This is a genomic window from Pseudoxanthomonas sp. 68-E7 (assembly GCF_057773145.1).
Genome location: NZ_JBYMTI010000006.1, coordinates 281,909 through 336,197, shown reverse-complemented (window position 1 = coordinate 336,197; position 54,289 = coordinate 281,909). Strand labels below are relative to the sequence as shown.

Sequence of the window (54,289 nt, the reverse complement as noted above, 5' to 3'; positions counted from 1 at the left end):
GGCATCCCGAACCAGGCGTAGATGAAGCTGCCCAGCGGGATGTCGCCCATACCGAACGACTGGCCGGAAAGATAGGGCTGGGTGGCGAGCGCCTGCTCCGGAATCCGCAGCAGCGCGTCGATGTCATGAATGCCGGTCCGGATGGCGGGCCAATCCTGCTGTTCCGGCGCGGTTCGCAACACGCCCCAGAAGACATCGCGGAACGGTCCGGCGAAGGTCGAGGTGGTCCAGTCCATCCACTTGTCCGCATCGGCGCGCAGGGCGGGATCGGCCGGATGGAGATCCGCCGTCCCGTATCGCGCCATCAGGTAGCGGACGATCGCATTGGATTCCCAGAGCACGAAGTCGCCGTCCTCGATCATCGGCACCCGGCCATTGGGATTCTTGCCACGGTACTCGGGACCGTCGACCAGGCCGAATGCGCCGCCGGCATTGATGGATTCATAGGCCAGGCCGAGTTCTTCCGCCGCCCACAACACCTTGCGCACATTGGACGAGTTGATGCGGCCCCAGATTTTCAGCACGTGGTGTCTCCCGGTCGAAGCAATGGCGGCGGCCCGTCGCATGCAGACCACATGCAGATCAGATGCGACTGCACTGGAAAGTATATCGGGACGCCGCAATCCCCCACCGGTTCCGGGCGTTGGCGCGTGGCCCGTTCGGAGGTCTACGATGGTTCATCCCAAAAGGGGGCCGGCCATGTTCATCCAGCTTGTCGAACGGATTGCCGCAGGCGAACCCGCAAGCGTCCCGGACGCGCCCGCCGGCCAGGCCGGAAGTGGCGCATTCGATGCAATCGTCCTGGCATCCGATCCACTCGATCTGCTGTTGCACCTGGAGCAGGTCTGGGATGCGTCCGAACCGTGGGCGCCGGAGCCGCGCCCCGCCGGTCCCGCGCGGCGAACCCGCTGGGCCACCGGCGCGTTCGCACGCTTCGCTCCGGATGCGAACCCGGCGTGGCATCACCTCGGCTACGCCTTCCTGCTGGAAAACACGCGTGCCGTGCAGATTTTCCAGCGCGTGCTGCAGCGCTATCGCAGCGGCGAATCGCTGGGCGTGCCGGGCATGGCGACGCAACGCTGGCTGGATGCCACCGAGGTGATCCTGGGCGGCGAAGTCGGTCCGATGGTCCCCGCAGCATCCCTGCGATCCCCGGCACTGGACCCGGAAGCGGTTCGCGGCGAATGCGGCCAGTTGCGGATGGATGAGATCCATGGCGGACGACCCGATTAGATTTTCTTCATAGCCTAAAGCAAAACCAGTTTGTCTTAGTCAGGCCAACGGAGCAGCCTGCCCTGCCCCGCTTCCGGATATCCCCATGCTCCTTGCCGCCGCTTCCGCCGGTTTCGCCGCCGGCGCCGGCCTCATCATCGCCATCGACGCGCAGAACGCCTTCGTCCTGCGCCAGGGGCTGCAACGCCGGTATGTCGGGCGGGTGGTGCTGACCTGCATGCTCGGCGACATCCTGCTCATCGCCTGTGGCGTCGCCGGCATCGGCGCGCTGGTCGTCCGCTGGCCGTTCCTGCTGGAAGCGCTCCGCTACGGCGGCGCGGCCTTCCTGGCGGCCTACGGGTTGATGGCGGCCGGGCGCGCCTGGCGTGGCGGCGGCGCGCTGGCACCCGGAGCCGGTGGCGGTTCCGATGGCCGGCGCGTCTGGCTGGCCTGCCTGGCGTTCACCTTCCTCAATCCCCACGTGTATCTGGACACCATGGTGCTGCTGGGCAGCCTGTCCACCCGCTACGCGGGCCAGGCGCGCGTCGCCTTCGCGATTGGGGCCTGCCTGGCCAGCGTGGCGTGGTTCTCCAGCCTGGGATACGGCGCGCGCCTGTTGCTGCCGATCTTCCGCGACCCGCGCGCCTGGCGCGTGCTGGATGCGCTGATGGCGGTGTTCATGCTGGGCCTGTGCCTGTTGCTGCTGCTCAAGCCGCTGGCGCCGGCACATGGCTGACGCCGGCCACGTCCTGCCAGCGGGAGCGGTTCACGCCGCCGAAGGCGCGGCATCCCGAATCCGGTTGCGTCCCTCCGCCTTGGCGCGGTACAGCGCCTCGTCCGCGTTCGCGAGCAGATCGGAAGGATGGCCACCGTCCACCGCCGCGATGAAGGCCACGCCGACGCTGATCGTGACCACGCCGTTGGCGAGGGGCGATGGCAACGCGAGTTCCTCGACCGCCGCGCGCATGGCTTCGGCGACGTTCAACGCGCCGTTTCGGCCGATGGAGGGCAGCAGCGCCGCGAATTCCTCGCCCCCGTACCGGGCCACCGTGTCCGAGGAACGGTGCGCGCATCCCGCCAGCGCACGGGCGACCGCCTGCAGGATGCGATCACCCTCCGGATGCCCATAGGCATCGTTGATCTGCTTGAAATGGTCGATGTCGATCATCAGCAGCGCCAGCGAGTCGCCCGAGCGCATGCAGCGCCGCCACTCGCGGTCCATCGATTCCTCGAAATGGCGGCGGTTGGGAATCCGGGTCAGGCCGTCGATGCGCGCGAGCACGTCGAGCTGGTCGCGTTCCTCGTAGGTCCGGATCTGCAGCAGCACGCCACGGACACCCGCGCCCAGCGTGGCCAGCACGAAGCCCAGGGCTCCCAGCCAAGGCCGGTTGCCGACCACCAGCGCGGAAATCGGCAGCAGGGTCAGCGGCAGGAACAAGTGGCTGCCGGCCCGCACCAGGTGGTTGCGACGCGGCGGATAGGCGCGCACGACGGGCGCGGAGGGCGATTGCCGGGCCAGGATGGCCAGCCACAGGAACGGAACGCCGATGATCAGATCGGCGTATCCGCCGAAGTCCACATCGGCAAAGAAGTGGTTGGTGATCGCCGCCACCAGCAGATAGGCGACCGCGAAGCAGGACAACGCGCGGAAATAATCGCGTGCGCGGGCGTTCGTGCTGGTCGCCAGCCGCACGAGCGCGAAGGTGGCGATGAACAGGTTCTCCAGATCCAGGGTCAGCCGGAGATCCAGGAAGTTCTGCCCACCGACGGTCTGGTCGGCCGCCAGCGAGAGCGTGTGCGTCGCGTACAGTGCGCCCAGACCGATTGCCAGTACCGCGTCGATGAGCCGCAGGGGCCATGCCTCGCTGCCCGCGCTGGCGATGGCGAAGGTCAGCGGCACGCCGTACAGCACGTACAGGAGCAGGCTGACGGTGGCCGCCAATTGGCCACCGGTCACCGCCTGCCAGGTCGCCATCAGCATGCCGCCGCCCCACAGCAGCATCGCCAGTGCGGCCAGGTCCCATTCCCGCTCCGGCCGCGCCGTGCGCCGTGCGCGCCAGGCGCAGCTGATCCCGGCGATCAGGGTGGCGAGCACCAGGAACGGATAGGACGCCAGGGGCGCGCCACCGGAGATGCCGATGGCGCAGGCATGGGCCGCCAGGAACAGCAGCGCGGACAGGTAGGCCATGTCGAGGTAGGGTCCCCTTTCTCCCTTGGGGCGTCCCGGAAAAATTGATCCGTATGCCACCTGCGGTCAAGAGGGGATATTCGACGGCAGTCACCATTCACGCGACATGTCCGTTTCCGCGCCGATCCCGGCCTCGCTTGGCGGGCTCGACCAACGGCGCGATCGACGTGCTTCAACGTGCCAGCGCACGCGCATCCGCGCCCGCCGGAAACCGCAGGGTGCCGGTCGTGTCGTTCGCTGCCTCCCAGACCGCCTGCGCGACATCGGTTTCACGGGTGAAGGCATCGCTTCCGGCGAACCCGGCGAAGACACGGTTGGCAAAATCCGCATAGGCCTCGGGGATCAATCCACGCATGCGCTCTTCGCCATTGACGGCAAAACGGGTGGTGGGCGCGTAGCCCGGCTCGACCAGTTTCACCGTCACGCCCAGCGTTTCCAGCTCGTGCGCCAGCGACCCGGTGAATCCCTCGATGGCGGTCTTGCTGGCGGTATAGGCCGCCACCAGCGGCATGGGCGCGAGCGTGGCGCTGGAGGTGACGTTGATGATCGTTCCCGCGCCGCGTTCGCGGAACTGCGGAATCACGGCCTGGGTCATCGCCATCACTCCGAAGGTATTGGTTTCGAAGATCTCCCGCACCGTCTGCATCGGCGTGGCCTCGAATGCGCCAAACAGGCCGATGCCGGCGTTGTTGACCAGCGCGTCGATCGGACCACTGGCCCGCAGCGCGGCGGCGATGCTCTCCGGTCGAGTGACGTCCAGCGGCAGGACACTCATGCGTTCGTCCGACGGCAGCCGGTCAGGCCGGGGCGTGCGCATGCTGGCGACCACGCGCCAGCCACGCGCGTGGAAGTGGCGGGCGGTCTCCAGGCCATAGCCGGAGGAACAACCGGTAATCAGGACGGTCTTCATGCGGGAAACTCCAGGAAAAAGGGAGAACAGACGATAGGCGGCCAAAACCGGACTATCCATGCGATAAAGTCCGATTTTGTTTAGCCATCGTCCTGCCATGAACGACCCGCTCTCCGACATCGTCCGCCTGCTCCGGCCCCGCGCGGTGTTCTCCAAGGGCATCAGCGGCGCCGGGACCTGGGCGGTCCACTACACCGAGTTCGGCGAGCCCAGTTTCTGCGTGGTGCTGGAAGGGGCTTGCCTGCTGCGCGTCGATGACCATCCGCCGGTTGCGCTGGAAGCCGGCGATTTCGTGCTGCTGCCGGCGACGCCCGGCTTCACCCTGGGCAGCGGCGACACGCATCTGCCCACCCGGATCGATCCGCATGCCGCCGCCGCCCACCCCGCCGACATCCGCCACGGACGCGCGGATGGCCCCCCGGATGTGCGATTGCTCGGCGGCTGGTTCCGGTTCGACGCGCATGATCCGGCACTGCTCACCTCCCTGTTGCCTGCGCTGGTGCACGTGCGCGGCCAGCCGCGACTCTCGATGCTGGTGCGCCTGCTGGCCGAGGAAGCCGACGCGGATCGGCCGGGACGCGGGATCGTGCTGGCGCGCCTGATCGATCTGTTGCTGGTGGAAACGCTGCGCACCTCGGCGGGCGACGGGAATTCCCCCGGCCTGCTGCGCGGACTGGCCGACGCCCGCCTGGCTCCGACCCTGCGCGAGATGCACGCGCGTCCCGCGCATGGCTGGACCATCGAACAATTGGCCCGACTCGCCGCGCTGTCGCGTTCGGCGTTCTTCGATCGCTTCACCCGCCAGGTCGGCATCGCGCCGATGGAATACCTGCTGTCCTGGCGCATGGCCCTGGCCCGCGACCTGCTGCGCCACCAGGACGCCAGCGTGGGCGAAGCCGCCGAACGCGTGGGCTATGGTTCGCCCAGTGCCTTCAGCGCGGCGTTCAGCCGGTACGTAGGCATGTCGCCGGGGCGGTATGCGCGGCAGCCGGCGTAACGCGGCGCCGGACTTCTAAGCTTCGACCCCGCAACGGCGGAGGGGCTTCGTGCAGCCATCTCCCCAATCGTTGCGCCGCCAGCAATAAGTGTCCCGATCCACCAGGACGAGATCCCATGTCACCGGCTGGCCGGAATCATCCATGCGCGTTTCGCCCTTCAGCGACATCCGCAGCCCCTCGGGAATTTGCTGGAGGATCCGATACTCGCCCACTCTCCTCGGCTCCCGGCCACCGTCTTCCCGCGCGGGCGAAAGCGCCAGATACATGTGCTTCCTGCTGGCGCTGAAACTGATCACCTCGGGAGCCTCCCTGCAATCGTTGGAACCCTCCCATCCCCATTTCCCCGGCAACAGGACATAGGGGTCGGGCTTTCCGGCATCCCCCAGACCGCACCCCGCCAGGACAATCGCGCTCGCCAGCGCCAACACTCCCGATTTCAGCACTTGCCTCTCCCTGGACATGAATCAAGCGGATCACCACCGCGGGCAGCGCGATGGTGGCCTGCGCAACCGACCGTTTCATCTTGCCTTGGCCGAATCCGTTTCGCCATCGACCCGCATGCGTCCGCAAGGTCTCGCCGGAACCCGGCCTCAGTACCCGACTGGATGCTTCAGGAACCGCCAGATGATCTTGCAGGCCACCGTCCAGCTCCCTGCGCGTGATTCGACCTCGCGCTGGATGCCATCGAGCGCCGCGCGGTCATGCACGGCCCCGTTGAACACCACCGCCCGGATGCGGCGCGTGTGGCGGATGTCCTCCAGCGGGTTCCGGTCCAGCAACAGGAAATCCGCTGCATGGCCCCCGGCGATCCGGCCATGCCGATGCGAGAGCCCGGCGTATTCCGCCGGTGTCGTGGTGGCCGCCCGCAACGCTTCGACCGGGGTCAATCCGGCCCGCACCAGTTGTTCGAGTTCGCGATGCACGTCCAGCCCCGGCGCGATGTAGTCGGTGCCGACCATGATCCGGACACCGGCCTGTTGCGCGCGTCCCGTCAATTCCAGTCCCTTGCGGTGGAAATCGACATAGGCCTGGCGCGCGGCCGGCGAAGGATCCCTGGCCAGGGTTTCGTCGATATCTTCCCGCCATTGGCGCCGCAGCAGGGGATGCAGGGTCCGCAGCGCCGGATCCTCGCGGACTTCGGCCCGATCCGCGTAGGCGTCCACCCAGCGGGTCAGGTGGGTGGGCACGTAGTAGGTCCCGTTCGCGCGCATCGCCGCGAAGATCGCATCGGCGCGGCGCGGATCGTGCCGGTCGACCATGGCGCGGCGATCTTCGCGCCAGGCGGGCGTACCGGCGACGGCACGCAATGCATCGCTGCCATCGAAGGATTCGTGCAGCAGGAAGCGGGCGTGTTCCAGGCTGCGTTGCCCCCGCGCCGCTTCGATCGCACTGACCGCGTGCGGCCGATGGCCGACGACCGGCATGCCGGCCTTGCGCGCCTCGTCCACCAGCGCGCGCCACGCCGGCGCGGGGATGCGGTCGTAGGCCTTGACGGTGTCGACCTTTCCGGCGAAATGGCGGACGAAGGCCCGCGCCTGGTCCGGTGTGCCGGTGTCGAAGAAATCCGGCACGTCTCCCAGACGCTTCACCATGCCCGGTCCATTGGCCATGAAGCTGGAGGATTCGATCACCACCGGCCCCACCCGCTCGCCCGCCAGCGCCTCGCGGCTCCAGCGCTGTTTGTCGCCGGCGCAGGCGATGAACGGATCGTCCGCGCTCGGGCAGCCCTGCAGATCGCGCACGTGGGTGACGCCGTAGGCGACGTAAAGCGGCATGTCCAGCAACGGCGAGAACGCATACAGATGGGTGTGCATGTCCCACAGCGCCGGCATCAGCGTGCGGCCGCGCCCGTCGATGCGGCGGGCGTGCGCGGGCGCTTTCACTTCGCTGGCCGGTCCCGCGTCGGTAATGGTTCCCGCGGACCACACGATCGATTGATCCCGCAGCAGCTGGCCCCGCGCCACGTCCACCACATCGACGTGTTCAATCATCCAGACGCCCGCATTGCGAGCCGGTCGGATTTCCCGCTCCGGCCAGTTGACGCCGATGGTGAACATAGCCACCACGATGCCGCACGCCGCCAGCGCGGCCCGGATCGTCCATGAAAGTGAGCGACGCATGAGTGTGGCGACTATCCAGGATTCGGCTTCATGCGCCGCATGGAACCATGCTTGATGCCGGCACCGCGCGGGAGGAAAGTAACGCCATCCCGCAAGCGCGCGTCCCGGTCCGTCAAAGACTCATGCCGTGGATGCCCGCGCCGGCCCACCGCCGCCCGCGACATGCGCGCGCACCTGTTCCAGGGAAGAAAAGAACGGATTCGGCTCCATGGACAGGATCACGTCCAGCGCCTCGGCGAGATCCGCATGATGATCCGGCGACGCCTCGACAAGGCGATAACTGCCATTGGCGACCCGGAACAACCCTCGCCGATTCGGGGTGATGAAATCGGGCTCCAGCGGCGTTCCGTCCGTGGCCCAGAACAACCAGACGGCCGCCTCCACGTCGAGGCCTTCGCATTGGGCGATGGCGTCGGCCTCGCTGGCGAAAACGAACAACCTGCATTCTTCCGTTTCCGCGGCGAACATCAATCCGGGGTGATCACTACGCTGCCCAGCCGTCATCCATTCACCCTCCGTTGGCGGGAATGGGCCGGGTACGCCGGCCCGGCCATCATCGCCGGCATTCGACGGGCGGTGCCGACAACGATCGCACCTTGTCACGCAATGCCTTCGCCTTGTCCAGGTCACCCCGGGCCTCGTGGGCTTCGGCCAGGCTGTCCCAGGTGTTGGCCGAATCCGGAAACAGGATGGTGTTCAACTCGAAGACGCGCAGCGCCGCATCCACGCCCAGATTCCCGCGCACGCTGTAGCCGGTGGCGTTGACGAGTTGCTCCAATACGGCGCCGCTCAGGACATCGCTCGCGCGAATGGATTGCGCCATGGCCTGCACGTCGCCTGCCGTGTGCGGTCGGAGCGCGAACGCCACCAGTTTTTCCGACAAGGCTTCCGCCGGGAATCGTTCCGGCGCCGCGGCCGCCATCGCGCTGTCCACCAGCACGCGCGACCACACATTGCGGGCGCTGCCATTGGTCAGGTAGGCGAAGACATGGACGTCGCTGTCCAGCGCGTCCTTGAACAGGATGCGGACACGGACGCGGGCACCGCCGTCATGGCCCAGCTGATGGTATCCGTCGCTCTCGCCGTGCTCCCAGCCGGCGGCGAACCAGGCGCGCTTTCCATTGGCGAGGGTGCGCGGCTGCCACAGGCGGCGCAATGTCGCCTTGCCCACCAGTTCGCCCGAGGTCATCGCCTGCAGGAACCGGCCCAGATCATCCAGCGTCAGATACAGGCCGGCATGGCCGTAGGCATAATCCGGCCAGGCCAGATCGCTTTCCTCCCGCAGGCGTCCCTCCTTGCCGGCATAGGCCGTCGCCACGCCCCGGCGGGGCAGTCCCGCCGGCCCCAGCCAAGTATGGCGCATGCCCAGCTTGCGCAGGATGCGTTGCTCCGCGATCCGCGGATAAGGCTTGCCGTACCGCGCCTCGAGCAGCGCGGCCAGCACCAGGTAGTTGGTCTGCGTGTAGCGCGTATCGGTCCCCGGCGCGAACTGCATCGGCTTGTCCGCCAAGGACCGGAATACCTGCGCCGCGTCCCCGGCGAACACCGTATCCGCCGACGCGCCCGCGCCATTCCGGTTGTCGAAGTATTCCGGTACGCCGGAGGTGTGATCGAGAAAATCGCGCACGGCGATCGACCGCCAGGCAGCGGGAAGTCCCGGCAGGTAGACGCTCGCGGGCGCATCCGGATCCACGCGTCCGCGCTCGATCAGTTGCATGATCAGTGTGCTGGTGAACAGCTTGGCCAGCGAATAGACGGGAAAGACATCGTCGCTGGCGACGGGCCGGTGCGTGTCCACGTCCGCCTCGCCGTCCACGCCCTGGAAAACCACCTGTCCGTCACGCATGACCCGCAAGGCTTGTCCGGCGATGCCGTAGCGCTGCCGGTTCAGCTCCATCTGCTGTTCCAGAGAACGGGACAGCGCACCTTCACCCGCGCTCGCGATGCACGGCAGCAGCGCGACCAGCCCGATCACCGCGCTCATCACGCCGCCGTATTTCATCCTGCGCATCATCCCGCGTGTCCCATACTCGATTGCCTGCGGCGCCTTCCGCCATCGCCCGGACGCCGTCCCGAACGCGATCCGGCGAAGCACCCCGCCATCACTGGACGAAAAAAGCGGTGCGCGCCACGCCCGCATTGTTGTCCGGCCCCCTCCAGGCGCGCACCTCCAGTTCATACAGTCCGGATCGCCCCGCCGGAATGTCCGCGCCGAACAGCGCGCTCGCCGGATCGAACTTGAGCGGGTAGCGCTGCGAAGGACCGCCGTCGACCGTCACGTGGACTTCGACCTCGGTGTCGTCCACCCGCCAAGGCCCCTGCGCGGTAATCGCGCAGCCGCACAGCATCGTGACGCCCACCCGTACCGGTACATCCGCACCGGCCTTGAGCCATTGATAGGCCACCGGGCTGGCCAGGTCGACCACCAGGCCCGGCAGTTCCAGCAACCAGCCATCGCCCGCGGTGAGGTCGCGGCCCGGCAGGATCCACTGCGTGCTGGTGGCGGTCGTGGCCGCCTGCGGTTGGGCCAGCGGTCCGGTCACGCTCGCGGTCACCCGGCGCGGGTGGTCCAGGTCAAGGGTCGCGCGGAACACCGCCGAGTCCGCGCTGGAGCGTTTCCCTCCCGGCTTCGTTCCCGTATCCAGGATGCGCCGGGTATCGCCCGTGGTGCCGGAGGCCTGCCCGCGGGCCAGGATTTCACCGGTGTCCGCGTCGCTCAGCACCACCTGTACCGGCGCGCTGTACCCGCCAAGGAACTTCGCGCCCCGCGCCAGCACGCGGACTTCCACTTGCGTCGGTTCGGCTGCGGCGGGTGCGGCGATTCCGCCCCCCGCGAGGAAGATGCACAGCGCGATGCGGACAGTTAAATGCATGGACGGTCTCCGGAAGCAGGGAGGCGATGACGCCGGGCGGGTCCGCCGCGGGCGGCCCGCGGTTCGTTCCGGAAAAGGGTGGGACCTTCTGTCAGAATCGGCCAATGACATGTCGTGACATTGGCTGACATGGCGTTACCGCAAGGCTTTCCGGCCGACGGAACAGGGAGAGGGTGATGCTGAACTTCGATGACTTCCGGCTGGATCCGGCCGCCTTGCAGGTTTTCCGGAACGGGATTGCGCTGGATGCCCCGCCCCAGGTGGTGGAAGTCCTGGCCTGCCTGATCGAACACCGCGATCGGATCGTACCCCGGCAGGAACTGCTCGAACGGTTCTGGCCGCGCGCCGGCACCGGCGGCGATGCCGCCCTCAATACCTGCATCCGCCGCATCCGCACCCTGCTGGACGACGACGCCGACGCCCCGCGTTACATCCAGACCCGGCCGCGCGCGGGTTACCGTTTCGTCGGCACGCTCGCCGGCGAAGACAGTGTGGCCGAGTCGCTGCCGACCCCTCCGCTTCCCGTCGCCCGTCGCCCCGCCCGCTTGCCGATGGCCGGCGGCCTGCTCGCCGTGGCATTGGGCATCGGCGGCGCGCTCTGGGCGCACGCCGCGCTATCCCCGCCCGAGCATCGCATCGCCATCGAACCGGTGCAGGGACTGTGCGAATACGTGCTGTTCCCGAAGTTCAACGCCGGCCTGCGCGAAAGCCTGACGGCGCAGGTCAGCCATCGCCTGCCGGCCGGCTACCGCGTGGCCGCCGACAGTCGGGAAGCCGACCTGCATGCCCGCGTCAGCGTCCGGCAGACGCCGAAGCAGACCGTCGTCGTGCTGACCCTGGTCGACAAACACGACGGACACCTGCTCTGGTCGGGCGAGTTCAGCGGCGACACGGACATGGACGACTACGTGCCGTTGCAGCGCTCGCTGGCCGAACGCATGGCGGCAGGGCTGTCCGACGCGCTGGACAAACGCTCCTGACCTCAGCGGAGGGTGCCCGCGTGATGGCGGACTGATGGCCATGACGGCCGCCTGGGGTCACGGTTCGATCAGCCGATACTCACCGGGCATGCCCAGGATCGCCTCGAACACCCGTGCTTCATGCGAGTACGCATGCGTCGCCCGGAGGGTCAGCCGGTCCTCCACCAGCGAGACGGCCTTCGCTCCGGCTTCGCATGACCAGAATCCGTTCGAGACCTCGGTGAACGATACGCGGGCCGCGACCCGGGCGGGCTGCCCGGCGCCGGACGTCGTGACCCATTCAATCCAGGCGCGGCAACTGACGTGTTCGAAGCCGACACTTTCCGTCGCGACGCGGAAGCCGCCCTCCTCGGTGCCGGAGCGCCAGTGTCCCCCGGTCACGACCGCCAGGGGCGCCGCATCCCCTTCGACCGCCGCGGCCGCGTGATGCATCGGAACCATCGCGAACACGAGCAGGGACAACATGGATTTCTTCATGGGCATGACTGGCCGATGCCGATTCCCCGACGAGGGGACCCGAGGGCACCCATTACAGCGTCCAATGCGCACGCGCACAATGGAGCCATCGACGCGCCGCCCCGCTCACTCTTCAATCGCCTCGATGCCCTGTCGTTTCAACTGCTCCAGATGCGCGCGCATCGCCGCCAGTCGCTCCGGGGAATGCCCGTCCCACGACGCGACCTCGCCGATCACGCGAAAGGGATGCGAAGAGCGGTACGACCGGGTGGGATTGCCGGGGAATCGCTTGTCGGTCAGGTTGGGATCGTCCTCGATTGGACCGGTGGGCTCCACGATGTAGATCCTGCCCGGCCCGTCGCCCACCGCCAGTTCGGCGCCCCAGATCGCCGCATCCAGCGTCGCGGACAGGTAAACGAACCGCGCCTGCTTCCGGGCGCCATAGTTGGAGGCACGACCGGGAATTATCAAATCGCCGACCCGCAGGTCCGCCCTGGTGCCGTGGTAGTAAGTCTGCGCATCCGTCATCGTCTTGTTCCGGTGTCCTGCCATCTCGACAGGCCGGTGATGCTGCCGCGGGCGCCCGGCCTTGCCGCAAGCCCCCCCGCGTTATATAAATTCATGGCGGGAGGCGCGCGGCGCCTCCCGTTTTTGTTTTCCCGCCCCGGAATTCACGCCGCGCGGCCGGAGACGCACCGGATTCATTTTCGCGCCATGCCCGGACGCCCGTGCCCGGGCGTTGCTGAAGCGGATTCGACCTTGGCCCCGGCAGAATGCCGCAATCCGCCAAGTACATTCCCGCGGACGCGAGGTACGCTTGCTCCCTTGCGTGTTCCTCCTCCCCTTCGCCGGAGATTCCCATGAAGACGATATTTGCCACCCTGCTGATCGCTGTCGCCCTGCAAGCCGCCCCGGCCTTCGCCGATTCGCCGGCCACGTCTCCCCTGGCGGGAAAGTGGGCCATCGACGTCGACAAGCTGCCGATGCCGCCGGAAGCGCGACCGAAGAGCGTGACGCTGGAATTCCGCGATCATGCCGACGGCAAATGGGCCACGCAGGTCAGCATCGTCAATCCGGACGGCAGCACGATGCATTCGGATGCCACGCTGCCGCTGGACGGCACCCCCGGGCCGGTCACCGGCGACTACTGGGCCGACGTGTCCGCGATGAAGATGCCCGCGCCCGGCGTGCTGGTGCTGCAACTGGCGTACAAGGGCACCCCCTCTTCCACCCGCATCTACACGGTGAGCGCGGATGGCAAGACGCTGACCGAGACCAAGGCCTTCTTCAGCAAGGAAGGCAGCCCGATCCTGCAGACCACGACGTTCTCGCGCATTCCCTAGGGTGATACACCACGAGGGATCGCCATCGGGCCAAGCTTACTCCTTCGTGTGTCTGCACGATCTGGCCAGAATCCGCTCCATCACACGCGACGCCAATACGCTTCCCCTGGGTCGACCACTTCCCTGGAATGCCAATGGTTGTGGGCACGCAGGGATTCAAAGTAGGTGATTTCATCCGGCACGAGGGGACGCCATTTGGAGTCCCGTTGAAACCCGGCGAATACGGTCACCTCGAGCGGGAGTCTTGCAATGGCCGAAGCTTGCGCTTCGGCCAGTGATTCTCGGTTCGCACCACCCTCCGAGGTAGGATTCGCGAGCTGGATCCCATCGTTTTCCCAATCACAGACCCGGCAAATTTCGTACGAACCATAATAACCTTGGAGCGTAAGGAAACCGCACGCGGGACAAGGAAGGCTGCTCATTTTTTTCTGGATCCGTAGCGGAAATGATGCCATCGCGCTGAAAGCTGCGGATGGGAATTCACAACAAAAATTGAATATCCATGGATCCTGCTGATCGGGCGATCTTGCCCATGTCCAGACACGCAGGAATCCAACCGCGATGTGATGCTGCAAGCCCTCGCCGCGGTCACGCCTCCTTGTTCTTCTCGTCCCAACGCATGGGTTCCCACAGCTCCACCTTGTTGCCATCCGGATCCATGATCCAGGCGAACTTGCCGTTCTCGTGCGACTCCGGTCCGCCGACGATGTCCACTTCGGCCACGCGCAACTGCGCCAGCAGCTCGTCGAGGTCATCGACCCGGTAGTTGATCATGAAGGAGGATTCGCTGGGGCTGAACCATTGGCTGTCCGGCTTGGCCAGGTGCCACACGGTCAGGCCGCCGTCCTCGGCCTTGTCATCCGGCCAACGCAGGACCGCGCCACCCCACGGCTCCAACGGCATGCCCAGATGCGTTTCGTACCACGCCGCCAGGGCGGCGCTGTCGCCCTTGCATTTCAGGAAGACGCCGCCGATTCCGGTCACCCTTGCCATCGTTGCCCCCCGAGGTTTGGATCCGCGGCCAGGACGGCGCGATCCGGGAAAGTCGGGGAATGCTCCGGCGGGCGGCGGCGCGAGTCAATGGCAATCCGCACGAGGCCTGTTCAATCGCGCGGCACGCGCCGGGCATCGGACGCATCAAACCCACCAACGGGTCACAGAACCGCGTGCACGAACGCAAACCCGCGGGAGTAAGCTTTTCCGCCTGACCACCACAAAAGGACGACCGGAATGAACCGATGGATGCTGGCAGGCGCGATTGTCCTGTCCCTGGGGAACGCCGGCAACGCGCTGGCCGCCATACCGGGCTTCAACGCGACCTGCCCGGGCGCGATCGAGGTCCATGCCGACGAGGGCGGGCCGGTTTACGTCAACGGACGGGAGACACAGCTCAAGCGCTTCAACGACAACTACTTCGAAGCCCGGGACGCACAGAGCGAGGTCACGCTGTCCCTCGGCACATCGCCGGATGGAAGCGTGCAGCTTTCCTATACCGGCAAAGGGGGCGCGAACGGGGTCTGCACGGTGGGCAAGGCAGCGCCCGCGTCCGGCGCCGCGATGGCAAGGGAAACCCGGGTCGAAACCCGCTCCGATGGCGCCACGGAGGTGACTTGCGAGTCCGTGGACCAGCGCCAGGCCGAGTGCGCGATGGACACGCATGGCGACGTGCGCCTGATCCGCCAGTTGAGCAAGGCTCATTGCGAGCAGGGCCAGAGCTGGGGCCTGTACCACCATTCCGTGTGGGTGAAGGGCGGGTGCCGCGCGGTATTCAAGAACGTCTCGGCCAGCCGCTACACGATGCCTCCCGCCAGTCGTCCCGGCATGGACACGACCTTGCTGGGAGCCTGCAACGCGCGCGCCCAGGCCGAAGGCGCGCTGGTCACCCGGCTTCCGGTCAACGACACGGTCACCGAACTGATCGTCGATTATCCCGAGGGCCGCTTCCTGTGCATGGTGCGCAACGACGGACTGGTCCAATCCCTGACCCAGATCCGCAAGCGGTAAGCCCGCAGGGACGACACGCACTTGCCCCCAGCAGCGCAGGGGCTTCGATCCCTGTGCCGTTGGCCGGCTCGCCACCGGCGCGAGTGCCCCGTCTTTCCCGATGCGTCATCGGATCGCGGACATCGCTTGAAAAACCGTCATCCCGTGACGCCGTACCGCCTCAGCAGCGCATCTACATACCGCCAGCCATCTGATCACCGCCGCCAAATAAACTGGGCGCTGCCGCCGAACTAACTGGACAGCTGCACCAAATACGCTGGACAGTACCCTCGAGTCAGCAATCAGGCAACATGTGGCCCGATTCCTTTCCTCAGTTTCCAAACTTCCCATGCAGGGAATACAACGGTTCCAATACCCATTCGTAGAGCTTGCGTCGCTCCCCTAGGATATCGGCCTCCAGCGTCATGCCAGGACGCAAGGATTCAGGCTTCCCGTAGGCCTGGATGGTCTGACGGTCCAAGGCCACCAGCACCCGGTAGTAGGGTTCCGTGACTTGCCCCTCAGAGGCCTGCGCGCTAACCGCACTGCGGGAGACCCGAATCACCCGGCCGCCATGGTGACCAAACTTCTGGTACGGGTAGGCTTGGTAGCGCAGCAGTACTCGGTCCCCCGGTTCGATGAACCCCACGGCGCGACTTGGTACGAGAAGTTGCGCTTGCAGCCTAGACCCCTCCGGCAACAGGCTCATGAGAGACTGTCCCGCTTGCACGCTTTGTCCTGGTTCGAGCAAGCGACTGGCCACCAAACCGGCGACCGGTGCCTTAATGAGTAACTCGCCACTGGCCTCCTGTTGAACGCGCTCTTGCCCCAACATCGCCAAGTCCCGGCGAGCGGTGGCCTGCAAGATGCCCCGTTGTGCTGGCAGTTCTCGCAGCGCCTGTTCCAACTGCGCAATACTACGCCGTAGTGCAGTGGCTTGCCGCTCAAGGGCCTGCTGGGCATTGACAAGTTCCAACACCGCCTGCTGTTGCTGGTTTAATTGCACCTGGCTGACATATTTCTCGTCGGCCACGCTCTGATAGCGCTGGATGGTCTCATTGCCCAGGCGTACCTGTTCTTTTCGGGTTTCAATCTCGCGTTCAATCTGGCTCAACTCTTGTCGCGCCCCCGTCAACTGCCGACTCAAGCCCATCTGTTGCGCATTCATTTGGACTTGCTGAGATTGCGCCAATTGCTCCAGACTGTCGCGGCGTTCATCCAAGCCTTCGCGGATGGCCATCAGCGCATCCCGTCCTGAGGCCATCGCTCGCGGCACCTGGATGAGAGCCAGCGCTTCCCCCGCCCGCACAGGCTCGCCCTCTTCGGGCAACAACCGACTGACGACGCCGGCCGTGGGGGACATCACCGCCGACAGCCCCAAGTCAGGGACCAGTTGGCCCGTTACCGTTGAACGTCGTGTGTATTCGCCCAAAACCCCGAAAGCCACGACCGCCGCGGCACATAGCGCTCCCATTCCAGCCAGAACCCAAAGTCCGAGCGGCTGTGCCAATGAGATGCGGCCCAGCCAGCTCATCCGCTTGGTGTTTAATACTTCGTGGCGAAATAGAGCATCGCTCATGTCAATGCAGGCTCAACGCTGGTCTCGACGGGAGCGTTAGGTATCTGCCGTTTAGGGCGTAGCTCTTGCACAATCTTCCCACCCTGCATGACCAGCACGCGATCGGCGCTGGCAATGGTTTCCGGTCGATGGGCGATAATCACCTTGGTGAGCGCGAGTTGCGCCACGGCTTGGTTCACTCGTCGCTCGCTGTCTAAGTCCAGATGGCTGGTGGCCTCGTCTAGAAACAGAACGCGCGGTTGGCGATAGAGTGCCCGGGCTAGGATGACCCGCTGTTTTTGGCCGCCAGACAAGGTAGTCCCCATGTCGCCAATAAGACTGTGGTAGCCCATGGGCATGGCGGCGATTTCCTCATGGATGGCCGCCAAGCGGGCGGCGGCCTCGATACGGATCGAATCGTGGCCTTCGTCTCCCAGCGCGATGTTCTCTGCGATGCTGCCGGCGAAAAGCTGGTCGTCCTGCATCACAGCCCCAACCACCTGACGGCGACTGTGTGCACTTTGTCGGTGGACGCTTTGTGTGCCTAGAGACACTTCGCCTTCGGTCGGACGGAGTAGGCCCAGCATGAGCTTGATCAATGTCGTTTTGCCACAGCCAGAGGCACCGACGATGGCCACTGCCTCGCCTTCTTCCACGGAGAAGCTACACCCCTGCAGGATCCAAGGCTCGCCTTCCGCGTAACGGAAGCTCAGGTTGGAAACGTCCAATCGCGCACTCTTGGAATCAGCGCCTTCGAATGAGCGCTCTGCCGATGACTCGGGAGGCGTCAACACAATGTCCGCCAAGCGCTCGCCGTGTAGGCGTAGCATTCGAAACTCAATCCATTTGTCGATTAAGCCGCTGATGCGACCGGCAAACTGGTCCTTGTAGGCCAGATAAGCAATGAGCATGCCCACTGAGAAAGCATTATTCATGGTCAGAGCTGCACCCAGCCAGATGACAGCGATACGCTCGACTCCGAAGATGAGCTGACTTGCGGATATAAAGCCTAACCCCAGCTTGGCCAAGCTCACTTCACGGTTGATCGTGTCGTTCATTAGATTCAGATAGACCGAACGCCGGTTGTTCTCGACGCCCAAGACCTTGACCGACTGTATGCCACGGATGGACTCTAGAAGATGGCTCTGCTGTTTTGCGGCGGAGACCAGCTGCTGCTCGACCTCCTTACGAACGGGACCGAACGCAAGCGCTCGTACCGCTAGATAAAGCCCCACCGCCAGTAGCGTGACCAAGGCCAGCTTCCAGCTATACAGCAACATCATGCCCAAGGTCACGAAGGCCATCAGTCCATCAATGATAGCCTCCACGAAGCTGGTGGTCAGCGTGCGCTGAATAGCCTGCACGCTGCCCATACGGGAAACGACATCTCCTAGATGCCGCTTTTCAAAGAAGTCCAATGGCAACTTGAGCAGATGGGTGAAGACATTGCCCATCCACTGCAAACCCAGTCGCGTGGACAGAACCACCACCGCCCAACCTCGGAGCAGACCGATGCCCACCTGCAACAGCAGGGCCACGCCAAAGCCGAGCCCCAATACCGTGAGCAAGTCCCTATCCGCTGAAATCAAAACCTGGTCAACCACCCACTGCACGAAGAACGGAGCCAGGATGACAAAGACCTGCAAGGCCACTGAGAGCAACAAGATTAACGCTAGCGCACGCCCTAGGCCGGTGACGTGACCAGTAAGCTGACGGAGGGACACTGAAGGAGGAGCTTCCTGACGCTCAAATTGCGTGCTGGGTGTGAGCTCCAAAGCAATGCCGGTGAAGTGGCCGGAGGCTTCTTCATAACTCAACTCGCGCTTGCCGAACGCAGGGTCCAGCACCGTAATACGGCTTTTTTTTGCCTTGACCAACACCACAAAGTGGTTCAAGTCCCAGTGCAGGATACAAGGAGCGCTCAATTTTGATAGCTCATCCAGCTCCAAGCGAAGCGGACGACTCTGAAAGCCTAGTTGGCCCGCCACGGAAACTAAGCGAGTAAGACTTGCTCCTTTCAAGGAGAAAGGGAATCGCTGACGCAGTTCCCGTAATCCAATTCTTTTTCCGTGGTGGGCAGCCACCATCGCCAAACAGGCCAGCGCGCACTCCGAGCTTTCTGACTGCAACACCGCTTCCATGCCGCGTCCTTGCTGAAAATATGTGAACGCCCACCTCTACAAGAATCGTTTAACTATTACTTTTTATCTCTATCGCCTAGCGATTTTTTAATCTTCTGTATTTCAATGAAGTTCATAACAGAGATCAGAAGCGCAGAAGCGGCAATTATGCTGGAGAAACTGGCAATACCCATAGAGAGCCCCAATACTGTGATTAGAGAGTGACCAGTCGCTATGACTGGTCACTGATAACGCTACTACTCAGAATTACGATGCTGCATCAAAGGCGCCGGCAATGGCTCCCAGAATTCCACCCGCGGCAGCCCCGATTGCAGCTCCCGCGGCAGTACCAACCGCAGGGGCCACGAAGGTACCTACTGCGGCGCCTGCCGCTGCACCGGTAGCGGCACCCGCAAGACCACCCTGGATCGCACCACCAACGACAGACGAGGTCCCGCGGGCGTCACCACCGCTGATGAAGTCCAACTCGTTCAGAGTCAGTTCGCGCATATATGTTCTCCTTTTTGGCCATTACAATGAAATATGCCAAGTTAGCAAATTACTCTGCTTGCTTCGGTGCTTCGCTTGATCCATATCCGGCCAAGGCGCCACCAACCGCGCCAATTCCAGCACCTAGCGCTGCGCCTACGGCAGCACCAACTGGGCCGCCAACGAATGCTCCGACGGCGCCACCAGCCACTGCGCCGCTAGTCGCACCGCCAATCAGGCCGCCAATGACACCATTATGGGCGGAACCATTGTTTCCCTCGCCGCCGCCAGAAACGGCATCCAGTTCACTCAATTTGAGTTCACGCATTGCAACATCTCCTTGTTGAAAGCACAGTTTCCCCTGCGCACCGGGGCCGTGACAGCACGGCAATTAGCACATTTCTTATTCTTCTTTTTGTTACCAAATAGGGAAGTAGCCAGATAGATCGAAGATGGCAAAGCGTGTAAGCCATGTCAACCGTCATGCGTGTAGGAATTTTCTTACAACCGAATCAGATTAGGCTTGACCTGCCCCCACTGGCCGTACCAGTAATTACTGACAAAGTCCGGGGTCAGTACCTCTTCGTCGCCGGATATCCAGCCGAACGCCTTCGCCCCGCCGTCCAGTCCCTGGACGAGGTAGTGCGCCTCGAAATCCACCACCGTCCTTGCGAGATCGTCCCGGGCATGGGTCGCGGTCCAAGCCACGTGCGCCACGCAATGAACGTCGTCGAAGGGCGAAAGGCGGATGCCCCGAATCCGCATGTCGCGGGTGCCGATGTCCCGGTAGTGCGCTATCCCTGCGCCATCGCCTGCCTGAGCTTCCCATCGTTCCTTCCGGTCCTGACACCGGTCGGGCCGGCAGCGATGAAATCGGAGGCATACAGCGAAGCCACTTCCACCATGTCCACCTCGCCGGCGAGCGCCTGCCCGAAGAGGCGCGTACCGTTCGACGGTTTCACGACCGCGGCTTCCAACGGAAAATCCTCCTGCGCAGCGCCCGGCGAGCCCGTTACTCCTCCGTCCGTCCCGGCGTCTGCCGATCCCGCTCGAACGCACGCGCGAACGGGAATTTCGGTAGCCACGATTCGCGACGCAGGGTCCAGCTTTCGTAGCTCGGCATCAGTTGATCCGGCGCATCCAGCGTCCCCAGGTGCACTTCGATTTCGTCCGCACTGCGCGCGAACACGGAGGAACCGCAGCGTGGACAGAAATGCCGTCCCGCGTAGTCGCGGGTTTCGCCGTCGATGATCACCGCGTCCTCGGGAAACATCGCCGCGGCATAGAAGAGCGCGCCGTGATGCTTGCGGCAATCGAGGCAGTGGCACAGTCCCACCCGATAGGGGCGTCCGGTCGCCACCAGCCTGACGTCGCCGCACAGGCAGCCTCCGGTGAATCGTTCCATGGTATTCGTCCCTCCATATTTGTCCGTGCGGGCAGGCCGGCGACGACGCCGGAAACCGGCTCCGCCTTCCACGCCCGCGGAATCGAACCTGCCGGAACCAATCTGGCCAGCGATGGGTTCACGTCGCGTGACGACCACGGACATCCGGAAGCGTCCGCTCCTTCCGAAGTCCGTTCAGGCTGTGTGTTTCCGTATAGTGGAATCCGCGACACGGATGCTAAGGTTCGACCGGCCCCTTGCCCAGGATGGACACCATGCCCGCAGTTGCAAGACTCGCACTCCTGATCGGTCTCCTCGTTTCTTCCCCGCTTGCACTCGCCAGGGGCCCGCTCACCGAAACCGGTGAACTGCAGGGCGCGCCGTGGCGCATCGATGTACCTGACAACTGGAACGGCGAACTGGTGATGCTGGCACATGGCTTCGAGCCGGCGGGCGTGCCGCGCGAAGCGGCATGGCCGGCAAACGAGGCCACGCCCGCGCTGCTCGGCGCCGGCTATGCGGTGGCGCAGAGCGGCTACAGCCGGCAGGGCTGGGCAGTGGTCGAGGGCGTGGCGGATACCGAACGCCTGCGCCAGCAGTTCATCGCCCGTCATCCGGGCACCCGGCGCACCTGGATACTCGGCTTCTCGATGGGCGGTGCGGTTGCCATCGCCAGCCTGGAACAACACGGGGGGCACTACGCCGGTGGTGTCTCCCTGTGCGGTGCCAACCTGCCCGGCGCGACGCTTGCCGGTGAACTGCTGACCACGCTGGTCGCCTTCGACTACTTCTTCCCGAACGCCGAAGGTCTGCCGGCCGACGGCCTGGCATCCGCCGAAGCCGGCGCCCTGCCCCAGATGCAGGTCTACCAAAGTGTCGCCACCGCATTGCAGGCGAAACCGGATCTGGCGCAGCGCCTTGCCGGCCGGCTGGAAGTCTCCACCGACGATCTGCCCGGCACCATCAGCCTGCATGCCCTGGTGTTCCATGACATGGCCAGGCGTTCGGGCGGCATGCCGGCGGGAAACCGGGAGACCGTCTACCAGGGCTTCGGCGACGACGACGCGTTCAACGCGGGCGTGAAGCGCTACGCGGCGGATCCCGCCGCACAGGCCCGCATCGGCGGCCAGCCCCGGTTGACCGGCGCACTCGGCAAGCCGCTGGTGATCCAGTTCAATCATCGCGATCCGACCATCACGCCGCGCATGCAGGCCATTTATCCGCAACTGGCGAAACAGGCGGGGGCGACATCTGTCCCCACGCTGCTGCCCGCCGCCGGCGAAGGCCATTGCGGCTTTTCCGATGCGCAGACCCTGGCGGCGTTGAAGACCGTCGTTGGCCTGGCACCCGCCGCGTCCGTTCCCTGACGGTATTCCAGGAGCTTCCCGAGTCACCGCGCCGCCACGATGGATTCCCGGCACGCGGCGACGAACGGTGACCGTCGCTACCGGACCCGGGCGTTTACCCAGACAGCGGCACAGGGCCGCCCTTCCCCGTCGTATGCGGCCGGTACTTGCCTGCCCGCAAACCGAACGGGTGCTGCGTACATCCGCCACAAGGAGAGTGTCATGCCACTGATCACCCGCATCGAACTCCAGCTGCAGACCGGCGAACAAAGTGGCGCCGGTACCGACGGCGACGTCTATCTCGGCCTGTGCGGCCGCGAGTTCTACATCGACTCATCGAAGGACGACTTCGAGAAAGGCGCGTCGCGGACCTACATTTTCGGCGACGAGAACAGCGACCGGAATGTCGAACACCCCGACCTCAACGATCCCACTTCGCATTATCTCCGGACCGAGAATCTGGAGAAATTTCCGGTCTACATTCGATTCCATCCATTGGGCGGAAATCCGCGTGCTGATCGCTGGCAACTGGCACGTGCGGACGTGTATCTGAACGGCTCGGACATCTACGAATGGAGCACAGCCAGCATCATCCACGGCCTGGGCATCTGGCTGGGTACGCACGCGGGACTGGTGGTGCATCTGGCCAAGCATGTCGATTCGGCTCCCCCCAGGCCGCCGGTGAAGGGCGAACTGGCATCCTGAGGCACCGCATGAGCCCGGGGACGATGCTCCCCGGGCCTGCCGCCCGATTGACGCCTCCTGGCGGCGGTACCCAGAATCCGGACGACCGGGATTCCGAGGCATCCCCGCCCATCCTGCATTCAACGCCGCCCCTTCCAACGGAAATGACGAACAGCGCTCCTGCGGATCCCTCGAACGGCTACGAAGCGATCGCCGGCGACTTCATGTCCATCCGGAGCGATTCGGCGACGGGTGCCGACACCGTTCGCGCCTGGGCCAGGGCCTTGCCCCGCGGCGGCGCCGTGTTGGATCTGGGGTGCGGCCATGGCGTGCCGATTCGAAAACCCTGATCGAGGCGGGGCTGTCCGTCCACGGCATCGACGCCTCGTCCCGCCTGATCGCCGCGTTCCGGGCCCGCTTCCCGGACGCGACGGCGGCGCGCACCACCGTCGAGGACATGGAGCTTCCTGGCGGCAGCTTCGATGGCGCCGTCGCGTGGGGCTTGATGTTCCTGCTGGCGCCGGAGACCCAGGCGATGCTGATCCGGAAGGTGGCCGCGACATTGAAACCCGGCGGCCGATTCCTGTTCACCGCGCCGCGCCAGGCCTGCGCGTGGCGGGACAGCCTCACCGGCCAGACGTCCGTTTCGCTGGGTGCCGGCGCGTACCGTGAACTCCTGGAAGCCGAAGGTTTTGTGCTGGCGGGCGAAACCGAGGACGAAGGCCAGAACCATTACTACTTCGCCACGCTGCCGGACCGCGAAGACGACAAGCCGACGATCATCACGGTTCCGGACGCGGTGCAGGCATCCTGACTCTGCTCCGAAGATTCCCCCCTGTACCGACTGCCAATTGGATTTCCCGATCATGCGAAGCGGCCGGATGCCGGACCAACTGCATCGCATCAGCGCGATGGCGCGCCGCCTGTTCATCCGTGCACGGGAAAACGGCTCCCTCGAGGCGGTTCCGCAACGCCGCAATAGTCATGCTTCCTTGAGCCAGATCGACTGAACCGAGCGCGGCCCGCGCGCTCGCTGGAAACCTAGCCCAAGGACGCTCATGCCCACACTTCGCCATTGGCTTGCCGGGAGATTGGCACCGCACCGAAGTTTGATCGGAGAAGCCGCCACGCACGCCAGGAGTGGACATTGGTAGCGCAATGGTTTCATTTTCCGACCTGTGCAGTGATCCATCCAAGGCACATGCCGCAGTGCATCGTGGTCGCCCCAGCGGCATCGTTTACAGTCGGCCGTCGCCTTCCGTTTCCGGACAAGCACGCATGCGCCCACGCCCGCCCCTGCCGGTTCTGCTCGCGCTCGGTATCGCCGCAGGCCAGCCCGCTGTTTCCACCGCGCAAGCTGGAAACAGCGCGGACGGACTGACGGGACGGTGGGACATCACGCTCCAGACCCCGGAGGGTGATCAGCCTTCGTGGCTGGAAATCCGCCGTTCCGGCGCGAGCGCGCTGGTGGGCCAGTTCGTCGGTACCGCCGGCAGCGCGCGACCGATCTCGCGGGTGGAGGCGATCGGCGACGCCCTGCATTTCGCCATCCCGCCGCAATGGGAGGGCGGCCAGGGCGATCTGTCGTTCGACGGACGCCTGCGCGACGGCCGGCTTTCCGGCACCCTGCAACTGCCCGACGGCAGGCAGCAGGCATGGAGCGCCGTGCGCGCACCCTCGCTGCACCGCACCACGCCGCCGCGCTGGGGAGAACCGATCCGCCTGCTCGATGGCAAGGGCCTGGACGGCTGGCGCCCGCTGGGCCAGTCGTCGCAATGGACGATGGAGGATCGCGTGCTGCGCAACGCCAAGGCCGGCGCCAACCTGGTCAGCGAGCGCCGCTTCACCGACTTCAAGCTGCATGTGGAACTGCGTTTTCCCAAGGGCAGCAACAGCGGCGTGTACCTGCGCGGTCGTCACGAAGTGCAGATCGCCGACACCTTCGGCGAACCGGCCAGCGACAGCCTCGGCGCGATCTACGGTTTCCTCGCACCCAGCGAGGATGCCTCCGGCACGCCGGGCGAATGGCAGACGCTGGACATCACCCTGGTCGGCCGCCAGGTCACCGTCGCGGTCAACGGCAGGACCGTGATCTGTGATCGCGAGATTCCCGGCATCACCGGCGGCGCGCTCGACAGCGACGAAGGCGCGCCCGGTCCGATCCTGTTGCAGGGCGACCATGGTCCGGTCGAGTTCCGCAACCTCATCCTGACCCCGGCGTTGTGAGCATGGCCAGGGACGACGACACCTATGACGCCATCGTCATCGGCTCGGGCATTTCCGGTGGCTGGGCCGCCAAGGAACTGTGCGAGAAAGGCCTGAAGACGCTGGTGCTGGAACGCGGCCGCAACGTCGAACACATCAAGGACTATCCGACCGCGTGGCTGTCGCCGTGGGAGCTGCCGCACGGCGGCGCGCTGACCCGCAAGTACCGGGAGGAGAACCCGGTCGCCTCGCGCATCGCCGCCGAGGACGTGCTGCACTTTTTCACCCGGGATGCCGATCATCCCTACGTGCAGGAAAAGCCGTTCGACTGGATTCGCGGCTACCAGGTCGGCGGCAAGTCGATCATGTGGGGCCGCGCCTGCCAGCGCTGGAGCCGCTACGACTTCGAAGCCCCCGAACGCGACGGCTACGGCATCGGCTGGCCGATCGGCTACGACGACATCGCGCCGTGGTACTCGCACGTGGAGAAGTTCATCGGCGTGTCCGGCAACGCCGACGGACTGGAGTCGATGCCAGATGGCGAGTTCCAGCCGCCGTTCGATTTCAACTGCGTCGAGAAGGCCTACAGCGAAAGGATCCGCAAGCACTACGGCGACCGCTACGTGGTGCAGGGGCGCTGGGCGCACCTGACCAAGCCCGAAGCGATCCACATCGAACAGGGGCGTGGCCCCTGCATGTCGCGCAACATGTGCTGGCGCGGCTGTCCTTACGGCGCCTATTTCAGTTCCAATTCCTCCACCCTGCCGTGGGCGGCAAAGACCGGCAATCTGACCATCCGCCCCGACGCCGTGGTGCACTCGATCATCCACGACGAGCGCAAGGGTCGCGCCGCGGGGGTGCGGGTGGTCGATGCGCACACCAAGGAAATCACCGAGTACCGCGCGCGCATCGTGTTCGTGAACGCCTCCGCGCTGAACTCCGTGCTGATCCTGCTGAACTCGATTTCCGCGCGCTTTCCGCACGGGCTGGGCAACGACAACGGCCTGCTCGGCAAGTACGTCGCGTTCCAGAGCTACCGCGCCAACGGCGGCGGCCTGATCGACGGATTCGAGGATGGCTATTACTACGGACGCCGGCCCTCGGAGTGCATCATTCCCAACTTCCGCAACCTCAAGCGGCACGAGATGGATTTCGTCGGCGGCTACACCACCTTCACCGGCGCCTTCCGCGAGCGCGGCGCGCCGTCGTCCGCGCGCATGGGCGGCGTCTACAAGGATGCGCAGGCGCAACCGGGCCAGTGGAAGGTCTACATGTACATGCAGGGCGAGACCATTCCCAAGGAAAGCAACCACGTCCGCCTGCACGACAGCCTCAAGGATGCCTGGGGCATCCCGCAACTGGTGACCTCGGTGGACTACGACGACAACGACGAGAAGATGGTGCGCGACTGGCGCGAACAGGCGAAGGAGATGATGGAGGTCGCCGGTTGCCGCGACATCCAGACCGCCGACACCCAGTGGTATCCCGGACGCGACATCCACGAGATGGGTGGCTGCCGGATGGGGCGCGATCCGGCTACCTCGATGCTCAACCCATGGAACCAGCTGCATGCCTGTCCCAACGTGTTCGTCACCGACGGCGCCTGCATGACCTCCACCGGCAACCAGTCGCCGTCGCTGCTGTACATGGCGCTGACCGCGCGCGCGGTGAACCATGCAGTCGAGGAAATGGGGAGGCAGAACCTGTGAGCGGCACGCCCCGCAACCTCACCCGCCGCGAGGCGCTGAAGGCCGGCCTGGCCGGAGGCGCGCTGGCCGCGACCGGCCTGCTGGGCGGCTTCACGCCTGGCATCGCCAGGGCGGCGGCGTCCACCGCGCAGGATGACCAGGTGCTGCTGGAAGACATCGCCGACATCCTGCTGCCGACCACCACCGCCTCGCCCGGCGCCAAGGCGGCAGGCGTCGGCACGATGATGGCGCGGGTGCTGGCCGACTGCGAAAGCCCGGAAACCCAGCAACGGGTCGCCACCGGCCTGCGCGCCTTCCGCGACACCTGCCGCGCGCGCGGCGGCGACTTCGCATCACTGCCCCTGGCCGAACGCGAACGCCTGATCCGCGATATTGATGCCATCGCGCAGAAGGAAGGCGACGCCCACTGGTTCAACAGCGTGCGCACGCTCGCGGTCAACGCCTATTTCACCTCCGAGGTCGGCCTGACCCAGGCGATGCGCTACGTCCCCGTTCCCGGGCGTTACGACGGATGTGTGCCACTCGAACCCGGACAGCCGGCGTGGGCGTGATCCGCGCGTCCGTTCGGGCGTTCGTCCGCCGGAATCCCGTCATCCGCTAGCCAGAACGCGCCAGGAGGCACCATGCGTCCCCTTCGCTATTCCATCAACCTCACCCTCGACGGCTGCTGCCATCACGAAGGCGTATCCACCGACGAGGAACTGCATCGGCACGCGGCCGAAAACATCGCGCGCGCCGACGCCCTGCTGTTCGGCCGGGTCACCTACCAGATGATGGAGGAGGCGTTCCGGCCACCTGTCCAGACCGGCGTCGTGCCCGACTGGATGGAACCGTGGATGCTGCCCTTCGCCCGCACCATCGACGCCGCAAAAAAATACGTGGTGTCGAACACGCTGGCGCAGGTCGACTGGAACGCGGAACTGCTGCGCGGGGATCTGGCCGAGGCCGTCCGCCAGCTCAAGCGGCAACCGGGCAACGGCCTGTTCACCGGCGGCGTGACGCTGCCGAAAGCACTGGCCGAATGGGGATTGATCGACGAGTACGAGTTCATCGTGCATCCCCGGCTGGCCGGCCACGGCCCTACCCTGTTCGCGGGCCTTCCGGCAGGCATCGACCTGAAGCTCGTGGGCCGGCATGAATTCGGCGGCGGAGCGGTGGCGCTGAGGTATGAGCCCCGCCGCTAGCCACCCGGCCTGGATGCTACGCTCTGCCCGCCGCCCCTTTCCGGGAAACATGGCGCGGCCCCACCCGAATGACAGGTGCTCCATGTCGGACGTCGCGATCAACCTGCGGGACAAGCTGTCCCGGTTCTCCGAACACTGGTCCCCCCGCGTCATCGCCGAGATGAACGACTACCAGTTCAAGCTCGCCAAGGTCCAGGGCGAATTCGTCTGGCACGCCCACGCCGACACCGATGAAGTCTTCATCGTCCTGGACGGCGAGCTGACCCTCGAATTCCGCGACAAGGCCGTGCGCCTCGCCGCCGGCGAAATGTACGTCGTCCCCAGGGGCATCGAACACCGCCCCGTCGCCGCCCGCGAATGCAGCATCCTGCTGGTGGAGCCGCGCGGCGTGGTGAACACGGGCGACGCGGGCGGGGCTTATACCGCGAAGAATGATGTGTGGGTGTAGTGGCGTTTCTTCGCCCCTTTGCCGCGCCGGATGCCACCCCATAACCAGAATCGACTTCCAAGGATAGAAGCTCGTGAAGCAGTTTTTCGTTGCCCTGATCATGATGTGTACAAGTTGTCATTCCACGGGCAATGGAGCTCTGGCCGGTCTTGGCACAGGCGAGAAAGACATGCTTGCCGGTGTCCGCCCAGACCATATCCTTGAAGCATGGGGTGGGGAAATTCATGGGAAGGACCTCGGGGAATGGGGCGGCGAGGTGACGTTCCGCGAACAGAATGGCCATGAGTATCAACTGATCGATGACAACAGCCGGGGTATCTTCGATATGCCCTATGGCGTCATTGCGATCACCGGGTTGGCCCAACTTGGCGAGAATCGTGGGAGTGTCTACGTCATCAGACGCGGAGATTCGACCAACCGTGTCACGGCCACCAAGACACTGACCCTTCCCGATTGGCCTTGCGAGACCATCGCATCGAAGAACGAGATCATGCTTCGCGTCTTCCGTGGCTATGGACCCGTACCTGACCGTCCTTCAAGTCCACTGTACGCTTGTTACTCGCTTCAATCCCCCAGCACGGTCCAGCCGACGGTGTGTCCTGCCGTCATTCCGGAAGGTTGCTTTCATTAGTGCCAATATCTGTCTGATGGAAATCAGGAGGTCTCATGGGGTTTTCCGCCAGTTGGTTGGCCGTTCAAGGCAAGGATCCGGAACATGTCCTCGGCGCATTGGGCTTGTCGCGCACCGGGGAGAAAGAAGAGTTTCCCGATTCCGAGCTCAGCTGCGTTGAACTGCCTGGAGGATGGTTTCTCGTCCACATCAACCGGTTCGACTCCCCGCTGTCCTCGCAGGCGACGCTCGCTTCGCTTTCCGCTGGCTGCAGGTTGGTGGCATGCCGCGTCGAGGAACACGTGATGTACAGCACTGCGACCTGTCTCGAAGATGGCGTGCGGATGTGGCATGTGGAGCACGACGCGCAGCAGGACATCTACCACCTGTCATCGGAGGGGAATCCTCCCTCCGGATTTGCACGGATCCATGCCACCCTGAAAACGCAGCAGGACGCAGCAGGCGGCGCCGATGCGGATGTCGATCACATCTTCGATGTGCCTGTCGCGCTCGCCGAAACAATGACGTCGTACCGTCATGACAAGGAACTGGAACTGGATGATCCGGAGCCTTTCGAAGTCCTTGCCCGGGAAGTCTCCGCATCCTCGAAACCCTGGTGGAAGTTCTGGTAGCCACGCCCGTGGCGCTCACTCCATCTCCATGAACACATACTCGTTCTGCGCATCGCGCAGGGTCAGCGTCCGCCCTGTCGACGATGTGCCGGCGACGAACGGCGGTGGCGGGTTGGGAATCGCACCGGAAAATTCCACCGCGCCGTTGGCGTTGACGCGCGCGGCCATGGGCATGTCGAAGGCGGCGAAGTGGAAGACCGGATTGCCGCCGGCGTTCTCCACCCGCAGCTCGCCCAGCAGGTCGTTGCGGTAGCGCGAGGCCAGCACGGCGGCCTGTTCCGGCTTGACCGGAAAATCCCACGCGCGACGGCGGGCTTCGCGGCTCTCGCGTTCACTGGCGACCGCGGCGGCGACCATGCTGTCGGCTTCAGGCTCGGCGTCGAACAGCAGTTCCATCAGCTTGCGCGGGAAGGCGTCCATCAACACGTTGCCGGTGCTGGCGTTCATCAAGATGACCAGGCCGACATCGTGTTCGGGCCACCAGACCATGTTGCTGCGCTGGCCGTACAGGCGGCCGCCGTGGAAGCGCATCACGGTGCCGGTCGAGACATCGGTATCCAGGCCCAGCCCGTACCAGGAATGGCGACCGGTGCTGATCTGCGGTTTCCAGCGTTCGCCCAGCGCGGACTCGGAGAGATGGCGGCGGCCGTCGTCGAGCTTGCCGCCGCTCAATTCCAGTTTCACGTAGGCCAGCAGATCATTCACGCTGCTCCAGGCGCCGCCGGTCGGGCGCACCGCATGCATCTGCCGGTCGCGCCGCGGATCGACCAGGGCGATCCGGCCGTTCAGCCCTACCCCGTGCGAGCGCGCGTAATTGCCGCGCATCGCCCGGTCGAAATCGAAGGTGGTGCGGGTCATGCCCAGCGGCTCGAACACGCGCGTGGCCATCGCGCGATCGTAGGCCGCGCCGATTTCCATGTCCGGATAGAGGGCGTGGGCGCCGACGTAGCCGGCGGCGGCGGCGGGCGGATTGGTGTACTGGTAGCTGGTGCCGAAGGCGCTGGTGGGCCGCATCCGCGGCAGGATGTCGAACACCAGCGATGCCGGCGAGTCCGGCGGCGCGAATTCCCAGTCCAGGTTGCGATACGGCAGGCCGGCGCAGGCGCAGGGCAGATGCCGGACCTGCATCTGCCGAGTGGCCTGCGCATCGGCCAGCGCGAACGCGGGCATCAGTTCGGTCACCGGCGTATCCCAGCGGAACCGGCCTTCGTCCACCAGTTTGGCCAGCATCAGCGTGGTCAGCGATTTGGTGTTGGAGGCGATGAGGTACAGGGTGTCGGCGTCCACCGGTTCCGCGTGGCCGGCCTCGCGCACGCCGAAGCCGCCGGCATAGACGACCTTGCCGCCCTGCACCAGGCCGATGGAAATGCCCGGCACGTCCAGCGCCTGCTGCGACTGGCGGATGAAGGCTTTCAGTTGTTCGATTTTCGCCGCATCCAGCGCGTGCGCCTGGCGCCCGGCGAAGCTTTCGCGGACGTGCCCGGCCGGCAGCAACTCGTCGCGGATCAGGCTCAGGTCTGCCGCGCGCTTGCCAGCCACCGCGTTGGCGAGGTCGTCGATGCGCACCACCCAGCGGTCGCCATTGCGCAGGGCGCGCGCGGTCAGCTGGCGCGGCTCGCCCGCCGGCGTGCGGTACACCTGGTTGAGGCCATCGACCCAGCCGTCGCCGTTGGCCAGGGGTACCGTCATCAGCGGCTCCGGCGGCGGGCGGTCGGCATAGCTTTGCCAGGCCTGTGATATCGCGTCCACCGCGTTGCCTGCGTCGGTCTCCACCAGCGCAATCCACGAATCGCCCTCCGGTGCCCGCAGGATGGCCGCACGGCCCCGCCGTGTCAGGGTCCAGTCCTTCGGCACGATGAAGCGGTGTCCAGACGCGGTCGTCGCCTGTGTGTCGGAGGTCGCCGCCGCATGGACCGTCGCCTGCGCCCAGGCGACGGCGTCCGGCGCGCCGGCCAGGAGCAGGAGCAGCGCGCCCCGCCGAAGGACGGCGAAGGCCAGGGACGAGGACGTGCGCTTCGGCGCGGCTTCCGACATGACGGGCTCCGGTGCGGGGACCGGGCCATTCTGTCGAAGCCGCAGACGCATCCGGCTCCCGCCTCCGGTTCCTGCACTCCGGAAACCTGTTTCAGGAGTCGATGCCGCCCGCCCGTCGGGCCTGCCGCCAGGCCGCCGGGGTCATCCCTTCCACCTTCTTGAAGCTGCTGTAGAAGGTGGACATGGACAGGAAACCCGACGCCTCGGCCACCTGTTCCATTCCCAGCGGGTCCGGCGCGCACAGCAGCCGCTTGGCCGCCTCCACCCGCAGTTGCATCAAGTAGGGCTTGAAGGCGGTCTTGTGGTTGTCGTTGAGCAGTTGCGACAGCCGCGCCGGCGGCATGTTGAGCCGGCGCGCGACCCGGGCCAGGCTGAGCCGGGCATCGGTGTACAGCGCCTCCTCGGTCATCAGCCGGTGCAGCGATTGCAGGTCGGCCTGCGCCTGGTCGGGGGTGATCTTGCGGTCCTGGTAGGGCTCGGCGGCGACCCGCGCCTTGCGCCGGGCCAGCAGCACGATGCCGCCCAGGTACAGCACCAGCGAGAATGACAGCGCCCCGACGATGTACGAGGTCAATCCGGCGGTGTAATAGGCCAGCCACACCACCGCCACCCCGGCGATGACCGCCGCCACGTGGCCCCGGCCCAGGCCGTCGCCCGCCGCCTGCGCACCCTCCGCCCGCACCGCGCGCAGGTACACGCCCAGGGCGAGCAGCATCCACGCCAGCCAGCCGTAACTGATCACCCCCCACAGCGCCCGGCCCCACATCTCCGGATGGCTCGCATACGGAAAGATCAGCCCATAGCCCACCGCGATCGCCAGCAGTCCCGCCACCCACCGCCCGTCCATGCGCGTCCGGTCCCCCACCGGATCCGCCCACGCCCGCACGAACCCCAGCAGGCACGGCCCAATCAGGAAACACGCGGTCAGCCCGACTTGCAGGATCGGCCGGGGAATCTCCGGATAGAAATAGAACAGCACCGACTTCCCGGTGCGGATGCTGATGACCAGGATCAGCACCGCCAGCCAGCGCTGCGCAGGCGTGGCCGGACGCCGCAGCAACAGATAGGCCGCCAGCGCCAGTCCGTTGAAGGCGCCCAGGGCGGCGAAGAAGAACAACAGGTAAGGGGCGATCATTCGGTGGGCATGGATGAAACCGCGGCGGCGATACTACTAAATCCAGCAACCTTCCATTCCACCATGCGGCAGATCATTCGCGGGAATCTGTCTGCTGGATTGCCTGCATATGGGATGACAGCAACCCCATATCCGCCTGCACTTCCCAGTCGTCGAATCGCCGGTCAGACGCCAGGCGAACCACGACGTGCATCCTTGGCTCCTCGTCCAGGTAGCAGTCCTTGCATCGCTTGACCGCCAGGATCTGCAACACAGAACCCTCGGGAAGATCGTCGCGGGAGAGGACCTCCGGCCCACCAAATCCCGGCGATTGGACTATTTCGTAGATGCTGGGAGAAGGACCGTAGTTTCGTTCCATGCTGATGCGATAGATCTCCATGTCCTCTGTAATCTTGTACTGCTTCCCCACATACATCGAATACTCGGGCTCATGACTGACGTCCTCGTAGCTGACGAAGCCGCAACCGGCCAGCAACAGGAGCATCAGGATCGCGATGAATCTGACCATCTGAATCTCTTCCTGGATGGAGCCGTACCGCGGCGCTGAGTGGACTCAACGAGCAGTCAGCTCTGGCCGCCCAGGGAGGACAGGATGCCCTGATGGTATTCCGGATCCTTATCCCGGAACTCCAGGACCTTGCCGGCTAGATCAATGTTGATGAACGCCTCCCCATAGATCTCCTCTCCACCCGCTTCAAAGAAAACCTTGATCTCGGCCGGGATGGAACGCAGTTCGCGGGGGTCGCTGCCCAAGGCCACTAGAGTTGTCTCCACGCGAGGAGCCATGGTCGGGCGAGCAGGCAGTCCATATTCCTGCGCAAGCAGGGCCAGGAATGAATCGCTTTCCGAACCGACACTGCGTATCTGCCCTTTCCCCCAATACACCGTGATGGGGACTCCCTCGCTCCGCTGTGGCGTCCATTCGGGCGCCAACGCCACGGTGAAACCAACGGCTTCGCCGTTGACGCGACCTCTGGCGACCACCGTCAGGGAACCATCGCTTTCCCACCGGTGCTCCGCAATGGGCAGGGTGATGTCGACGAAACCCTCTTCGCGGGCAACATGGCCGGGCGCGGGCTCCGACCCAAGCGCACACCCCGAGAGGCTGATGAAAACTCCCATCAACAACACCCGGAGTATTGAAGACATCATGTCACGGCTCCTTATGGCAGTTCGTTCGCCGGTGGGATGAACAGGATGATGGCAGCCAGCAGGATGGTTCGCACGGGGAGTTCTCCCCGAAGGCTCGGTGCATTGTAGTCGAGAAGGTGATTGCTCATGGACAGGCTGCACGGGAATTCCACGAAAGCGGATTACCCAAACTGCCCGGATGCCGTTGAAAGTACACTCCGGCTACCGCCTTCCCGCGCTGGCCCGGACTGTCACATGAAATCCACCCTGCTCGCCCTCTACCTGCTCAGCCCTGCCGCACTGGCCTGCGACACGTCGCATCTGTCGCTGTCGGGTACGCTCAGCGTGACCACTTGTTCCCCGAAGCGGGATTCAAACTGCGTTGCTTCCGGACAGGCGCTGTATGAGTACATGGAAGCGGTCCCGGACAGCGACGAGGTCTTCACCATCGGCCTGCAGGCCAACCCGTGGCGGATGTATGACGGCGAGATGCGTATCCTGACCGTCGAAGACGTTGCGGATTCCATCCGGCAAAAGCTCGAGGGGAAGGTGAAGCGCGTGGAGTTGATCGGCTCGTGGACCGGGGTGTCGCCAGAACCCGGCGTGCCATCGCAGGCCGAGCGCATTTCCAAGGCGCTGGGCGGCCTTCCGGTCAAGGGCGAGGATGGATTCCTGTGGCTGGCGAAGGATGGAACCCGTCGCACCACGCGCCAGGCATTCACCGTGCGCGAAGGCGCCGGCTCGTACTCCCTGCCCGAGGGCGCCGAGGTGTTTGTTCCACTCGTGGCCGGCTGGCCGGCCTATGTGCAGGAACAGATTCCGGAGGACGATGCCAACCTGCTGGCGCTCGCGGCGGCTGGCTGGGATATCTTCTTCCTCTGCCCGGACAAGGCGCTCGACGGTTTTGAAACGGCTGCGGCGAAAGGCAGCGCCATTGCGGCCTACAACGCTGCGCTCATGCGGCTGGAACGTGGTAGCGAAGGAGACCGTGTCGCGGCGCTCGCGCTGCTTGAACGAGGCGCTGCATTGGGCGACGCAAAGTCACAGGCACGGCTGGACGTCGAGCGTATCCGCAAATAGGGGCGTGACATGCGGACAGCGGCTAATTCTCGTGGCAGTAAAAAGCGTAACCGGAACCCTTGCGACCGAAGATACCCTGAAGCCAGCCCACAGGAAACGAGCGCTCGATAGACAGCACGGGTACGGCACCGCGATTGGCCTGCGCGTAATCGCCGCCGGGGCGCCACTCTGACAGAACCAGATCCCTGGCGAGGGTTTCCGCATTGGCCAGGTCGGCAGCACGAACCAGCCTGGTCGTAAAAAATCCGATCGCCGAATCATCATCGAATGGCAAGTCAATACCACGGCCGGAGAGAAGAATCTTGAAATATGGCATTTCCTGATATTCCCCTCGGATTGCCTGACCACCCGCTACAGAGCGTACATGGATGCCGAAGAGAAGTGCACGCCGTCCTGTCTTGCGCTAGAACCGCTGCCCTTTCCTGGGCTTCGCAATCAGTTGCCAATCATCTTCATAGACAACCGAGCCCGGTTCCAAAGTTCTCAGTACTTCGACGTGATGACCATGACGGTCAAGCAGCTGCTTGAGGTGCCACATGCGACGGATGGGGAAACCTGATTGAAGCGATGGGGTCAGTGCGCGGGATTGACGCCCCCTTCGTCGCGGGCCGCGTCTGGGTAGAAGACGAGGGTCCCGCCGTGAGCCAACGCCTCCTCGTAGAAGCCGGAAAATCCCCGATACAGGTCAGTATTCAGAACTTCCACGTGAAGCTTGCCGACTCGCATATCCGAGATATCGGCGAAGCCATACCGCCTGCACTCAGATTTTGCATTCTCGAAATCAGGCGACTCTGACTCTTGCCTGAGAAAGAGCATGCACTTGTAAACATCATTTCTTTCTGGATGGTTCCAGTCGTACTCGGAATTTCCGGCGTATTGGCCGGTGAAACCGTAAATCATGACGACGGGCATCAGCGGTCTGTCCCTGCAATGACGATAAAGCAAAAGCACATATCCGGGCGACGCGCCGGATACACGTTGCCAGGCTCAAGGCGTGTCTGACGTACGCCGGGGTTTCGGCGGCGTGTTCTGATTGTCCATGTCCGAGAAGATCAGCCACGGCTGACCGGGCGTACGGCGCAGCGTGAGGGTGAATTTGCCGATGTCGTCTGGGCCATCGCCATAGCCGTAGGCGCCGACAATGTAACCGGTCGTGGCTTCGGTGTAGAAGGCGAGCGCGCGTAGCCGCAGTGGGCCGCCGCTTCCACCTTCATAGGCGGCCTGGATGGCCTTGCGTCCGCGGACGGGCGGACGATTGCTTTGCAGGATGAAGCCATCCTCCGCGAACAGGGCCGCGAGGGCCGCCGCGTCACCCACACGCCATGCGCGCTCGTAGTCGCGGAGTACTCGGTCCAGTTCGAGCGGCAACGTGATGCTTGGGAGTTCTGTGGGTTTGGCTGTTGACGCGGGAACATCCTGTGCGAGAGCTGGCTTGACAAACAGCATCATCCCGACGAAGAAAAAGGCAAGAAAAGGACGAATCATAGTTCTAGGCCTGATTGAAGTTCAGCAATTGAAACAGAGGAATAGCTAGCCGACGGGCAGAACGGCATCACAAAGATCCAAAAAAATCACTCTGCCCCGTTTTTGTCTTGGCCTCACTTGGCGTCAACAACGGTAAAACAAGAACACACTTACGCAGACGGATAGGGCACACCACAGCCTCCTGTTTCGACAAAATTTCGATGCTTCCTTTCAGCCAGGAGCGGACATCTAACGCCTGAGTTAAGCTCACCCTCGTGCGCGCTCGTTTTGACTGAACTATCACGGATCACAACGGCGAAACCCCACGATGAACGAACCCACTTCTGAAAAACGAAGATCTCCAATAAGGAGGCCAAGGAAAACGCAAGATCGCTGGCTACAATGAAGAACGTGATTGCGCTGGATCTCGCCAGCCAACCCGTGCATAGGCGCCCTTTTGAAAAGCAGTGCAGTTCCAGGAGCAGGAAACTGCCTGGACTGCCAGATCCTGTAGCCGCCGCAGCAAAAGACGAACATGAGACCAGTCAAAACGAAAACCCCTATGACAACGAAGGTCCTGAGATACGGCAGTTGCACACATGCCGGTAAGGTTGTGAACTTACCTACATAGAGTTCGGATAGAGCGACGAGCGCCAGGACAGCAATCAATGACGCCGTCACGCTAAAAAGTGCAACTCTTCGCTGCTTCAACGTTGGAGTAATGAAGGCAGGTTCCACGCCGCCCCTACTGAACTAATCGGCCCGCGAAGTGGGTTCGGCTTGAATACGTTGTCAGGTTACAACTAGGGCGAATTGACGTTGTTTACGGACGGAGTGGTGATGCTTACTGGGCGATCACGGAAGTCACTTGGCACGTCTACCGCGCCCCAGGTATGACACTCGAGGGTCAGCTCGTGATCACCGATGAACACGACAAAGCCACAGATGAACTCCCCGTACTCTCCGACGACGGTGGGGTAGGAAAGCGTCGCGACGCCAGCAGGTAGCGACGGATCAGCGAGGGTCAGGAAATAGCCGCTGCCCGTGTACTCATATCGGATCGGCTCAGCAATCTTCTCCACAAGCACAAGTTGAGCGTCTGTTAGCGAGTCGCCGGTCAACAGCTTTATCGCTTTGATCTCGAAGTCGCGGAGTGCCGGCATAAGCAACCTAACCCTGAATTGGCTCGACTCTAGCACGCTCCAGGTCGTGAGCAGTCAACCGACAAAGAACGTTATGGTCTTTTGTATTGGGGAAACCTAGCTTAACCACCAGTGCTCAACACACCTCCGCTAGCGGCTCATCCCTAATCTAGGGATGGACCAACCCCAAGGCCAGCCTTTGGCCGAGTAGCGCCCAGTGATACAAGACCCGGTTTGCCGGGGAAAGCTGGGGACCGTCTAGCGGCGGTGTTGAAGTACTCGGTCGCCTCTTTCAACAGGGGGCGCGGTATCAACGAACCGCTAGGAGCCAAGATGGCTGGTCAATCACGGAAGTTTCCCCGGCAGCGCCAACTCAAAACCGGCTACGCCTACTACCCCCATACCGGCAAAGGCCGCCCCAAGCCGCCCTTCCCCTCCCTGCGCCTGCAAGGCCGCTGGCTGGAGCAGGCCGGATTCTCGATTGGCCAGACCATCCGGGTACGCATACGCGCCGGCCACCTGGTGCTGGAGCCGGTGAAGCCGGATTGACGAAGAAACCTGCCGCCCCGATCTGCGGGGCGGCGGTGTCCGGACTCAGAAGCGGGTGAGCTTCCAGCAGCGGTGGATGCGGGCGTTGCGCTCGAAATCCGGGGGGAGGGTCTGCGGGGTGATGTCTTCGCAGCGGGCGAAGGCGGCGATTTCGTTTTCGTCCAGGCGGAAGCGGCGGAAGTTGTTGCTGAAGTACAGCACGCCGTTGGGGGCCAGCCGGGCGACCGCCGCGCGCAGCAGGCGGACGTGTTCCTTCTGGATGTCGAAGTCGTCGGCGCGGGCGGAGTTGGAGAAGGTGGGCGGGTCGCAGAAGATCAGGTCGTATTCGCCCTGCTCGGCTTCCAGCCAGCGCACGGCGTCGGCCTGTACCAGGCGGTGCTGGGCGCCGCCGAACTGATTGCCCGCCAGGTTGCGCGCGCACCATTCCAGGTAGGTGCCGGACAGGTCCACGCTGGTGGTGGTGGCCGCGCCGCCGACGGCGGCCTGCACGCTGGCGACGCCGGTGTAGCTGAAAAGGTTGAGGAAGCGCTTGCCGCGCGCTTCCTGGGCCATGCGCCGGCGCAGCGGGCGGTGGTCCAGGAACAGGCCGGTGTCGAGATAATCGAACAGGTTGACCTGCAGGCGGGCGTTGTTTTCCCGCACCCACAGGGTCTGATCCTTCTGGTCGAAGCGGCCGTACTTGCTGCCGCCCTTGCCGCGCGCGCGCGACTTGATCGCCACCCGCTCCGGCGGCGCGGCGAAGACTTCGCGCGCGGCGGCCAGCAGTTCGCTGAAACGACGGCGCACGTCGGCTTCCGGAATGCTGGCCGGGGCAGCGTATTCCTGGATGTGCAGGTACGTGCCGCCGTCGTTCTCGGCCTCGTACACGTCGATGGCGGCGGCGTATTCGGGCAGGTCGGCGTCGTAGGCGCGGTAGCAGGTGACGTCCTCGCGGGCGCGCCAGCTCTTGAGCTTCTTGAGGTTCTTGCGGATGCGGTTGGCGACCATCTGCGCGCCTTCGCCGAGCGGGCGCGGTTCGCCGCGCTCGCGGGCCGGCGCGGCGACGGGATCGCAGACGATCAGCGCGCACTCGATGGCGCCGTTGAACACCTGGTATTTCTTCTGCGCGCGCAGGCCGGTGGCGTGGGCGAGGTCCGCGTTGCCGCACAGCAGGCTGGCGCGCCAACCGGGCACGGCGCGTTGCAGCGCGTCGCCGAGCAGGCGGTACAGATCCGCGTCGGCGGCCAGGCGTTCGTCGTAGGGCGGATTGCAGACCACCAGGCCGCCGCCTTCGCCGGGCGCTTCCAGTTGGGCGACATCGCGGGTCTGGAATTGAATCTGTCCGGCCAGGCCGGCCAGGGTCGCATTCTCGTTGGCGGCGCGGATGGCGCGCGCGTCCAGATCGCTGCCGAAGAAACGCGATTGCAGCGCGCGGCGGCCTTCGGTCTCGCGGGAGACCGCGTCGGCGAACAGATCGCGCCAGGCCTGCGCGTCGAAGCCCAGCCAGCGGGTGGGCAGCGTGTTGCCGTGGCGTTGCAGGCCCGGGGCGACGTCGGCGGCCATCAGCGCGCCTTCGATCAGCAGCGTGCCGCTGCCGCACATGGGATCCAGCAGCGCGCCACCGGCGTGGTACAGCGCGGGCCAACCACCGCGCATCAGCACGCCGGCGGCGAGGTTTTCCTTCAGCGGCGCCTCGTTCTGCTCGCGCCGCCAGCCGCGCCGGTGCATGGGGCCGCCGCCGAGATCGATCGACAACGTGGCGCGGCCCTTGCGCAGCGACAGGTTGATGCGCACGTCCGGCTGTTCGACATCCACCGAGGGGCGTTCCAATCCCTGCTGGCGCAGGCGATCCACCACCGCGTCCTTGATCCGCTGGGCGGCGTAGCGCGCGTGGGTGATGGTCTGGCCGGAGACGTGCGCGTCCACCGCGAGGGTGAGTTCCGGGCGCAGGTGGTTTTCCCACGCGACCGCCGCCGCGCCGTCGTAGAGCGCCTGCTCGTCCGGGCAGTCGTAGTCGGCGATGGGCCACAGCACGCGGCTGGCCAGGCGCGACCACAGCACGGCGCGCTGGGCGTCGGGCAGTTCACCTTCGACGTTGACGCCGGCGATGGTGGCGGTGGCGCGGGTGGCGCCCAGCGCCGCCAGCTCGTCGGCGAGCAGGTACTCCAGGCCCTTGGCGCAGGAAACAAAGAACTTCAAGTGGACTCCGGAACTCGGGACGGCGGCGGCGCGAATGGCGTCAATTTTGCCGGATTGGGGGTGGGAACACACGGAAAACCGGCCCCGCGCGCGCTCAGGCGAGCGAGAGGACCGCGCTTTCCCGGGTGAGGTGCAGGCGATGGGTCAGGTCCAGCCGTTCCAGCAGGGCCTCGTCGTGGGAGACCACGACCAGCGCGCCGCGATACTGGCGCAGCATGCTTTCCAGCGCTTCCAGCCCGGCCAGATCCAGGTGGTTGCCCGGTTCGTCGATCAGCAGCAGGCCGGCCGGCTGGGCGGCGTACAGCACGCAGGCCAGCGCGGCCTTGAGGCGTTCGCCGCCGCTGAGCTGGCCGCTGGGGCCTTCGACGAGGCCGGCGTCCAGCCCCAGCAATGCCAGCCGGGTGCGCAGCGCGGCCTCGCCGGCATCGGGATTGGCTTCGCGCAACTGCGCCAGCACGCTGGCGGCGGGATCCAGCCCGGCCAGGCGCTGATCCAGCCACGCCACCGGCACGTTCGCGATGCAGCATCCGGCCCATGGCGCGACCTGCCCCGCCATCGCCCGCAGCAAGGTGGATTTGCCGCTGCCGTTGGGGCCGGTGACACCGACGCGCTGGCGGCCGGTGAGGATCAGATCCAGCCCGTTCGCGGTGGCCGGCACGTGCGCCAGCACTGCGCCCTCCATGCGCAGGGCGATGCGATCCTGCGCGGCGCTGGCGTCGGGCGCGAACAGTGCCAGTTCGACGGAAGGTGCCTGCTTGCGTGCGGCGGTGCGCAGTTGGTCGGCGAGTTGTTCGCGCGTGGCCTGCTGGCGGGCGGCGAAGCGGCCGGCGCTGGCCTCGCTGCGCGACTTGCGCAGGCCGAGCAGGATCGGCGCCTGGTTGGCGTCGCGCGCGTCGCGGTTGCCGCGCGCCTGCCGGCGCTGCTGGCGTTCCTGCTGCTCGCGCAGCGCGCGCTCCTGGCGCTGCACGGCCGCCTTGGTCTGTTCGAGTTCTCGTTGCGCCTGCGCCTGCTCCCCGGCCTTGCGCGCCGCGTAGAAACCGTAGCCGCCGCCGTACGTGCGCAGGCCGAGCGGCGACAGTTCCTCGATGCGGGCGAAGGTGTCGAGCAGGCGGCGATCGTGGCTGATCACCAGCAGACCGTTCTGCCATTGCGCGAGCTGGGCGTGCAGGCGCTGGCGCTGCGGGGCGTCGAGGTGATTGCTGGGTTCGTCGAGGATCAGGAAGTCGGCGCCGGACAGGAACACACCGGCCAGGGCGACGCGCATCGCTTCCCCACCGCTGAGCGTGGCGGCGGGGCGATCCGGGTCGAGATCCGGCAGGCCCTGCGCCTCCAGCGCCTGTGCGAGTCGCTGGCGGATGTCCCAGCGTTCACCCAAGGTGTCGAAGTCGTGCACGGCGGTGCTGCCGGCTTCGATGCGGGCCAGCGCGTCCAGCCACGCATCCACGCCGGCCAGCGAAGCGACGGTGGCGCCGTCGGGCACATGGATCTGCTGCGGCAGGTAATGCACACGGCCGCTGGCGTTGCGCTTGCCTGAAGTGGGCGCGATCTCGCCGGCCAGCAGCCGCGCCAGCACGCTCTTGCCCACGCCGTTGCGTCCGACCAGTCCGGTGGGACGGCCGTCCAGTTGCAGGTCGAGATCGGAGAACAGGATCCTGCCGTCGGGCAGGGACAGCGACGCGCGGTCGAGCGTCAGGAAAGGATTCGTCATGCGGATTCCATGGGATGCCACGGGAACTCCCTCGGCGCGAAGGCCGGCGGGAACCTGGGCCGTCAAGCGACGGCGGCATCAATGGCGCATGGGCGTGGACACCTGGGACGAATCGAGGCCGCGATTCTAGCGGCAACCTCGTGCGCGGGACCAGACGCGGGCTGAACGCCGCGCGCGCGAGTTACAGCGAGGCGAGCAGTTGGCCGAAGGCTTCGGCGGAGGCTTCGACGTGCGAGGACAGGCGATGCGCGTCGTTCACCAGCAGCAGGCGCGCGCGGCGGGCGTGCGCCCAGTCGACCACGAGCTGGGCGGGAATCAGTTCGTCATCCCAGCCGTGGATGACCGAGATCGGCACGGATGCGGCGTCCAGCGCCGGCAGCGGCCCCATGGTGGTGGGCGGGGCCATCAGGAACAGGCCGCGCACCGGCACTTCCAGCGAGATGCGGCCGGCGATGTAGGCGCCGAGGCTGGAGCCCGCCAGCACCAGCGGGCCACGGCTGGCCGCCGCCTGCGCCAGTGCGCGCAGGCGTTCCAGCCGCGTGGGCACGTCGCCGAGCGAACTGATGTCGCGGCGCGCGTCCAGATCGGTGTAGTCGGGGCGCTCGTGGGTCCAGCCCAGGCGCTCGGCGACGTCCGCCAGCGCGGTGACCTTGGTGGCGTCGGGGCCGCTTTCAAAACCGTGCGAGAGGATGCAGTGGCCGCGCGGCGAATTCCGGCTCACAGCGCTTCCACCTTGTCGCCCAGGCGGAACACGCCGCCTTCGAGGATGCGCGCGCACAGGCCGCCGTGGCCGCGCATGGCGTTGTAGCCGCCGGGGCCGAGCGCGTCTTCCATGCGCGAGCAGGGATCGCATTCGTCGGTGCCTTCCAGCAGCACGTCGCCGATGCGGAAGCGGCGATCCTTCAGCGCGATCAGCGGAATGCCGGAGACCACCACGTTCCGCCGCAGCAGCGCCGGTTGCAGATCCGGGCGCGCGGCCAGCGCCGCGATGGCCGGCAGGTGTTCGGCCTGGATGAGGGTGATGCCGCGCTTGCCGCTGCCGCCGGCGTAGCGATCGCCGACCAGGCCGATGCCGGTGACGGCTTCGACCTGCTGCACCGGCACCATCGCCACGTCGCGCGCGGGACGCAGACCAATCCATTCAACCTGGCCGGCGCGCGGCAGGCGGGCCATCAACTGGGCAAGCGGGGAATCGGGAGACAGGGGCATGGGGGGGCATCCCGCCGCGACGGCCGCGGCGCAGGCCGCCAGTTTACTTGAGCCGCGCGCCCGCATCGGCCCCTGCTAGCATGCGCGGCATGTCCGACGTCCCCCGCATCCTGGCCCATCCCCTGCCCTATGAAACGCGGCTGGACGCGCGTCCGCTGTCGCAGGTGGATCTGGTGGTGATCCACTGCACCGAGCTGCCGGATCTGGCGATGGCGCGCGGATTCGGCGAGGAAATCCTGTATCGGGGATCGGGCACGGGCAACAGCGGGCACTACTACATCGATCGCGATGGCAGTGTTCACCAGTACGTCGCGCTGGATCGCGTCGCCCATCATGTGCGGGGGTACAACCCGCGGGCGATCGGCATCGAGCTGGTGAATACGGGGCGCTATCCGGATTGGCTTGCGAGTGACCGCCAAGGGATGGATGAGCCGTATACCGAGGCGCAGGTTGAAACGTTGATTGGCTTGCTGCGCTGGCTGCCTTCGCAGGTGCCTGCACTGCACCTGATTGCCGGCCACGAGGATCTGGATCGGACGCTGGAACCGGCGAGTGATGATCCGTCGGTGCAGGTGCAGCGGAAGTTGGACCCAGGACCGCTGTTCCCGTGGGAACGGGTGATGGCTGCGGTGGAGTTGGAGCGGTTGAAGCCCTGACGTTTGCTCCCACGAGTTGGATTTCCGCGAAAAGCGCCCTCATCCGCCCTTCGGGCACCTTCTCCCGTAAACGGGAGAAGGAATTCCGCTTCTTTACCGATTTGCCGTAAACAGGAGAAGGGACTCCGATCCTTTTCCTTCCGCTGAGAACGAGGCTCCGCCCCCTCTCCCGCCTGCGGGAGAGGGTTGGGGTGAGGGCGCTTTTGGCGGTGTGTGCCGGGTGATGCGATCAGGGATCGCCAGCGGACGAGGCTGAGGATTTGCGCCGAAAGCAAATCCCCCTCGGTCCCCCTTCTGCGAAGGGGGAAGCAAAGCCCGAGCGGTTCCAGGATTCCGGATGACCGCCCGCCTTCCCGAATCCCGGCTTGCAACGGCCGGATGGCCGGTCATCCCGAACCCGGGCGTTCAACGGCCGGATGGCCGGTCATCCCGAACCCGGGCGTTCAACGGCCGCATGGCCGGTCATCCCGAGTCCTGAATCCCCGGTCCCCAGCCATCCAAAGCCCCTGACCCCCTGCCCGTATAATCCCCAGCCTCCCCGACCCGCCCTGCGAGCCGCCGTGTCCCCCAGTCCCGAACCCGTCGTCAGCGAACTCATCGACCTGCTCTCGCTGGAGCGGCTGGAGGACAACCTGTTCCGGGGCCAGAGCCGCGACATCGGCACCAAGTACGTGTTCGGCGGGCAGGTGCTGGGCCAGGCGCTGTCGGCCGCGCAGGCCACGGTGGAAGGCGAAGGCGAGCGCCGCGCGCATTCGCTGCATGCCTACTTCCTGCGCGCCGGCAACATCGAGGCGCCGATCGTCTATGAGGTGGACCGCACCCGCGATGGCGGCAGCTTCTCGGTGCGCCGGGTCACCGCGATCCAGCATGGCCGGGTGATCTTCTTCTGCGCGGCGTCGTTCCAGGCCGAGGAAGCCGGCGCGGAGCACCAGTTGTCGATGCCCGAGGTGCCGCAGCCGGAAGATATCGATCCGGCGCCGGCCGTGCCGGCCGAGGTGATGGCGACGCTGCCGATCAAGGTCCAGCGCTGGTTGTCGCGGCGCGGGCCGTTCGAGTTCCGCCACGTGTATCCGCGCGACGAACTGAATCCGCCCAAGCGCCCGCCGTTCCAGCAGGTGTGGTTCCGGCTGAGCGAGAAGGTCGGCGATTCGCCGGAACTGCACCGCGCCCTGCTCGCCTACGCTTCCGATTTCCAGTTGCTCGGCACCGCCACCTATCCGCACGGCATCAGCTATTACCAGCCCAACGTGCAGATGGCCTCGCTGGATCACGCGCTGTGGTTCCACCGTCCGTTCCGCGCCGACGACTGGCTGCTGTATTCCATCGACAGCCCCAGCGCGCAGGGTTCGCGCGGACTGGCGCGCGGACAGATTTTCGATCGCCATGGCCGGCTGGTCGCCAGCACCGCGCAGGAAGGCTTGATCCGGGTGGTGCCCGACGCGCAGGCCGCGGCCGCCGTACCGGCCAGGGACTGATCGACGATGCGCCAGATTTTCACCAGCCAGCGCCTGGAAACCGTCGAAGGCGTAGCCAAGCTGCTGCGCGATGCCGGCGTCGAGGTCCACATCAGCAACGAGCGCTCCTATCGCGGCAAGCGCGGCAGCCAGTTCCGCTACACCGAGCCGGTGCCGAAGGGCCTGCAGCCGGCGGTGTGGGTACGGCATCCTGAAGACCAGCCGCGCGCGCGCCAGATCCTGCGCGAGGCCGGGCTGCTGGAAACCACCCGCCCCGGCGCCGGCCCCGCCCCGCTGACCTTCACCAGCACCCAGGACGACCCGCCCAGGCGAAACTCCTGGGCCTGGCGCATCCGCCTGATCCTGCTGGGGTTGATTGCAGTGGCGGCGGTGTTCACGGTGCTGCGCCATCGTGCTCCGCGGCCGGCCACTCCGGCTCCAGCACCCGCCACGGCACCGACCACACCCGCCCCGGCCCCGGCCGACGAGGCGGAAGAAGAGGACACCGTGCGGGTGCAGGTGAAGCCGGCTTCCGGCAACTGAGCCGGTCCGGTCACATTTTCCGGGCGGTCTCGTCCCGGGGACCAGGAACCCATGGAAGCCCTGCCCCGATGAACGCCCAGACCCTCGAACTGATGCTGCAACACGAGCTGCCCGCCGCCGCGCGCGGCAGCCAGGATGCCTACGGCCGCATCGTCGGCGCCTGCCAGAACACGGTCACCGCGATCGCCTTCGCCATCACCCGCGACGTGCAGGCCAGCGAGGACATCGCCCAGGAAGCCTTCCTGCGCGCCTGGCAGCAACTGGACCGGCTGAAGAACAGCACCAGCTTCCTGCCCTGGCTGCGCCAGATCACCCGCAACCTGGCGCGCGACTACCTGCGCACCCAGCACCACAGGCCGATGTCGGGCGAAGCGGCGGAACTGGCGATCAACCTGACCGCCGATCCCTCGCCGTCGCCGGCCGAACACCTGCTGCGCACGGAAGAGGAAGTCGTCGCGGCCGACATCATCTCGGCGTTGCCGGAGGACGCCCGCGAAACCCTGCTGCTGTACTACCGCGAGGGCCAGAGTTCGCAGCAGGTGGCCGGACTGCTGGGCCTGAGCGACGCGGCGGTGCGCAAGCGGCTGTCGCGGGCACGCGGCATCGTGCGCGAGGAAATGCTCAGGCGCTTTGGTGAATTCGCCCGTTCCACCGCGCCCGGCGCGGCCTTCACCGTGCTGGTGGTCAGCGGCCTGATGAGCGCGGCGCCGGTGGCCAGCGCCGCGATAGCGATCGGCGCCGGCGCGGTCGGCGTGGGTTCGGCCAGCGCCGGCAAGCTGGGGGCCAGCGGCCTGGGCGTGTCGTCGCTGTCCGGCGGCACCGCGATGGGCACGCTGATGGGCTCCTTCGATGCGCTGACCCACGGCGGCGTCACGGCAGGTTTCTCGCTCGGCGCGGTGATCGGCGGCATCGCCGGCGGCGCGCTGGGCACGTACTTCGGCGGTCGCCTGCTGCTGGGCTTCGCTGATACCGAGGCCGAACGCGCACCTTTGCGCCGCTTCATCCGCATGAATACCGCCACCGCCGCGGTGGTCGGCATCCTCATCATGGCGGCGGCCATCTTCAGTCGCGGCTGGCTGCCGATGACGCTGGTGGCGGTGATCGGCATGAGCGTCATCAACTACCAGTGCATGGTGCCGTTGCGCCGGCTGATGAAACCGCTGGTGGCGCGCGACGTGGCCCGGCGCGGGCACAAGCGGGGCGCGTGGCTATACGAAAGCATGTACGGCGCGACCGGCGTACTGGTCGCCTCGGTGCTGGCGTTCGGAGGCCTGATCATCTCGATGAAGGTGTCGGGGCGGTTTTGAGGCACGGCTGAGACTGGCGGATCTTCATCCCGTCATCCCGGCGAAGGCTGCGCCCGTTTTCCGGAAGGTGAGCGGCTGCGGATGTTGATGCACCGCGCGGACATGGATTCCAGCTTGCGCTGGAATGACGGTGATGGTTTTTGGGAATTGCCTTGATTCCGTTGGCCCGGCGAACGCTGGCAGTCGCCCCCATCCCAACCTTCCCCCGCACGCGGGGGAAGGGGCGGAACGCGCTTCTGGCTGCTCACTTCACCTTCTGAGAAAGAGGGGAGCGTCCGGGCATGCCCCCTCCCCGCACGCGGGGGAAGGGGCGGAACGCGCTTCTGGCTGCTCACTTCACCTTCTGAGGAAGAGGGCAGCATCCGGGTATGCCCCCTCCCCCGCGTGCGGAGGAAGGGGCGGAAACGCGCTTCTGGCTGCTCACTTCATCCTCTGGGGAAGAGGGCAGCGTCCGGGCATGCCCCCTCCCCCGCGTGCGGGGAGGGCTGGGGTGGGGGCCAACGCGCACGGCCAGTTCCCCGCACTGCACACCGCGAACGTGGACGCATCGCGCGGAGATGGATTCCAGCTGCGCGGGAATGACGGTGATGGTTTTTGGGAATTGCCTTGATTCCGCCGTCCCGGCGAACGCTGGCAGTCGCCCCCATCCCAACCTTCCCCCGCACGCTGGGGAAGGGGCGGAAACGCGCTTCTGGCTGCTCACTTCACCTTCTGAGGAAGAGGGCAGCGTCCGGGCATGCCCCCTCCCCCGCATGCGGGGGAGGGCTGGGGTGGGGGCCAACGCACACGGCCACTCTCCGTACTGCACACCGCGAACGTGGACGCATCGCGTGAAGATGGATTCCAGCTGCGCTGGAATGGCGGGAATGGGTTTTCGGGGCGTCCTGCCCCCATCGTCCCGTCGAACGGCGGGCCTCCTTGCGCGCCTCCCAGGCGGCGGGTCACATCGCGTCTCCCCGGGCGTCTGTGCTTCCATAGCCGCCCTGGAGCCGACCGCCGATGACCGCCGCCACCGCCCCGCTGGAACTGACCCTGCGCCATGAGTTCCCCGCCGCCCAGCGCGGGGACCGGGACGCCTACGGGCGGATCATCGGCGCCTGCCAGAACACCGTGACCGCGATCGCCTATGCGATCACCCGCGACGTACATGCCAGCGAGGACATCGCCCAGGAAGCCTTCCTGAAGGCCTGGAAGCACCTGGGCAGCCTGAAGAACCCCGACAGCCTGCTGCCGTGGCTGCGCCAGATCACCCGCAACCTGGCCCGCGACCATCTCCGTGCCGGCCAGTACCGACCGATGACCGGCGAAGGGGCCGACATCGCCATCGAACTGGCTACCGATACCGCACCGACACCGGCGGAACTGGTCCTTCAGACCGAGCAGGAACGGGTGGCCGCCGACGTCATCGCCGCGCTGCCCGAGGACAGCCGCGAAGTGCTGCTCCTGTACTACCGCGAGAGCCAGAGTTCGCAGCAGGTCGCGCACCTGCTGGGACTGACCGATGCGGCGGTGCGCAAGCGCCTGTCGCGGGCGCGCGGTTACGTGCGCGAGGAATTGATGAAGCATTTCGGCGAGTTCGCCCGCTCCAGCGCGCCGGGCGCGGCGTTCGCCAGCATCGTGCTGGGTGCGCTGGCGGTAGGCGCGCCGCCGACCGCCGCCGCGGCCGTGCTGGGCACCGGTTCGGCGCTGGCCGGCAAGGGCCTGCTGAAGGTGCTGGGCGCGTCGTTCGGTGCGATTGCCTTTGGCCTGATCGGCGGCATCGGTTCGGTCTGGTTCGGCATCCGCAAGCAGTTGCGGGATCCGCTGGATGCGCGCGAACGACGCGCGCTGATTGCCTACGGCGCGGTCAACACGGTGATGATCCTGCTGTTCGTCATCGGCGCCACCGCGCTGTCGAAGGTGCCGGGCTGGATTCCGCATGTGCTGCTGACGGCCGCCTATTGCGGTGGAATCATGTGGTCATGCAATCGCTGGCTGCCGAAGATCCTGGCGCGCCGCCGCGCACGCGACATGGCGGTGGACCCGGTCACCGAGATCGCGGACGCGGCGCGGCGGCGGCGGCGCCAGATCATCGGCGTGAGCATCGGACTGGTGCTGGGCTTCGGCGGGCTGCTGTATGGGTTGATCAGCAGCGGGCGGCTGACCTTCTGAGCAGGCTGCTCTGGCTTCCAGCTCATTTTTCGGCGGCAGGACTGGTGTTGTGCGGTTCCGGATGTTTGGGGGAAGTCCTGCCCTTGCGTGATGTTTCCGGCGCTTCGATGCCTCGTCGCGACTGACGTCGCTCCCACAAGTGACGATCGCGCGGTTGTCGGGGAACCACCGCGGAGACGACACCGGCCGCGCTGGGCGGCCGGTGTGCGGTGGAACGATGTGCGCCAGGTTCAGCGCGGCGAGCGTGGCTTCAGTTCGTCCTGGCCGAGGAAGCCATCCTTGTTGGCGTCGAGCTGATCGAAACGCTCGGCCAGGCGCGGCTTGCCCTTGGCTTCGTCGCGGCTGATGCGGCCGTCCTTGTTGGCATCGGCGGCGGCGAAACGCTCGGCGCCGCGTGCCTGCATGCGCTGCTGGTGCTGCGCGCGGCGGTTGGCGTCGGCCGCGTCGACCTCGGCGCGGGTCAGCTTGCCGTCCTTGTCGGCGTCGGCATTGGCGAACCATTCGTCACGGCGTTGCTTGCCGCGCAGTTCGCGATCCTTGGCGTCGACGTAGCCGTCTCCGTTCGCGTCCATCTTCGCGAAGTTCCCGGCGAAGCGTGGCTGCGCGGCGGCTTCGGCCTTGCTGACGCGGCCATCGCCGTCCTTGTCCAGCTGCTTCATCATGCCGCCGTGGCCACCGGTGCCGCGACGATGGCCGCCCATGCCGTGGCCGCGATGCGGGCGCTCGTCGGCGCTCAGCTTTCCGTCCTTGTTCTTGTCGAGCGTGTCGAAGTGCTCGGCCAGGCGCGGATGCGCGGCAGCCTCGGCGCGATCGATGACGCCGTCGCCGTTCTTGTCCAGGGTCGGACGGGAAGCGCCGGCGGCCGGCGCGGACTGGGTGGCGGCGAAGGCGGTGCCTGCGCCCAATGCGGTCAGCACGGCCACCACGAGCAGGGTCTTGTTGCGGGTCATGTTCGGGTTCTCCTGATCACGCGGCGCGGTTGCGCCACTGACCGGGAAAACGCCCGGACGCCGCGTTGGTTGACGCGGCGACGGACGGATTCAGGTTCCAGCCGGTCGCATGCGCCGCGACGACGGGCGCGCAGTATGCTGGCCGCATGGTCCACGCCTTCGCCCGCGCCGTTTCCATCCTCGGCCACCCGATGCTGGTGTTGCCGGCGGCCGCGCTGCTGCTGGCGGCGCGCACGCTGGGCGTGCGCGAGGCGGCGTGGATGGGAATGGGTTTCGCCGCGTTCGCCGCGCTGGTGATGGGCTGGTCCGGCTGGCAGGTGCGGCGCGGGCGCTGGCAGCACGTGGACGCCAGCCGGCACGAGGAGCGCCGGACCTTGAACCGCTTCCTGCTGGTGGCATTGGCGCTGGCGGCGATGCTGGCCTGGTTCGCCGGCCAGCCCGCGCAACTGGCGCTGGGCCTGGCGCTGGCGGCGGCGTTGATCGCGGTGGCGATGCTGGGCGCACGCTGGTGCAAGCTGTCGCTGCACATGGCGTTCGTGGTGTACGCCGCGCTCCTGCTGTCGCAGGTTCATCCGGTCTGGGGCGTCGGCGCGGGCGTGTTCGCCGCGCTGGTGGCATGGTCGCGGCTGAAACTGCGGCGGCACGTGCCGCGCGATCTGGTGGCCGGCGTGCTGGCCGGCGCGGGCTCGGGCGCCCTCTTCATCTGGCTTGCGCCAAGACTGGCGGCATCGTGATGGGCAACAATCCTCCGCAGCCGGCCGAAGATCTGCGCCTGTTCCATACCGGCGAACATCCCTGCGGCTACTGGCCGGATCGGAATGCGCGCGATCTGGTGCTGGACCCGCGCGATCCGCGCCTGCCGATGTTCTATCCCAATGCGCTGGCGTGGGGCTTCCGCCGTTCCGGCGACATCGTCTACCGGCCGCATTGCCTGGGTTGCCAGGCCTGCGTGGCGGTGCGGATTCCGGTGGCGCGGTTCGAACCGGATCGCAGCCAGCGCCGCTGCGCACGGCAGAACCAGGACGTGGAGGTGCGGGTGGTGGCGGCCGAACGCGGCGCCGAACACCTGGCGCTGTACCAGCGCTACCTGAGCGCGCGGCATCCGCTGGGCGGCATGGACGATCACGGCGCGGTGGAATTCGAGCAGTTCCTGATCGGCAGCTGGGCCAACAGCCGTTTCCTCGAACTGCGCGAGCATGGCCGGCTGCTGGCGGTGGCGGTGACCGACCTGCTGCCGGAAGCGCTGTCGGCGGTCTACACCTTCTACGATCCGGACCTGACCGCGCGCGGGCTGGGCACGCTGGCGATCCTGCGCCAGATCGCCTGGGCGCGCCGCGAGGGCCTGCCCCACCTGTACCTGGGCTACTGGATCCACGGCCACCGCAAGATGGACTACAAGCGCCGCTTCCATCCGCTGGAAGCCTACGACGGCCGCGGCTGGCGGGATTTCCAGCCGCCGCCGGATCCGTAACCGCGCTGTCATCGGCGGCGCCGGCGCCCATGTCAGAATGGCGGCATGCGAACCTTTCTCCTGCCCGCCTGCCTGCTTTCCCTGCTGACTGCCTGCGTGAACGTCAACGTGCACGGTGATCCTTCCGCGACCCTCGCCGACACCTCCGCGCGCCTGCGCGTGGCCACCTACAACACCTCGCTGTACTCGGACGAGGCCGGCGGCGTGATCCGCGAACTGGAAAGCGACAGCGCGCATGCGCGCAAGATCGCCGCGGTGCTGCAGAAGGTGCGCCCGGATCTGGTGCTGCTCAACGAGTTCGATTACGACGACGCCCACCGCGCGGCGGATCTGTTCCAGCGGCGCTATCTGGAAGTCGCCCAGCCCGACGGCGGCGAAGCGCTGCGCTATCCCTACCGCTATCTGGCCCCGGTCAACACCGGCGTGCCCAGCGGCCTGGATCTGGACAACAACGGCGAGGCCGGCGGCGAAGGCCGCGCGCGCGGCAACGATGCCTGGGGCTACGGCCTGCATCCCGGCCAGTACGGCATGCTGGTGCTGTCGAAGCATCCGATCGACGCCGCGCAGGTGCGCACGTTCCAGTTGCTGCGCTGGAGCAGCCTGCCCGGCGCGGCGCGTCCGGTCGATCCGGCCACCGGCAAGCCGTGGTACCGCGACGAGGTGTGGACGCAGTTGCGGCTGTCGTCGAAGTCGCACTGGGACGTGCCGGTGCGCACGCCGACCGGCGTGGTGCATTTCCTCGTTTCGCATCCGACGCCGCCGGTGTTCGATGGTCCGGAAGATCGCAACGGCGCGCGCAATCACGATGAGCTTCGCCTGTGGCATGAGTACATCAGCGCCGGCGACAAGCCGTGGCTGTGCGACGACGCCGGTGCCTGCGGTGGTCTGGCGCAGGAGGCGCGCTTCGTCATCGCCGGTGATCTCAACAACGATCCGGTCGACGGCGACGGCCGCCACGACGCCATCCTGGAACTGCTCGAACATCCGCGGGTGATGCGCCACCCCACCCCGCAGAGCGCCGGCGGCGCGGAAACCGCGCAAGCCTACGCGGCCAAGGGCATCGCCCTTCGCGGCGCGCCCGGCCACGTCACCGGCGACTTCGGACCGAAGGCCGGCGCGATGCGACTGGACTACGTGCTGCCCTCCACCGGTTTCGCCTACGAGGGCGGCGGCGTGTTCTGGCCCGCGAAGGCCGATGCGGACGCCGCCATCGCCGATGGCAGCGATCACCACCTGGTGTGGGCGGATCTGGGGCTCTAGCTACTTCTGCGCGGACGACGCGAGTCGTGGCCGGGACCGGTGGCGGTGAGACGCGATGTAGGGACGGAGGCTGAGTGCCCCGACGTCCCTGACCTGTCTGTTTTCCCGTCGCGACGCATGCCGCGAATGCGGGATACGGGACGCCTAGGAACCCACCACCGTGGTGCGCGGGCTGAAGCCGATGGCGCCGTCGCTGCGGGCGGAGACGATCATCTTGACCATGCTGCCGGGGACCATGACTTCGATCTGCACGGTCTTGCCGTCCGGCGCGAGGCCTTCCAGCGTCATTTCGATCAGCGCGCCGGCGGTATCGATTTCGCGGCACAGGAGGTGCGGTTCGCCGCCTTCCACCTGCACCAGGTAGGGCTTGATCGCCTCGCCCAGCGCTTCCAGCGCCTGCGGGAAGAAGAACACCGCGTAGCCTTCGTTTCCGTTCATCATTCGATCCTTACTTGAGTTCGATGCCGAGGGCGTCGGCGGCGTCGCGCGCGATCGTGCGGGCGGTGTCGATGTCGGCGGCGCGCGCCAGGGTCACGCCGACCCGGCGATGGCCTTCCACCCGCGGTTTGCCGAACAGGCGCAGCGCGGTGTCCGGCGCGGCCAGTGCCCGGTCCACATTGGAGAACACCGGCACGCCATGGCCATGCGCCAGCACCGCGCACGAGGCCGACGGCCCGTGTTGGCGGATGACCGGAATCGGCAGGCCGAGGATGGCGCGCGCATGCAGCGCGAATTCGCTCAGCTCCTGCGAGACCAGGGTGACCAGGCCAGTGTCGTGCGGGCGCGGCGAGACTTCGCTGAACCACACCTCGTCGCCCTTCACGAACAATTCGACGCCGAACACGCCCCAGCCACCCAGATTGTCGGTGACCGCGCGCGCCACCGCCTGCGCGTTTTCCAGCGCGCGCGCGGACATCGGCTGCGGTTGCCAGCTTTCGCGGTAGTCACCGTCGCGCTGCAGGTGGCCGATGGGTTCGCAGAACGAGGTGCCGCCGGCATGACGCACGGTCAGCAGGGTGATTTCGTAGTCGAAGTCGATGAAGCCCTCGACGATGCAGCGGCCGGCGCCGGCGCGGCCGCCGGTCTGCGCGTATTCCCAGGCCGGGGCGATGTCGGCGTCGCCGCGCACCGTGCTCTGGCCCTTGCCGGAGGACGACATCACCGGCTTGACCACGCACGGCAGGCCGATGGCGACGATGGCCTCGCGGTATTCGGCCTCGGTATCGACGAAGCGGTAGGGTGAGGTCGGCAGGCCCAGGGTTTCGGCGGCCAGCCGGCGGATGCCTTCGCGGTCCATGGTCAGGCGGGCGGCGCGCGCGGTCGGGATGACCCGGGCAGCGCCTTCGGCTTCCAGTGCCACCAGGGTGTCGGTGTGGATGGCCTCGATCTCCGGGACGATCACGTGCGGGCGCTCCCGCGCGACCAGCGCGCGGAC

General features: G+C 66.1%; 60 protein-coding genes and 2 pseudogenes (2 of these 62 cut by a window edge). 28 read left to right on the top strand and 34 right to left on the bottom strand.

The genetic code is table 11. The features are described 5' to 3' along the window. A protein-coding gene (locus AC3DE2_RS16480) for a glutathione S-transferase family protein (RefSeq protein WP_488427080.1) crosses the window boundary here: on the bottom strand, window positions 1–566 show its 5' portion. Its footprint begins 97 nt before the window's first position; only the first 566 of its 663 coding nucleotides appear in the window; the start codon lies at window positions 564–566; the stop codon falls past the left edge of the window. 133 nt (window positions 567–699) lie between these two features. Here AC3DE2_RS16480 and AC3DE2_RS16475 point away from each other — a divergent pair, with 133 nt between their 5' ends. Then, window positions 700–1,233, top strand: a complete 534-nt coding sequence (locus tag AC3DE2_RS16475; protein WP_488427079.1) for a hypothetical protein — start codon at window positions 700–702, stop codon at window positions 1,231–1,233. Window positions 1,234–1,318: 85 nt separating this feature from the next. Next, the gene (locus tag AC3DE2_RS16470) at window positions 1,319–1,948 is read left to right on the top strand and encodes a LysE/ArgO family amino acid transporter (protein WP_488427078.1); all 630 of its coding nucleotides are present in this window, start codon (window positions 1,319–1,321) and stop codon (window positions 1,946–1,948) included. Window positions 1,949–1,978: 30 nt separating this feature from the next. Here AC3DE2_RS16470 and AC3DE2_RS16465 read toward each other — a convergent pair whose 3' ends face one another. Further along, window positions 1,979–3,400, bottom strand: coding sequence for a GGDEF domain-containing protein (locus AC3DE2_RS16465; RefSeq protein WP_488427077.1), 1,422 nt, complete (start codon window positions 3,398–3,400; stop codon window positions 1,979–1,981). A gap of 172 nt (window positions 3,401–3,572) precedes the next feature. Then, a complete protein-coding gene (locus AC3DE2_RS16460; RefSeq protein WP_488427076.1) occupies window positions 3,573–4,310 on the bottom strand; it encodes an SDR family oxidoreductase in 738 nt (245 codons plus the stop codon). Between the two features lie 97 nt (window positions 4,311–4,407). Between AC3DE2_RS16460 and AC3DE2_RS16455 the strand changes: the two genes are divergently transcribed. Further along, entirely contained in the window at window positions 4,408–5,307 is a 900-nt protein-coding gene (locus AC3DE2_RS16455; RefSeq protein ID WP_488427075.1) for an AraC family transcriptional regulator, read from the top strand. Between the two features lie 15 nt (window positions 5,308–5,322). Here AC3DE2_RS16455 and AC3DE2_RS16450 read toward each other — a convergent pair whose 3' ends face one another. From AC3DE2_RS16450 to AC3DE2_RS16430, 5 genes are all read right to left on the bottom strand, one after another. Further along, a complete protein-coding gene (locus tag AC3DE2_RS16450; protein ID WP_295381961.1) occupies window positions 5,323–5,751 on the bottom strand; it encodes a hypothetical protein in 429 nt (142 codons plus the stop codon). A 147-nt stretch (window positions 5,752–5,898) separates the two neighbouring features. Continuing rightward, window positions 5,899–7,428 (bottom strand): amidohydrolase family protein, encoded by a 1,530-nt coding sequence (locus AC3DE2_RS16445; RefSeq protein ID WP_488427074.1) that lies wholly within the window; start codon window positions 7,426–7,428, stop codon window positions 5,899–5,901. A 120-nt stretch (window positions 7,429–7,548) separates the two neighbouring features. Further along, the gene (locus AC3DE2_RS16440; RefSeq protein ID WP_488427073.1) at window positions 7,549–7,896 is read right to left on the bottom strand and encodes a hypothetical protein; all 348 of its coding nucleotides are present in this window, start codon (window positions 7,894–7,896) and stop codon (window positions 7,549–7,551) included. Between the two features lie 85 nt (window positions 7,897–7,981). Next, window positions 7,982–9,439: a serine hydrolase domain-containing protein gene (locus AC3DE2_RS16435; protein WP_488427072.1), complete on the bottom strand. Its 1,458-nt coding sequence runs from the start codon at window positions 9,437–9,439 to the stop codon at window positions 7,982–7,984. A gap of 91 nt (window positions 9,440–9,530) precedes the next feature. Continuing rightward, complete coding sequence (locus tag AC3DE2_RS16430) at window positions 9,531–10,301, bottom strand: hypothetical protein (RefSeq protein ID WP_488427071.1); 771 nt, start codon at window positions 10,299–10,301, stop codon at window positions 9,531–9,533. A 176-nt stretch (window positions 10,302–10,477) separates the two neighbouring features. On the opposite strand from AC3DE2_RS16430, the gene AC3DE2_RS16425 reads away from it, so the two are divergent. Beyond that, window positions 10,478–11,281: a winged helix-turn-helix domain-containing protein gene (locus AC3DE2_RS16425; RefSeq protein WP_488427070.1), complete on the top strand. Its 804-nt coding sequence runs from the start codon at window positions 10,478–10,480 to the stop codon at window positions 11,279–11,281. Between the two features lie 57 nt (window positions 11,282–11,338). Here the strand turns inward: AC3DE2_RS16425 and AC3DE2_RS16420 are convergent, their stop codons facing one another. Both AC3DE2_RS16420 and arr read right to left on the bottom strand, forming a co-directional pair. Next, window positions 11,339–11,758: a hypothetical protein gene (locus tag AC3DE2_RS16420; protein WP_488427069.1), complete on the bottom strand. Its 420-nt coding sequence runs from the start codon at window positions 11,756–11,758 to the stop codon at window positions 11,339–11,341. Window positions 11,759–11,863: 105 nt separating this feature from the next. Further along, window positions 11,864–12,265 carry an NAD(+)--rifampin ADP-ribosyltransferase gene (gene arr, locus AC3DE2_RS16415; protein WP_295381945.1) on the bottom strand — a complete coding sequence of 134 codons (402 nt, stop codon included), beginning with the start codon at window positions 12,263–12,265 and terminating at the stop codon, window positions 11,864–11,866. 332 nt (window positions 12,266–12,597) lie between these two features. On the opposite strand from arr, the gene AC3DE2_RS16410 reads away from it, so the two are divergent. Then, a complete protein-coding gene (locus tag AC3DE2_RS16410) occupies window positions 12,598–13,080 on the top strand; it encodes a LuxR family transcriptional regulator (protein ID WP_488427068.1) in 483 nt (160 codons plus the stop codon). Window positions 13,081–13,160: 80 nt separating this feature from the next. Here the strand turns inward: AC3DE2_RS16410 and AC3DE2_RS16405 are convergent, their stop codons facing one another. Together AC3DE2_RS16405 and AC3DE2_RS16400 are read right to left on the bottom strand one after the other, a co-directional pair. Next, window positions 13,161–13,502, bottom strand: coding sequence for a CPCC family cysteine-rich protein (locus AC3DE2_RS16405; protein ID WP_488427097.1), 342 nt, complete (start codon window positions 13,500–13,502; stop codon window positions 13,161–13,163). Window positions 13,503–13,668: 166 nt separating this feature from the next. Continuing rightward, on the bottom strand, window positions 13,669–14,073 hold the full coding sequence (locus AC3DE2_RS16400; protein ID WP_488427067.1) for a VOC family protein: 405 nt from the start codon (window positions 14,071–14,073) through the stop codon (window positions 13,669–13,671). A gap of 237 nt (window positions 14,074–14,310) precedes the next feature. Here AC3DE2_RS16400 and AC3DE2_RS16395 point away from each other — a divergent pair, with 237 nt between their 5' ends. Beyond that, window positions 14,311–15,084, top strand: coding sequence for a DUF3011 domain-containing protein (locus AC3DE2_RS16395; RefSeq protein WP_488427066.1), 774 nt, complete (start codon window positions 14,311–14,313; stop codon window positions 15,082–15,084). A 310-nt stretch (window positions 15,085–15,394) separates the two neighbouring features. Here the strand turns inward: AC3DE2_RS16395 and AC3DE2_RS16390 are convergent, their stop codons facing one another. From AC3DE2_RS16390 to AC3DE2_RS16365, 6 genes are all read right to left on the bottom strand, one after another. Then, window positions 15,395–16,642: an HlyD family secretion protein gene (locus tag AC3DE2_RS16390; protein WP_295381932.1), complete on the bottom strand. Its 1,248-nt coding sequence runs from the start codon at window positions 16,640–16,642 to the stop codon at window positions 15,395–15,397. Next, window positions 16,639–18,762 carry a peptidase domain-containing ABC transporter gene (locus tag AC3DE2_RS16385; RefSeq protein ID WP_488427065.1) on the bottom strand — a complete coding sequence of 708 codons (2,124 nt, stop codon included), beginning with the start codon at window positions 18,760–18,762 and terminating at the stop codon, window positions 16,639–16,641. Before AC3DE2_RS16385 ends, AC3DE2_RS16390 begins: the two co-directional genes overlap by 4 nt. A 538-nt stretch (window positions 18,763–19,300) precedes the next feature. Next, a complete protein-coding gene (locus AC3DE2_RS16380; protein WP_295381924.1) occupies window positions 19,301–19,558 on the bottom strand; it encodes a hypothetical protein in 258 nt (85 codons plus the stop codon). Window positions 19,559–19,731: 173 nt separating this feature from the next. Next, window positions 19,732–19,995: a hypothetical protein gene (locus AC3DE2_RS16375; RefSeq protein ID WP_488427064.1), complete on the bottom strand. Its 264-nt coding sequence runs from the start codon at window positions 19,993–19,995 to the stop codon at window positions 19,732–19,734. Between the two features lie 29 nt (window positions 19,996–20,024). After that, window positions 20,025–20,207 (bottom strand): hypothetical protein, encoded by a 183-nt coding sequence (locus AC3DE2_RS16370; protein ID WP_295381920.1) that lies wholly within the window; start codon window positions 20,205–20,207, stop codon window positions 20,025–20,027. Window positions 20,208–20,242: 35 nt separating this feature from the next. Further along, window positions 20,243–20,635: a GFA family protein gene (locus tag AC3DE2_RS16365; RefSeq protein WP_295381917.1), complete on the bottom strand. Its 393-nt coding sequence runs from the start codon at window positions 20,633–20,635 to the stop codon at window positions 20,243–20,245. A 254-nt stretch (window positions 20,636–20,889) separates the two neighbouring features. On the opposite strand from AC3DE2_RS16365, the gene AC3DE2_RS16360 reads away from it, so the two are divergent. The 11 genes from AC3DE2_RS16360 (at window position 20,890) to AC3DE2_RS16310 (ending at window position 29,432) form a co-directional block, all read left to right on the top strand. Further along, the gene (locus tag AC3DE2_RS16360; RefSeq protein WP_488427063.1) at window positions 20,890–21,981 is read left to right on the top strand and encodes an alpha/beta hydrolase family protein; all 1,092 of its coding nucleotides are present in this window, start codon (window positions 20,890–20,892) and stop codon (window positions 21,979–21,981) included. A 201-nt stretch (window positions 21,982–22,182) separates the two neighbouring features. Continuing rightward, window positions 22,183–22,665 (top strand): hypothetical protein, encoded by a 483-nt coding sequence (locus tag AC3DE2_RS16355; protein ID WP_295381907.1) that lies wholly within the window; start codon window positions 22,183–22,185, stop codon window positions 22,663–22,665. A gap of 295 nt (window positions 22,666–22,960) precedes the next feature. Continuing rightward, window positions 22,961–23,458 carry a class I SAM-dependent methyltransferase gene (locus AC3DE2_RS16350; RefSeq protein WP_488427062.1) on the top strand — a complete coding sequence of 166 codons (498 nt, stop codon included), beginning with the start codon at window positions 22,961–22,963 and terminating at the stop codon, window positions 23,456–23,458. A gap of 67 nt (window positions 23,459–23,525) precedes the next feature. Next, complete coding sequence (locus tag AC3DE2_RS16345) at window positions 23,526–23,654, top strand: hypothetical protein (protein WP_488427061.1); 129 nt, start codon at window positions 23,526–23,528, stop codon at window positions 23,652–23,654. Window positions 23,655–23,922: 268 nt separating this feature from the next. Continuing rightward, entirely contained in the window at window positions 23,923–24,870 is a 948-nt protein-coding gene (locus AC3DE2_RS16340) for a 3-keto-disaccharide hydrolase (protein ID WP_488427060.1), read from the top strand. A gap of 2 nt (window positions 24,871–24,872) precedes the next feature. Continuing rightward, window positions 24,873–26,558, top strand: coding sequence for a GMC oxidoreductase (locus AC3DE2_RS16335; protein ID WP_488427059.1), 1,686 nt, complete (start codon window positions 24,873–24,875; stop codon window positions 26,556–26,558). Beyond that, entirely contained in the window at window positions 26,555–27,109 is a 555-nt protein-coding gene (locus tag AC3DE2_RS16330; protein ID WP_488427058.1) for a gluconate 2-dehydrogenase subunit 3 family protein, read from the top strand. The genes AC3DE2_RS16335 and AC3DE2_RS16330 overlap by 4 nt, the downstream gene beginning before the upstream one ends. Before the next feature lie 72 nt (window positions 27,110–27,181). Further along, window positions 27,182–27,742: a dihydrofolate reductase family protein gene (locus AC3DE2_RS16325; RefSeq protein WP_488427057.1), complete on the top strand. Its 561-nt coding sequence runs from the start codon at window positions 27,182–27,184 to the stop codon at window positions 27,740–27,742. An 82-nt stretch (window positions 27,743–27,824) separates the two neighbouring features. Beyond that, a complete protein-coding gene (locus tag AC3DE2_RS16320) occupies window positions 27,825–28,190 on the top strand; it encodes a cupin domain-containing protein (RefSeq protein WP_488427056.1) in 366 nt (121 codons plus the stop codon). A 73-nt stretch (window positions 28,191–28,263) separates the two neighbouring features. Then, window positions 28,264–28,821 carry a hypothetical protein gene (locus AC3DE2_RS16315; RefSeq protein WP_488427055.1) on the top strand — a complete coding sequence of 186 codons (558 nt, stop codon included), beginning with the start codon at window positions 28,264–28,266 and terminating at the stop codon, window positions 28,819–28,821. A 35-nt stretch (window positions 28,822–28,856) separates the two neighbouring features. Continuing rightward, the gene (locus AC3DE2_RS16310; protein WP_488427054.1) at window positions 28,857–29,432 is read left to right on the top strand and encodes a hypothetical protein; all 576 of its coding nucleotides are present in this window, start codon (window positions 28,857–28,859) and stop codon (window positions 29,430–29,432) included. Between the two features lie 15 nt (window positions 29,433–29,447). Here the strand turns inward: AC3DE2_RS16310 and AC3DE2_RS16305 are convergent, their stop codons facing one another. The 4 genes from AC3DE2_RS16305 to AC3DE2_RS16290 form a co-directional block, all read right to left on the bottom strand. Next, window positions 29,448–31,466 (bottom strand): serine hydrolase domain-containing protein, encoded by a 2,019-nt coding sequence (locus AC3DE2_RS16305; RefSeq protein ID WP_488427053.1) that lies wholly within the window; start codon window positions 31,464–31,466, stop codon window positions 29,448–29,450. 91 nt (window positions 31,467–31,557) lie between these two features. Then, window positions 31,558–32,601 carry a helix-turn-helix domain-containing protein gene (locus tag AC3DE2_RS16300; protein ID WP_488427052.1) on the bottom strand — a complete coding sequence of 348 codons (1,044 nt, stop codon included), beginning with the start codon at window positions 32,599–32,601 and terminating at the stop codon, window positions 31,558–31,560. A gap of 73 nt (window positions 32,602–32,674) precedes the next feature. Continuing rightward, window positions 32,675–33,109 carry a hypothetical protein gene (locus tag AC3DE2_RS16295; protein ID WP_488427051.1) on the bottom strand — a complete coding sequence of 145 codons (435 nt, stop codon included), beginning with the start codon at window positions 33,107–33,109 and terminating at the stop codon, window positions 32,675–32,677. A 56-nt stretch (window positions 33,110–33,165) separates the two neighbouring features. Then, entirely contained in the window at window positions 33,166–33,750 is a 585-nt protein-coding gene (locus AC3DE2_RS16290) for a hypothetical protein (RefSeq protein ID WP_488427050.1), read from the bottom strand. 237 nt (window positions 33,751–33,987) lie between these two features. On the opposite strand from AC3DE2_RS16290, the gene AC3DE2_RS16285 reads away from it, so the two are divergent. Then, window positions 33,988–34,812: a hypothetical protein gene (locus AC3DE2_RS16285; protein ID WP_488427049.1), complete on the top strand. Its 825-nt coding sequence runs from the start codon at window positions 33,988–33,990 to the stop codon at window positions 34,810–34,812. A gap of 22 nt (window positions 34,813–34,834) precedes the next feature. Here AC3DE2_RS16285 and AC3DE2_RS16280 read toward each other — a convergent pair whose 3' ends face one another. Then, window positions 34,835–35,128 carry a hypothetical protein gene (locus AC3DE2_RS16280; protein ID WP_488427048.1) on the bottom strand — a complete coding sequence of 98 codons (294 nt, stop codon included), beginning with the start codon at window positions 35,126–35,128 and terminating at the stop codon, window positions 34,835–34,837. Between the two features lie 48 nt (window positions 35,129–35,176). Between AC3DE2_RS16280 and AC3DE2_RS16275 the strand changes: the two genes are divergently transcribed. Next, entirely contained in the window at window positions 35,177–35,371 is a 195-nt protein-coding gene (locus AC3DE2_RS16275; protein ID WP_488427047.1) for a hypothetical protein, read from the top strand. 14 nt (window positions 35,372–35,385) lie between these two features. Here AC3DE2_RS16275 and AC3DE2_RS16270 read toward each other — a convergent pair whose 3' ends face one another. The 3 genes from AC3DE2_RS16270 to AC3DE2_RS16260 form a co-directional block, all read right to left on the bottom strand. Beyond that, window positions 35,386–35,724 carry a hypothetical protein gene (locus AC3DE2_RS16270; RefSeq protein ID WP_488427046.1) on the bottom strand — a complete coding sequence of 113 codons (339 nt, stop codon included), beginning with the start codon at window positions 35,722–35,724 and terminating at the stop codon, window positions 35,386–35,388. 75 nt (window positions 35,725–35,799) lie between these two features. After that, a complete protein-coding gene (locus AC3DE2_RS16265) occupies window positions 35,800–36,297 on the bottom strand; it encodes a YybH family protein (RefSeq protein ID WP_488427045.1) in 498 nt (165 codons plus the stop codon). Window positions 36,298–37,079: 782 nt separating this feature from the next. Next, window positions 37,080–37,475 carry a hypothetical protein gene (locus AC3DE2_RS16260; protein ID WP_488427044.1) on the bottom strand — a complete coding sequence of 132 codons (396 nt, stop codon included), beginning with the start codon at window positions 37,473–37,475 and terminating at the stop codon, window positions 37,080–37,082. Window positions 37,476–37,751: 276 nt separating this feature from the next. On the opposite strand from AC3DE2_RS16260, the gene AC3DE2_RS16255 reads away from it, so the two are divergent. After that, window positions 37,752–37,967, top strand: coding sequence for a SymE family type I addiction module toxin (locus AC3DE2_RS16255; protein ID WP_488427043.1), 216 nt, complete (start codon window positions 37,752–37,754; stop codon window positions 37,965–37,967). A 45-nt stretch (window positions 37,968–38,012) separates the two neighbouring features. Here the strand turns inward: AC3DE2_RS16255 and rlmKL are convergent, their stop codons facing one another. From rlmKL to AC3DE2_RS16235, 4 genes are all read right to left on the bottom strand, one after another. After that, window positions 38,013–40,145 (bottom strand): bifunctional 23S rRNA (guanine(2069)-N(7))-methyltransferase RlmK/23S rRNA (guanine(2445)-N(2))-methyltransferase RlmL, encoded by a 2,133-nt coding sequence (gene rlmKL / locus AC3DE2_RS16250; RefSeq protein WP_488427042.1) that lies wholly within the window; start codon window positions 40,143–40,145, stop codon window positions 38,013–38,015. A 94-nt stretch (window positions 40,146–40,239) separates the two neighbouring features. Further along, window positions 40,240–41,853, bottom strand: a complete 1,614-nt coding sequence (locus AC3DE2_RS16245; protein WP_488427041.1) for an ABC-F family ATP-binding cassette domain-containing protein — start codon at window positions 41,851–41,853, stop codon at window positions 40,240–40,242. Between the two features lie 181 nt (window positions 41,854–42,034). Then, entirely contained in the window at window positions 42,035–42,574 is a 540-nt protein-coding gene (locus tag AC3DE2_RS16240) for a hypothetical protein (protein ID WP_440472288.1), read from the bottom strand. After that, window positions 42,571–43,062 (bottom strand): MOSC domain-containing protein, encoded by a 492-nt coding sequence (locus AC3DE2_RS16235; RefSeq protein ID WP_295376190.1) that lies wholly within the window; start codon window positions 43,060–43,062, stop codon window positions 42,571–42,573. Before AC3DE2_RS16235 ends, AC3DE2_RS16240 begins: the two co-directional genes overlap by 4 nt. An 89-nt stretch (window positions 43,063–43,151) precedes the next feature. On the opposite strand from AC3DE2_RS16235, the gene AC3DE2_RS16230 reads away from it, so the two are divergent. The 5 genes from AC3DE2_RS16230 (at window position 43,152) to AC3DE2_RS16210 (ending at window position 49,173) form a co-directional block, all read left to right on the top strand. Continuing rightward, entirely contained in the window at window positions 43,152–43,718 is a 567-nt protein-coding gene (locus AC3DE2_RS16230) for an N-acetylmuramoyl-L-alanine amidase (protein ID WP_488427040.1), read from the top strand. A 560-nt stretch (window positions 43,719–44,278) separates the two neighbouring features. Next, complete coding sequence (gene tesB, locus AC3DE2_RS16225; protein ID WP_488427039.1) at window positions 44,279–45,193, top strand: acyl-CoA thioesterase II; 915 nt, start codon at window positions 44,279–44,281, stop codon at window positions 45,191–45,193. A gap of 6 nt (window positions 45,194–45,199) precedes the next feature. Then, window positions 45,200–45,715: a pathogenicity-like protein gene (locus AC3DE2_RS16220; RefSeq protein ID WP_488427038.1), complete on the top strand. Its 516-nt coding sequence runs from the start codon at window positions 45,200–45,202 to the stop codon at window positions 45,713–45,715. A gap of 68 nt (window positions 45,716–45,783) precedes the next feature. Further along, window positions 45,784–47,022: an RNA polymerase sigma factor gene (locus AC3DE2_RS16215; protein ID WP_488427037.1), complete on the top strand. Its 1,239-nt coding sequence runs from the start codon at window positions 45,784–45,786 to the stop codon at window positions 47,020–47,022. 999 nt (window positions 47,023–48,021) lie between these two features. Beyond that, complete coding sequence (locus tag AC3DE2_RS16210; protein WP_488427036.1) at window positions 48,022–49,173, top strand: RNA polymerase sigma factor; 1,152 nt, start codon at window positions 48,022–48,024, stop codon at window positions 49,171–49,173. A 230-nt stretch (window positions 49,174–49,403) separates the two neighbouring features. Here AC3DE2_RS16210 and AC3DE2_RS16205 read toward each other — a convergent pair. Continuing rightward, window positions 49,404–49,478: pseudogene (locus tag AC3DE2_RS16205) on the bottom strand (hypothetical protein); the annotation flags it as partial. Between the two features lie 27 nt (window positions 49,479–49,505). Beyond that, window positions 49,506–50,123, bottom strand: a pseudogene (locus AC3DE2_RS16200) (hypothetical protein); the annotation flags it as partial. Between the two features lie 146 nt (window positions 50,124–50,269). Here AC3DE2_RS16200 and AC3DE2_RS16195 point away from each other — a divergent pair. From AC3DE2_RS16195 to AC3DE2_RS16185, 3 genes are read left to right on the top strand one after another with little or no spacing between them, the layout of a single operon-like run. Further along, entirely contained in the window at window positions 50,270–50,857 is a 588-nt protein-coding gene (locus AC3DE2_RS16195) for a phosphatase PAP2 family protein (RefSeq protein ID WP_488427035.1), read from the top strand. Then, window positions 50,857–51,594, top strand: coding sequence for an arginyltransferase (locus AC3DE2_RS16190; RefSeq protein WP_488427034.1), 738 nt, complete (start codon window positions 50,857–50,859; stop codon window positions 51,592–51,594). The genes AC3DE2_RS16195 and AC3DE2_RS16190 overlap by 1 nt, the downstream gene beginning before the upstream one ends. Window positions 51,595–51,639: 45 nt before the next feature. Further along, on the top strand, window positions 51,640–52,854 hold the full coding sequence (locus tag AC3DE2_RS16185; RefSeq protein ID WP_488427033.1) for an endonuclease/exonuclease/phosphatase family protein: 1,215 nt from the start codon (window positions 51,640–51,642) through the stop codon (window positions 52,852–52,854). 144 nt (window positions 52,855–52,998) lie between these two features. Here the strand turns inward: AC3DE2_RS16185 and AC3DE2_RS16180 are convergent, their stop codons facing one another. Then, complete coding sequence (locus AC3DE2_RS16180; protein ID WP_295376172.1) at window positions 52,999–53,292, bottom strand: hypothetical protein; 294 nt, start codon at window positions 53,290–53,292, stop codon at window positions 52,999–53,001. Window positions 53,293–53,302: 10 nt separating this feature from the next. Further along, window positions 53,303–54,289, bottom strand: partial view of a formate-dependent phosphoribosylglycinamide formyltransferase gene (purT, locus tag AC3DE2_RS16175; RefSeq protein ID WP_488427032.1) — the 3' portion only. The gene runs 198 nt beyond the window's last position; the window shows 987 of its 1,185 coding nt (coding positions 199–1,185); its start codon lies beyond the right edge, outside the window; the stop codon is at window positions 53,303–53,305.

Coding starts and splice junctions, on each gene's coding strand:
- AC3DE2_RS16475 (WP_488427079.1), top strand. CDS start 700: ATGTTCATCCAGCTTGTCGAACGGATTGCCGCAGGCGAACCCGCAAGC.
- AC3DE2_RS16470 (WP_488427078.1), top strand. CDS start 1,319: ATGCTCCTTGCCGCCGCTTCCGCCGGTTTCGCCGCCGGCGCCGGCCTC.
- AC3DE2_RS16465 (WP_488427077.1), bottom strand. CDS start 3,400: ATGGCCTACCTGTCCGCGCTGCTGTTCCTGGCGGCCCATGCCTGCGCC.
- AC3DE2_RS16460 (WP_488427076.1), bottom strand. CDS start 4,310: ATGAAGACCGTCCTGATTACCGGTTGTTCCTCCGGCTATGGCCTGGAG.
- AC3DE2_RS16455 (WP_488427075.1), top strand. CDS start 4,408: ATGAACGACCCGCTCTCCGACATCGTCCGCCTGCTCCGGCCCCGCGCG.
- AC3DE2_RS16445 (WP_488427074.1), bottom strand. CDS start 7,428: ATGCGTCGCTCACTTTCATGGACGATCCGGGCCGCGCTGGCGGCGTGC.
- AC3DE2_RS16440 (WP_488427073.1), bottom strand. CDS start 7,896: ATGTTCGCCGCGGAAACGGAAGAATGCAGGTTGTTCGTTTTCGCCAGC.
- AC3DE2_RS16435 (WP_488427072.1), bottom strand. CDS start 9,439: ATGCGCAGGATGAAATACGGCGGCGTGATGAGCGCGGTGATCGGGCTG.
- AC3DE2_RS16430 (WP_488427071.1), bottom strand. CDS start 10,301: ATGCATTTAACTGTCCGCATCGCGCTGTGCATCTTCCTCGCGGGGGGC.
- AC3DE2_RS16425 (WP_488427070.1), top strand. CDS start 10,478: ATGCTGAACTTCGATGACTTCCGGCTGGATCCGGCCGCCTTGCAGGTT.
- AC3DE2_RS16420 (WP_488427069.1), bottom strand. CDS start 11,758: ATGAAGAAATCCATGTTGTCCCTGCTCGTGTTCGCGATGGTTCCGATG.
- arr (WP_295381945.1), bottom strand. CDS start 12,265: ATGACGGATGCGCAGACTTACTACCACGGCACCAGGGCGGACCTGCGG.
- AC3DE2_RS16410 (WP_488427068.1), top strand. CDS start 12,598: ATGAAGACGATATTTGCCACCCTGCTGATCGCTGTCGCCCTGCAAGCC.
- AC3DE2_RS16405 (WP_488427097.1), bottom strand. CDS start 13,502: ATGAGCAGCCTTCCTTGTCCCGCGTGCGGTTTCCTTACGCTCCAAGGT.
- AC3DE2_RS16400 (WP_488427067.1), bottom strand. CDS start 14,073: ATGGCAAGGGTGACCGGAATCGGCGGCGTCTTCCTGAAATGCAAGGGC.
- AC3DE2_RS16395 (WP_488427066.1), top strand. CDS start 14,311: ATGAACCGATGGATGCTGGCAGGCGCGATTGTCCTGTCCCTGGGGAAC.
- AC3DE2_RS16390 (WP_295381932.1), bottom strand. CDS start 16,642: ATGAGCGATGCTCTATTTCGCCACGAAGTATTAAACACCAAGCGGATG.
- AC3DE2_RS16385 (WP_488427065.1), bottom strand. CDS start 18,762: ATGGAAGCGGTGTTGCAGTCAGAAAGCTCGGAGTGCGCGCTGGCCTGT.
- AC3DE2_RS16380 (WP_295381924.1), bottom strand. CDS start 19,558: ATGCGTGAACTCAAATTGAGTGAACTGGATGCCGTTTCTGGCGGCGGC.
- AC3DE2_RS16375 (WP_488427064.1), bottom strand. CDS start 19,995: ATGCGGATTCGGGGCATCCGCCTTTCGCCCTTCGACGACGTTCATTGC.
- AC3DE2_RS16365 (WP_295381917.1), bottom strand. CDS start 20,635: ATGGAACGATTCACCGGAGGCTGCCTGTGCGGCGACGTCAGGCTGGTG.
- AC3DE2_RS16360 (WP_488427063.1), top strand. CDS start 20,890: ATGCCCGCAGTTGCAAGACTCGCACTCCTGATCGGTCTCCTCGTTTCT.
- AC3DE2_RS16355 (WP_295381907.1), top strand. CDS start 22,183: ATGCCACTGATCACCCGCATCGAACTCCAGCTGCAGACCGGCGAACAA.
- AC3DE2_RS16345 (WP_488427061.1), top strand. CDS start 23,526: ATGCCGGACCAACTGCATCGCATCAGCGCGATGGCGCGCCGCCTGTTC.
- AC3DE2_RS16340 (WP_488427060.1), top strand. CDS start 23,923: ATGCGCCCACGCCCGCCCCTGCCGGTTCTGCTCGCGCTCGGTATCGCC.
- AC3DE2_RS16335 (WP_488427059.1), top strand. CDS start 24,873: ATGGCCAGGGACGACGACACCTATGACGCCATCGTCATCGGCTCGGGC.
- AC3DE2_RS16325 (WP_488427057.1), top strand. CDS start 27,182: ATGCGTCCCCTTCGCTATTCCATCAACCTCACCCTCGACGGCTGCTGC.
- AC3DE2_RS16320 (WP_488427056.1), top strand. CDS start 27,825: ATGTCGGACGTCGCGATCAACCTGCGGGACAAGCTGTCCCGGTTCTCC.
- AC3DE2_RS16310 (WP_488427054.1), top strand. CDS start 28,857: ATGGGGTTTTCCGCCAGTTGGTTGGCCGTTCAAGGCAAGGATCCGGAA.
- AC3DE2_RS16305 (WP_488427053.1), bottom strand. CDS start 31,466: ATGTCGGAAGCCGCGCCGAAGCGCACGTCCTCGTCCCTGGCCTTCGCC.
- AC3DE2_RS16300 (WP_488427052.1), bottom strand. CDS start 32,601: ATGATCGCCCCTTACCTGTTGTTCTTCTTCGCCGCCCTGGGCGCCTTC.
- AC3DE2_RS16295 (WP_488427051.1), bottom strand. CDS start 33,109: ATGGTCAGATTCATCGCGATCCTGATGCTCCTGTTGCTGGCCGGTTGC.
- AC3DE2_RS16290 (WP_488427050.1), bottom strand. CDS start 33,750: ATGTCTTCAATACTCCGGGTGTTGTTGATGGGAGTTTTCATCAGCCTC.
- AC3DE2_RS16285 (WP_488427049.1), top strand. CDS start 33,988: ATGAAATCCACCCTGCTCGCCCTCTACCTGCTCAGCCCTGCCGCACTG.
- AC3DE2_RS16280 (WP_488427048.1), bottom strand. CDS start 35,128: ATGCCATATTTCAAGATTCTTCTCTCCGGCCGTGGTATTGACTTGCCA.
- AC3DE2_RS16275 (WP_488427047.1), top strand. CDS start 35,177: ATGGATGCCGAAGAGAAGTGCACGCCGTCCTGTCTTGCGCTAGAACCG.
- AC3DE2_RS16270 (WP_488427046.1), bottom strand. CDS start 35,724: ATGCCCGTCGTCATGATTTACGGTTTCACCGGCCAATACGCCGGAAAT.
- AC3DE2_RS16265 (WP_488427045.1), bottom strand. CDS start 36,297: ATGATTCGTCCTTTTCTTGCCTTTTTCTTCGTCGGGATGATGCTGTTT.
- AC3DE2_RS16255 (WP_488427043.1), top strand. CDS start 37,752: ATGGCTGGTCAATCACGGAAGTTTCCCCGGCAGCGCCAACTCAAAACC.
- AC3DE2_RS16245 (WP_488427041.1), bottom strand. CDS start 41,853: ATGACGAATCCTTTCCTGACGCTCGACCGCGCGTCGCTGTCCCTGCCC.
- AC3DE2_RS16235 (WP_295376190.1), bottom strand. CDS start 43,062: ATGCCCCTGTCTCCCGATTCCCCGCTTGCCCAGTTGATGGCCCGCCTG.
- AC3DE2_RS16230 (WP_488427040.1), top strand. CDS start 43,152: ATGTCCGACGTCCCCCGCATCCTGGCCCATCCCCTGCCCTATGAAACG.
- AC3DE2_RS16220 (WP_488427038.1), top strand. CDS start 45,200: ATGCGCCAGATTTTCACCAGCCAGCGCCTGGAAACCGTCGAAGGCGTA.
- AC3DE2_RS16215 (WP_488427037.1), top strand. CDS start 45,784: ATGAACGCCCAGACCCTCGAACTGATGCTGCAACACGAGCTGCCCGCC.
- AC3DE2_RS16210 (WP_488427036.1), top strand. CDS start 48,022: ATGACCGCCGCCACCGCCCCGCTGGAACTGACCCTGCGCCATGAGTTC.
- AC3DE2_RS16195 (WP_488427035.1), top strand. CDS start 50,270: ATGGTCCACGCCTTCGCCCGCGCCGTTTCCATCCTCGGCCACCCGATG.
- AC3DE2_RS16190 (WP_488427034.1), top strand. CDS start 50,857: ATGGGCAACAATCCTCCGCAGCCGGCCGAAGATCTGCGCCTGTTCCAT.
- AC3DE2_RS16185 (WP_488427033.1), top strand. CDS start 51,640: ATGCGAACCTTTCTCCTGCCCGCCTGCCTGCTTTCCCTGCTGACTGCC.
- AC3DE2_RS16180 (WP_295376172.1), bottom strand. CDS start 53,292: ATGAACGGAAACGAAGGCTACGCGGTGTTCTTCTTCCCGCAGGCGCTG.